Source organism: Methylobacterium sp. Leaf123 (assembly GCF_001423405.1).
GTDB lineage: Bacteria > Pseudomonadota > Alphaproteobacteria > Rhizobiales > Beijerinckiaceae > Methylobacterium.
In genome coordinates this window covers 117,071-173,845 of record NZ_LMNS01000023.1, presented here as the reverse complement: position 1 = coordinate 173,845, position 56,775 = coordinate 117,071, and the positions used below count along the sequence as shown (strand labels likewise).

The 56,775-nt window shown below is 68.4% G+C and carries 53 protein-coding genes, 1 tRNA gene and 1 pseudogene (2 of these 55 only partly in view); 22 read left to right on the top strand and 33 right to left on the bottom strand.

What is annotated here, in order from left to right:
• A protein-coding gene (locus ASF53_RS14565; protein ID WP_056199558.1) for a GumC family protein crosses the window boundary here: on the top strand, positions 1-1,000 show its 3' portion. 476 nt of this gene lie to the left of the window's left edge; 1,000 of the gene's 1,476 nt are visible here — the last part of the coding sequence; its start codon lies off the left edge, out of view; its stop codon occupies positions 998-1,000.
• A gap of 82 nt (positions 1,001-1,082) precedes the next feature.
• The gene (locus ASF53_RS14560; RefSeq protein WP_056199555.1) at positions 1,083-2,414 is read left to right on the top strand and encodes an O-antigen ligase family protein; all 1,332 of its coding nucleotides are present in this window, start codon (positions 1,083-1,085) and stop codon (positions 2,412-2,414) included.
• A 448-nt stretch (positions 2,415-2,862) separates the two neighbouring features.
• Here the strand turns inward: ASF53_RS14560 and ASF53_RS14555 are convergent.
• Together ASF53_RS14555 and ASF53_RS14550 are read right to left on the bottom strand one after the other, a co-directional pair.
• A tRNA-Leu gene (locus ASF53_RS14555) sits at positions 2,863-2,947 on the bottom strand.
• Positions 2,948-3,070: 123 nt separating this feature from the next.
• Complete coding sequence (locus ASF53_RS14550; protein ID WP_056199552.1) at positions 3,071-3,376, bottom strand: FliM/FliN family flagellar motor switch protein; 306 nt, start codon at positions 3,374-3,376, stop codon at positions 3,071-3,073.
• A gap of 57 nt (positions 3,377-3,433) precedes the next feature.
• Between ASF53_RS14550 and lipB the strand changes: the two genes are divergently transcribed.
• Positions 3,434-4,165 (top strand): lipoyl(octanoyl) transferase LipB, encoded by a 732-nt coding sequence (gene lipB, locus ASF53_RS14545; RefSeq protein ID WP_056199549.1) that lies wholly within the window; start codon positions 3,434-3,436, stop codon positions 4,163-4,165.
• 136 nt (positions 4,166-4,301) lie between these two features.
• Here the strand turns inward: lipB and ASF53_RS14540 are convergent, their stop codons facing one another.
• Positions 4,302-5,462: a glycosyltransferase family 2 protein gene (locus ASF53_RS14540; protein WP_056199547.1), complete on the bottom strand. Its 1,161-nt coding sequence runs from the start codon at positions 5,460-5,462 to the stop codon at positions 4,302-4,304.
• A gap of 245 nt (positions 5,463-5,707) precedes the next feature.
• On the opposite strand from ASF53_RS14540, the gene ASF53_RS14535 reads away from it, so the two are divergent.
• Positions 5,708-6,154 carry a DMT family transporter gene (locus ASF53_RS14535; RefSeq protein ID WP_012255334.1) on the top strand — a complete coding sequence of 149 codons (447 nt, stop codon included), beginning with the start codon at positions 5,708-5,710 and terminating at the stop codon, positions 6,152-6,154.
• Between the two features lie 20 nt (positions 6,155-6,174).
• On the opposite strand, the gene ASF53_RS14530 is transcribed toward ASF53_RS14535, so the two are convergent.
• Positions 6,175-8,133, bottom strand: coding sequence for an AI-2E family transporter (locus ASF53_RS14530; protein ID WP_056199544.1), 1,959 nt, complete (start codon positions 8,131-8,133; stop codon positions 6,175-6,177).
• Between the two features lie 73 nt (positions 8,134-8,206).
• Positions 8,207-8,581, bottom strand: coding sequence for a response regulator (locus ASF53_RS14525; protein WP_003601316.1), 375 nt, complete (start codon positions 8,579-8,581; stop codon positions 8,207-8,209).
• 172 nt (positions 8,582-8,753) lie between these two features.
• Here ASF53_RS14525 and ASF53_RS14520 point away from each other — a divergent pair, with 172 nt between their 5' ends.
• Entirely contained in the window at positions 8,754-10,115 is a 1,362-nt protein-coding gene (locus ASF53_RS14520) for a pentapeptide repeat-containing protein (protein ID WP_056199540.1), read from the top strand.
• Positions 10,116-10,198: 83 nt separating this feature from the next.
• Positions 10,199-12,610: a hybrid sensor histidine kinase/response regulator gene (locus ASF53_RS14515; RefSeq protein ID WP_056199537.1), complete on the top strand. Its 2,412-nt coding sequence runs from the start codon at positions 10,199-10,201 to the stop codon at positions 12,608-12,610.
• Between the two features lie 115 nt (positions 12,611-12,725).
• On the opposite strand, the gene ASF53_RS14510 is transcribed toward ASF53_RS14515, so the two are convergent.
• Complete coding sequence (locus ASF53_RS14510; protein ID WP_056199534.1) at positions 12,726-14,141, bottom strand: aminotransferase-like domain-containing protein; 1,416 nt, start codon at positions 14,139-14,141, stop codon at positions 12,726-12,728.
• A gap of 119 nt (positions 14,142-14,260) precedes the next feature.
• Here ASF53_RS14510 and ASF53_RS14505 point away from each other — a divergent pair, with 119 nt between their 5' ends.
• Positions 14,261-15,133 (top strand): DMT family transporter, encoded by an 873-nt coding sequence (locus tag ASF53_RS14505; RefSeq protein WP_056199532.1) that lies wholly within the window; start codon positions 14,261-14,263, stop codon positions 15,131-15,133.
• A gap of 8 nt (positions 15,134-15,141) precedes the next feature.
• Here the strand turns inward: ASF53_RS14505 and ASF53_RS14500 are convergent, their stop codons facing one another.
• Together ASF53_RS14500 and ASF53_RS14495 are read right to left on the bottom strand one after the other, a co-directional pair.
• Entirely contained in the window at positions 15,142-15,876 is a 735-nt protein-coding gene (locus ASF53_RS14500; protein ID WP_056199528.1) for a response regulator, read from the bottom strand.
• Between the two features lie 123 nt (positions 15,877-15,999).
• Positions 16,000-16,530, bottom strand: coding sequence for a GNAT family N-acetyltransferase (locus ASF53_RS14495; protein WP_056200174.1), 531 nt, complete (start codon positions 16,528-16,530; stop codon positions 16,000-16,002).
• 174 nt (positions 16,531-16,704) lie between these two features.
• On the opposite strand from ASF53_RS14495, the gene ASF53_RS14490 reads away from it, so the two are divergent.
• A complete protein-coding gene (locus tag ASF53_RS14490) occupies positions 16,705-17,151 on the top strand; it encodes a DUF983 domain-containing protein (RefSeq protein ID WP_056199526.1) in 447 nt (148 codons plus the stop codon).
• Between the two features lie 171 nt (positions 17,152-17,322).
• Here the strand turns inward: ASF53_RS14490 and ASF53_RS14485 are convergent, their stop codons facing one another.
• Entirely contained in the window at positions 17,323-19,062 is a 1,740-nt protein-coding gene (locus ASF53_RS14485) for an L-lactate permease (RefSeq protein ID WP_056199522.1), read from the bottom strand.
• A 554-nt stretch (positions 19,063-19,616) separates the two neighbouring features.
• Here ASF53_RS14485 and ASF53_RS14480 point away from each other — a divergent pair.
• Positions 19,617-20,540: a manganese catalase family protein gene (locus ASF53_RS14480; protein WP_003601302.1), complete on the top strand. Its 924-nt coding sequence runs from the start codon at positions 19,617-19,619 to the stop codon at positions 20,538-20,540.
• Positions 20,541-20,592: 52 nt separating this feature from the next.
• Here the strand turns inward: ASF53_RS14480 and ASF53_RS14475 are convergent, their stop codons facing one another.
• From ASF53_RS14475 to yajC, 7 genes are all read right to left on the bottom strand, one after another.
• Positions 20,593-20,967 carry a helix-turn-helix domain-containing protein gene (locus tag ASF53_RS14475; protein ID WP_056199519.1) on the bottom strand — a complete coding sequence of 125 codons (375 nt, stop codon included), beginning with the start codon at positions 20,965-20,967 and terminating at the stop codon, positions 20,593-20,595.
• Between the two features lie 22 nt (positions 20,968-20,989).
• Positions 20,990-21,244 carry a type II toxin-antitoxin system RelE family toxin gene (locus ASF53_RS14470; protein ID WP_056199517.1) on the bottom strand — a complete coding sequence of 85 codons (255 nt, stop codon included), beginning with the start codon at positions 21,242-21,244 and terminating at the stop codon, positions 20,990-20,992.
• A gap of 90 nt (positions 21,245-21,334) precedes the next feature.
• On the bottom strand, positions 21,335-22,231 hold the full coding sequence (locus ASF53_RS14465) for a phytoene/squalene synthase family protein (protein ID WP_056199514.1): 897 nt from the start codon (positions 22,229-22,231) through the stop codon (positions 21,335-21,337).
• 134 nt (positions 22,232-22,365) lie between these two features.
• Positions 22,366-22,761 carry an Mth938-like domain-containing protein gene (locus ASF53_RS14460; protein WP_056199511.1) on the bottom strand — a complete coding sequence of 132 codons (396 nt, stop codon included), beginning with the start codon at positions 22,759-22,761 and terminating at the stop codon, positions 22,366-22,368.
• Positions 22,762-22,885: 124 nt separating this feature from the next.
• Positions 22,886-23,830: a protein translocase subunit SecF gene (gene secF, locus ASF53_RS14455; protein WP_056199509.1), complete on the bottom strand. Its 945-nt coding sequence runs from the start codon at positions 23,828-23,830 to the stop codon at positions 22,886-22,888.
• Between the two features lie 99 nt (positions 23,831-23,929).
• A complete protein-coding gene (gene secD / locus ASF53_RS14450; protein ID WP_056199505.1) occupies positions 23,930-25,528 on the bottom strand; it encodes a protein translocase subunit SecD in 1,599 nt (532 codons plus the stop codon).
• Positions 25,529-25,595: 67 nt separating this feature from the next.
• On the bottom strand, positions 25,596-25,928 hold the full coding sequence (gene yajC, locus ASF53_RS14445) for a preprotein translocase subunit YajC (protein WP_056199503.1): 333 nt from the start codon (positions 25,926-25,928) through the stop codon (positions 25,596-25,598).
• A gap of 485 nt (positions 25,929-26,413) precedes the next feature.
• Between yajC and ASF53_RS14440 the strand changes: the two genes are divergently transcribed.
• Complete coding sequence (locus ASF53_RS14440; protein WP_056199500.1) at positions 26,414-27,304, top strand: ATP-binding protein; 891 nt, start codon at positions 26,414-26,416, stop codon at positions 27,302-27,304.
• A gap of 126 nt (positions 27,305-27,430) precedes the next feature.
• Here ASF53_RS14440 and ASF53_RS14435 read toward each other — a convergent pair whose 3' ends face one another.
• The 4 genes from ASF53_RS14435 to serS form a co-directional block, all read right to left on the bottom strand.
• Positions 27,431-28,786: a murein hydrolase activator EnvC family protein gene (locus ASF53_RS14435; RefSeq protein WP_056199496.1), complete on the bottom strand. Its 1,356-nt coding sequence runs from the start codon at positions 28,784-28,786 to the stop codon at positions 27,431-27,433.
• Between the two features lie 203 nt (positions 28,787-28,989).
• Positions 28,990-29,688 carry a protein-L-isoaspartate O-methyltransferase family protein gene (locus tag ASF53_RS14430; RefSeq protein WP_056199493.1) on the bottom strand — a complete coding sequence of 233 codons (699 nt, stop codon included), beginning with the start codon at positions 29,686-29,688 and terminating at the stop codon, positions 28,990-28,992.
• Between the two features lie 24 nt (positions 29,689-29,712).
• Positions 29,713-30,477, bottom strand: a complete 765-nt coding sequence (surE, locus tag ASF53_RS14425; protein ID WP_056199490.1) for a 5'/3'-nucleotidase SurE — start codon at positions 30,475-30,477, stop codon at positions 29,713-29,715.
• The gene (gene serS, locus ASF53_RS14420; protein WP_056199487.1) at positions 30,477-31,763 is read right to left on the bottom strand and encodes a serine--tRNA ligase; all 1,287 of its coding nucleotides are present in this window, start codon (positions 31,761-31,763) and stop codon (positions 30,477-30,479) included. The genes surE and serS overlap by 1 nt, the downstream gene beginning before the upstream one ends.
• 479 nt (positions 31,764-32,242) lie before the next feature.
• Between serS and pqqA (ASF53_RS14415) the strand changes: the two genes are divergently transcribed.
• Together pqqA (ASF53_RS14415) and pqqA (ASF53_RS14410) are read left to right on the top strand one after the other, a co-directional pair.
• A complete protein-coding gene (pqqA, locus tag ASF53_RS14415) occupies positions 32,243-32,332 on the top strand; it encodes a pyrroloquinoline quinone precursor peptide PqqA (protein WP_015824334.1) in 90 nt (29 codons plus the stop codon).
• 62 nt (positions 32,333-32,394) lie between these two features.
• Complete coding sequence (gene pqqA / locus ASF53_RS14410) at positions 32,395-32,484, top strand: pyrroloquinoline quinone precursor peptide PqqA (protein ID WP_015857429.1); 90 nt, start codon at positions 32,395-32,397, stop codon at positions 32,482-32,484.
• Positions 32,485-32,640: 156 nt separating this feature from the next.
• Here pqqA (ASF53_RS14410) and ldtR read toward each other — a convergent pair whose 3' ends face one another.
• From ldtR to ASF53_RS14395, 3 genes are all read right to left on the bottom strand, one after another.
• Complete coding sequence (ldtR, locus tag ASF53_RS14405; RefSeq protein WP_056199484.1) at positions 32,641-33,159, bottom strand: transcriptional regulator LdtR; 519 nt, start codon at positions 33,157-33,159, stop codon at positions 32,641-32,643.
• Between the two features lie 161 nt (positions 33,160-33,320).
• Complete coding sequence (locus ASF53_RS14400) at positions 33,321-33,788, bottom strand: DUF6163 family protein (RefSeq protein ID WP_056199481.1); 468 nt, start codon at positions 33,786-33,788, stop codon at positions 33,321-33,323.
• Complete coding sequence (locus tag ASF53_RS14395; protein WP_056199478.1) at positions 33,785-34,945, bottom strand: enoyl-CoA hydratase/isomerase family protein; 1,161 nt, start codon at positions 34,943-34,945, stop codon at positions 33,785-33,787. Before ASF53_RS14395 ends, ASF53_RS14400 begins: the two co-directional genes overlap by 4 nt.
• Positions 34,946-35,551: 606 nt before the next feature.
• Between ASF53_RS14395 and hemB the strand changes: the two genes are divergently transcribed.
• The 6 genes and pseudogenes from hemB to ASF53_RS14365 all read left to right on the top strand — a co-directional run bounded on the left by hemB (position 35,552) and on the right by ASF53_RS14365 (position 39,258).
• Entirely contained in the window at positions 35,552-36,607 is a 1,056-nt protein-coding gene (hemB, locus tag ASF53_RS14390) for a porphobilinogen synthase (protein WP_056199474.1), read from the top strand.
• Positions 36,608-36,632: 25 nt separating this feature from the next.
• On the top strand, positions 36,633-37,034 hold the full coding sequence (locus tag ASF53_RS14385) for a hypothetical protein (protein ID WP_056199471.1): 402 nt from the start codon (positions 36,633-36,635) through the stop codon (positions 37,032-37,034).
• Between the two features lie 113 nt (positions 37,035-37,147).
• Complete coding sequence (locus tag ASF53_RS14380; protein ID WP_056200171.1) at positions 37,148-37,642, top strand: RDD family protein; 495 nt, start codon at positions 37,148-37,150, stop codon at positions 37,640-37,642.
• 139 nt (positions 37,643-37,781) lie between these two features.
• Entirely contained in the window at positions 37,782-38,528 is a 747-nt protein-coding gene (locus ASF53_RS14375; RefSeq protein WP_056200169.1) for an arginyltransferase, read from the top strand.
• 86 nt (positions 38,529-38,614) lie between these two features.
• Positions 38,615-38,941 (top strand): annotated as a pseudogene (locus ASF53_RS14370) (type II toxin-antitoxin system RelE/ParE family toxin).
• A complete protein-coding gene (locus ASF53_RS14365; protein ID WP_056199468.1) occupies positions 38,941-39,258 on the top strand; it encodes a helix-turn-helix domain-containing transcriptional regulator in 318 nt (105 codons plus the stop codon). Before ASF53_RS14370 ends, ASF53_RS14365 begins: the two are co-directional and overlap by 1 nt.
• Before the next feature lie 34 nt (positions 39,259-39,292).
• Here ASF53_RS14365 and ASF53_RS14360 read toward each other — a convergent pair whose 3' ends face one another.
• From ASF53_RS14360 to ASF53_RS14350, 3 genes are all read right to left on the bottom strand, one after another.
• On the bottom strand, positions 39,293-39,856 hold the full coding sequence (locus ASF53_RS14360; RefSeq protein ID WP_056199465.1) for a sugar O-acetyltransferase: 564 nt from the start codon (positions 39,854-39,856) through the stop codon (positions 39,293-39,295).
• Between the two features lie 26 nt (positions 39,857-39,882).
• Positions 39,883-40,788 carry a KPN_02809 family neutral zinc metallopeptidase gene (ypfJ, locus tag ASF53_RS14355; protein WP_056199463.1) on the bottom strand — a complete coding sequence of 302 codons (906 nt, stop codon included), beginning with the start codon at positions 40,786-40,788 and terminating at the stop codon, positions 39,883-39,885.
• 106 nt (positions 40,789-40,894) lie between these two features.
• Positions 40,895-41,866, bottom strand: a complete 972-nt coding sequence (locus ASF53_RS14350) for a uracil-DNA glycosylase (RefSeq protein ID WP_056199461.1) — start codon at positions 41,864-41,866, stop codon at positions 40,895-40,897.
• A 211-nt stretch (positions 41,867-42,077) separates the two neighbouring features.
• On the opposite strand from ASF53_RS14350, the gene ASF53_RS14345 reads away from it, so the two are divergent.
• The gene (locus ASF53_RS14345; protein WP_056199457.1) at positions 42,078-43,751 is read left to right on the top strand and encodes an electron transfer flavoprotein-ubiquinone oxidoreductase; all 1,674 of its coding nucleotides are present in this window, start codon (positions 42,078-42,080) and stop codon (positions 43,749-43,751) included.
• Between the two features lie 102 nt (positions 43,752-43,853).
• Here the strand turns inward: ASF53_RS14345 and ASF53_RS14340 are convergent, their stop codons facing one another.
• From ASF53_RS14340 to ASF53_RS14325, 4 genes are all read right to left on the bottom strand, one after another.
• Positions 43,854-44,600, bottom strand: a complete 747-nt coding sequence (locus ASF53_RS14340; RefSeq protein ID WP_082482730.1) for a peptidoglycan-binding domain-containing protein — start codon at positions 44,598-44,600, stop codon at positions 43,854-43,856.
• Positions 44,601-44,857: 257 nt separating this feature from the next.
• Positions 44,858-45,862, bottom strand: a complete 1,005-nt coding sequence (locus ASF53_RS14335) for a P1 family peptidase (protein WP_056199450.1) — start codon at positions 45,860-45,862, stop codon at positions 44,858-44,860.
• Positions 45,859-46,743 carry an EamA family transporter RarD gene (gene rarD, locus ASF53_RS14330; RefSeq protein ID WP_056199448.1) on the bottom strand — a complete coding sequence of 295 codons (885 nt, stop codon included), beginning with the start codon at positions 46,741-46,743 and terminating at the stop codon, positions 45,859-45,861. The genes ASF53_RS14335 and rarD overlap by 4 nt, the downstream gene beginning before the upstream one ends.
• Positions 46,744-46,800: 57 nt before the next feature.
• Entirely contained in the window at positions 46,801-47,088 is a 288-nt protein-coding gene (locus tag ASF53_RS14325; RefSeq protein ID WP_056199445.1) for a hypothetical protein, read from the bottom strand.
• 141 nt (positions 47,089-47,229) lie between these two features.
• Here ASF53_RS14325 and ASF53_RS26310 point away from each other — a divergent pair, with 141 nt between their 5' ends.
• A complete protein-coding gene (locus tag ASF53_RS26310; RefSeq protein WP_015824345.1) occupies positions 47,230-47,394 on the top strand; it encodes a ribosome modulation factor in 165 nt (54 codons plus the stop codon).
• A gap of 98 nt (positions 47,395-47,492) precedes the next feature.
• Entirely contained in the window at positions 47,493-48,680 is a 1,188-nt protein-coding gene (gene metC / locus ASF53_RS14320; protein ID WP_056199442.1) for a cystathionine beta-lyase, read from the top strand.
• Positions 48,681-48,952: 272 nt separating this feature from the next.
• On the opposite strand, the gene ASF53_RS25055 is transcribed toward metC, so the two are convergent.
• Positions 48,953-50,095 (bottom strand): GTPase, encoded by a 1,143-nt coding sequence (locus tag ASF53_RS25055; RefSeq protein WP_082482728.1) that lies wholly within the window; start codon positions 50,093-50,095, stop codon positions 48,953-48,955.
• 426 nt (positions 50,096-50,521) lie between these two features.
• Positions 50,522-51,118, bottom strand: coding sequence for a pyridoxamine 5'-phosphate oxidase family protein (locus tag ASF53_RS14315; protein WP_056199439.1), 597 nt, complete (start codon positions 51,116-51,118; stop codon positions 50,522-50,524).
• 461 nt (positions 51,119-51,579) lie between these two features.
• On the opposite strand from ASF53_RS14315, the gene ASF53_RS14310 reads away from it, so the two are divergent.
• On the top strand, positions 51,580-54,840 hold the full coding sequence (locus ASF53_RS14310) for a PAS domain S-box protein (RefSeq protein ID WP_056200165.1): 3,261 nt from the start codon (positions 51,580-51,582) through the stop codon (positions 54,838-54,840).
• A gap of 270 nt (positions 54,841-55,110) precedes the next feature.
• On the opposite strand, the gene ASF53_RS14305 is transcribed toward ASF53_RS14310, so the two are convergent.
• A protein-coding gene (locus ASF53_RS14305; protein WP_056199436.1) for a glycosyltransferase family 2 protein crosses the window boundary here: on the bottom strand, positions 55,111-56,775 show its 3' portion. Its footprint extends 561 nt past the window's final position; only the last 1,665 of its 2,226 coding nucleotides appear in the window; the start codon falls outside the window, past its right edge; it ends in the stop codon at positions 55,111-55,113.

The following is a 56,775-nucleotide window of genomic DNA, read 5'->3' as shown; positions in this document are numbered from 1 at the left end:
CCGCGCGGCGCTCCAGACCCTGGAGCGCAAGATCGCCGTCCGCCGGGCCGAGCGCAGCTTCGTCGTCGAGATGCATGTCGCGACCCGCGATCCCGACAAGTCGGCCCGGATCGCGAACGAACTCGTGACGCTCTACACCGAGCAGGCGAACCGGACCCGGTCCGAGCTCGCGCGCCGCTCCGGCGCCTCCCTCGACGATCGCCTCACCGAATTGCGCGCCGCCGTGCGCGCCGCGGAGAACCGGGTCGCGACCTTCAGGACCGAGCACGACCTCGTCAGCGCCGACGGCTCCCTCACGCGGGACCGGCGCCTGCGCGACCTCAACACGCAGCTCGCCGCCGCCCGGGCCCGGTCCACCGAGGCCCTCGTCCGGATGGAGCAGACGAACGCTCTGAGCGGCCGGCTCGACGGCCTGTCGGAGGCCGTCCAGTCCCAGGCCATGATCCAGTTGCGCTACCAGATCACCGAGGCCCGCCGCCGCCGGGCCAACCTCGCCAACGTGCTGGGACCGCGCCATCCCGAGCTGAACTCGATCGGCCGCGAGATCGACGCCCTTCAGGACCAGCTCGGCCAGGAGCTGCAGCGGATCGGCGACGCGGCACGCAACGACTATCGCCGTGCCAAGCAGACCGAGGAGGAACTGCGCAGGACGGTGGAGACGATGTCGACGGCCTCGCTCGCCGACGACCGTGCGCTCGCCGAATTGCGCGCGCGGGAGGCGGAGGCGGAGGCCCAGCGCAAGCTGTTCGCCCAGTATCTCGTGCGCTCCCGCGAGCTGATCGAGCAGACGCAGGTCGATGTGAACAACATCCGCGTGATCGGCGCGGCGATCCCGCCCGAACTGCCGACGAATCTGAGCAAGGCCGTCGTCCTCGTGCTCGGGACGCTGATCGGCCTGGTGCTCGGCATCCTGGCGGCGATCGCCCTCGGCCTCCTGCGCGGCGAGGCGGCGTCCCTGCCGCGGTCCCCGGTGCGGTCGGGCGAGGCGCTGATCGCCTGACACTCCTGCACCCCTGCGGCCGAAGACCCTCCGCCGTCGGCGGCCGCAGGGGCCACGAACGCCTTTTTCCGAGCCTCGCGCCATGACTGCCACCAGCCTGACCGACACGCGCCTTCCGCCCAAAACCGTCCGGGCCGCGCCGCCGTCGATCGGGGTGTCCGGCGCGCGATGGCGCGCGGCCTTCGTCGTCTTCGCGGTGCTGATGTGCGCGAACGCCTTCTACGTGCTCTTCCTCGGCAGCAACAACGAGGTCGGCAACACCAAGACGCTGATGCCGTCGAACCGGAACAACCTGCTCTATGTCGGGCTCTGGCTCTGCCTCTACGCCCTGGCCCTCGGCGTGGTGCTACGGGACATGCTGCGCAACGGGATCGATCTCTGCCTGATCGCCGTCCTTCCGCTCGCCGGCTACATCCTGCTCTCCACCTGCTGGGCGACCGATACCTGGGCGTCGCTGGTTCCGGCGGGGATGCTCGTCCTGAACATCGCCATCGCCGCGGCGCTGGCCTGCATCGTCCATCCGGCGGTGTTCCTGAGCCTGTACGCCTGGACCAACGTCTTCCTGGTGGCGTCCTCCCTGGTGTTGGTGCTGGTGATGCCCGATGCGGTGCGCACCGACATCACCCGGCCGGGCCTGCTGATGTCGGGCGAGCTGTTCGGCGCCTATGGCAGCAAGACCCTGCACGGCATGTCCGCCGCGAGCGCGATGCTGATCCTGCTGTTCCTGCCCGGCGCCAGCCCGCGGGGCCTGCGTGCGCTAGCGCTCGGCATTCTCGCGCTCGGGTTGATCCTGGCCAACTCGATGTCCTCCGTGAGCGGCATCGCGGTGGCGGCCATGACGCTCCTGGCCGCCCGGATGCTGCCCGGCTGCGGCCGAGCGATCTTCGCGGTGGTGACCGGGTTCGCGATCCTGCTCTCGCTCTTCCTGCCCTTCATCGGGGTCGGCGACATCGCCGTCGCGCTCGGCCGCAGCCCCGACTTCACCGGGCGCAGCAATTTCTGGCCCTACGCCCTCGAGGTTTTTCGCGACCGACCGGTGTTCGGCTACGGCTATCTCAGCTTTTTCAACACGGACCCGTTCTCGAAGGCGTGGGATGTGTGGGAGCGCGAGATGTTCTTCTTCACGCCCGACTTCCACAACACCTTCCTCGACACCCTGGTCGGCCTCGGCCTCGTCGGCGGCGCGTTCTATCTCGTCCTGCTTTTTGCCTCGTCCAGCATCTTCGCGCATCCGAGTCTTGAGCGGCGCACCGCCTTCCTGCTCTCGGCCCTCCTGATCGCCTTCATCCTCAACAGCGCGACCGGCTACCTCTTCCTCGCGCACAACCGGATGTCGACCATCTTCCAGTTCTACTGCCTGTTCGTTCTCTGCCGCCGGTATCGGCCGCATCTCCCGCAGCCGGCCGTCGCCTGAATGGCACGCCGCCAGCCCCGTCTCGGGTGAAGCGGTGTGCGCCCGCGTGGCGGAAGGCGGCGCCGTCCGGGCCGGGCTCGTAAAGCAGATTTTCGGATTAGCCGTCGACGCTGAGAGCGCCCCTTCATGACGGGGATGCGCGCCGGACCATGCCTTCCACGGCGATGGTCGGTCGATCCGCCGGGACGGCCACCTCGGACGAGACAACCGAACGACGGCTTCGATTATGAGGGAGGTCGGCGCACCATCGATGGCGGGCCGATGCCATGCTCTTCGAGCTAGCAAGCGATCACGGATAATCGCAGCCCCGGACGGAAAAACCCGCCCCGGGGGAAGCTTCTCTCAACGCACAGCGTCGGGAATTCGTGTGTGGGACCGCTGTGTGAGCGCGGTCATTTTCACTTTTCGATTTTCGCCCCAACTCTTTCCGATCACTCAGGAAAGAGTTTGGTGCGGCCAAGAGGACTCGAACCTCCACCCCTCGCGGGACTAGCACCTCAAGCTAGCGCGTCTACCAATTCCGCCATGGCCGCCCTTGCCGCCGTGCCGCTTGTGGCGGCCGGTGTCTTGTGTGGGCGGCGCAGCGGATAACAGATGCCCGGGGCCTGCACAAGCGCCGGATTCGTTTCTTCGCGTTTTGCCGCCTCGAAATCTGCTCAGGGCATCGGGCCCGCATCGTCGAGAATCGGCACGGCGCCCTCGCCGATGGTCACGCCGGCGGTGCGCACGACCTCGGCCTTGCGGATCAGCTCGGTCACCTCCACGGAGATGCGGTTGCCGGTCACCACGATCTGCCCACGGGCGATCGGGTGATCGTTGGCGAGGATCTCGACCATGTCGGTCTCGGTGGCCTCCAGCTCGATCACCGCGCCGCGGCCCATGCGCAGCAGCATGTGCAGCGGCATGTGGCTGCGCCCCAGCACGACCTTGAGATCGACCTGCAATTCGTCCAGGACCGCCACGTGCGGATGCTCCGTTTCTTAAAGCCCGGAAAACCTTCCGCACGCGATGGTGAAGTCTTGGTAAACAATTCCTTCACGGCACCCGCTTCCCGGCTTTCGATCGCACCCGCGACATTCCTGCCGCGGGCGGGCGCGCCGCCGGTGGTCTGGCGCGTGACCGACCGCCTCGTCGACTACCAGGAGGCGGAGGCCGAGATGGAGGCCCGCGCCACGGCCATCGCCCGCGGCGAGGCCGACGAGCTGGTCTGGCTGCTGCAGCATCCGCCGCTCTACACGGCGGGGACCTCGGCCAAGACCGCCGACCTCGTCGAGCCGGAGCGCTTCCCCGTCCACCGCACGGGCCGGGGCGGGCAGTACACCTATCACGGGCCGGGCCAGCGCATCGCCTACGTGATGCTCGACCTCAACCGGCGCAGGCCCGACCTGCGGGCCTATGTGGCGAGCCTGGAGGCATGGCTGATCGCGACGCTCGACGCCTACAACATCCGGGCCGAGCGCCGCGAGGACCGGGTCGGGGTCTGGGTGCGCCGACCGGACAAGGGGCCGATTGTCGAGGACAAGATCGCGGCGATCGGCATCCGTGTGCGGCGCTGGGTGAGCCTGCACGGCATCAGCCTCAACGTCGAGCCGGACCTCGCCCACTTCTCCGGCATCGTGCCCTGCGGCGTGCGTGAGCACGGGGTCACGAGCCTGGCCGACCTCGGCCGCATCGTCAGCCTGCCGGAGGTGGATATGGCGCTGCGCGCCGCCTTCGAGCCGATCTTCGGCTCAACGCGCGACGAAGCCTGAAATCCTCGTTTCGAAAGGGATCATCCCTTTCGCGGGTCCAGGGCGGAGCCCTGGTGGGGGTGAGCCGGGGCGCTGCCCAGATCTACAAACCACCTTGCGCCCCGCCAAAGGGGTGACCCTTTTGGGATCCCGGACTTTACGCGTCGGCGGTGGCCGTTGGGGCGACCGGCCGTGCGGACGGCGCCGAACGGCGCAGGCGGAGGCCTGCGCGCAGCAGCGGCAGGACGAGGCGGGCGAATCGGATCTGGCCGGGGAGCTGCCGCGGCATCAGCGGGCGGTAGGCGAGGCGCGGGCTGGCGCGATCGACTGCGGCCACGATCTCTCCGACCCGCGGCAGGGCGGCGATGCGGCGGGCTTCCGCTTCGGTGATGCCCAGCCGGCGCGCCCAGGTGAGATCGCGGGTGAGACGGCCCTCTTCGTAAAGGCGGCGCAGCCGCGCCCGCCAGACATAGCGGTGCAGCGCGCGGGGCACCGCCTCCATGCGGGCGTCGCACAAGGCGTCGGGCTCCTCGCAGCGGGAGCGGATCGTGTCCGCGACACCGCCGGCCGCGCGGCCGGTGAGGCGGGCCGAGATCAGAACCAGCACGGCCCGGTCATGGCGCACGCGAAAGCCCCGCTGGAGCAGCGCGCCGACGAAGGCGCCGTCCTCGCCGAGCGGGATTTCCGGCATGCCGCCGACGTCGCGGTAGGCAGGAAGCCGCACGGCGAGCGAGGCGCCGATGGTGGTGCGGTGGCAGGGCCAGGGATCGTGCGGATCCGGATCGATGCGCGCCTCCATCTCGGTGATGAGCGCGTCGTAGGTGTCCTCTAGGCGGCCGCGGGCGGGCAGCGAGGGCGGCAGCAGGGCGGCCTCCTCCGGGATCAGCTCGACCCGGCCGGCGACCGCGTCGGCGCCCGCCTCCAGGGCGGCGAGGTTGGCCGCGACCCAATCCGGCGGCACGATGCTGTCGGCATCGGTCGTCAGAAGCGTCGCCGTCGCTAAGGTCGTCCCCTCCGCTTCGAGCCACGCGACCGCCGCGTCCATCGCCGCGCGGCGTGCCCAGCCCGCATGCGCCCCGGCATGAACCCGCTCGATCACCCGGACGGGAATCGACAGCGTCGGCACGAGACGGGCGACGATCGCCGCCGTGCCGTCGGTGCAGTTGTTGAGGAAGAGCACGAGCCCGAGCCGGCCCGGCGCGAGGCCGGTCTGCCGGTCGATCGCCGTCAGGCAGCGGGCGATCCGCTCGGCCTCGTTGCGCACGGGGATGGCGATGAGGGTGTCGAGGCGCGACGGCGTGGGGGAAACGGGCGGCACGGACGGGCTCCGGGAAAGCCGATGGGAAGCGCCGGAAGGCGGGCTCCGCGCGGCGCGTGCGCCTCCATAGGCTGCGCTTGATGAACCGCGGCTGATGGTCTCGCGCCACGGAACGGCGCGGGCGGGCCCCGGTTTCCCGCGCACCCCCGTCAGCAGGCAGCCTTCAATGGAGGCTTCGAAGAATCGTCCAGGGATCGCGCGGGATCCGGACCCCTCATCGCGGCGCGCCGCAGGAACCCGAAACGATGATCGTTCTCTACGGCATTGCCCTGCTCGCCGGCATCGCCACGGCCGTGCAGCCCGGCCAAAGCACGCAGCTCGCCAAATCCTTCGGCGAGCAGCCCTTCGCGGCCGGGCTCGTCTCGATGCTGGTCGGCACCGTCACCATGCTCGGCATCGGCCTCGCGACCGGGCGGCTGCACCTGCCGAGCCTTCAGCAGGCCGGTCAGACGCCGATCTGGGCCTGGTTCGGTGGTGCGCTCGGCGCCGGCGTCATCCTGGCCCAGCTCTTCGTCGCGCAGCGGATCGGCGCGGCGGCCTTCCTCGGCCTTCTCGTGACCGCGGGCGTCGTCACCTCGATCACCCTGGACCATTTCGGGCTCGAAGGCTTCGCCGTCCATCCCGCGAGCGTCACGCGTCTTCTCGGCGGGGCGCTGATGATCGCGGGCGTCGCCCTGGTGGCCCTGTCCTGACGGGGTTCGCCCGGCCGGCCCTACTCCGCCGCCTGCCGAAGCCGAGGAGAGGCCGGGGCGGCGTTCCCGGCCCGCGCTCGTGCCAGTGCGGCGTCGAGAGCGTCGCTCAGCGAAGTCACGAGCAGGTCGGCGGAAATCGCCCGGCGCAGGCGGCCGAGGGAGGCCGGGTCGCGCTCGCGCCAGAAGCCGACGAGGATCGTCACTCCCGGCGCGGCCTTGCGGGCGCGGCGGATGGTCAGGCGGATCTGCGACAGGCTGATCGGGTCGAGATAGGAGAAGCAGATCATCGCCGGGCGCTCGCCCTCGGGCAGGCCGTTCCGTAGCGCGTCGGCCGGCACCACCCGCGCCCCGAGCCCGTGGCGGGAGAGCGTCTGCGCCAGCATCAAGGTCGCCGCCTCATCGAAGGCGCCCCCGCTCGCCACGCATAGGACCGGCGCCTCCCCGCGCCAGCTCGATGCGAGGTCGTCCGGGCCGAGCACGATGCCGGCGGTGTGCCGGTCCGGCCCCACCGCGGCGAAGGCGGCCTCGGCCTCGGCGCCGATGGGCTTGCGCGAGCGCCGCGGCATGCCGCGCTTGCGCGCCAGCCCCAGCGCCTCCACCACCGTGCGGAAGCCGGCGCCGACCTCGCCCTGCCGCTCGCGGTCGAGCATGCCCCGCGCCGCATCCTCCTGGGCCATGCGCAGGCCCGGCAGCACGACCTCGTCGTAATAGGTGACGAGGGCCCGTTCCTTCAGGAACAGCCGCCCCTGATCGACGGCCTCGGCCGGATCGCCCGCCAGCATGCGCTGGTAGAAGATCTCCTGGGGCCCGAGCGCCGGGCGGTCGCCGAGGATCACGTCGAGGAACCAGAGCCGCTCGACATGGCGGCCGAGCACCACGAGGCAGACGGTCAGCGGGGTGGCGAGCAGGAGGCCGATCGGCCCCCACAGGAAGGTCCAGATCGTCGCCGCCAGGATCACCGCGATCGGCGAGATGCCGGTCGAGTGCCCGTAGAGCAGCGGCTCGACCACGTGGCCGGCGATCGGCTCGATCACGAGGAACAGGATCGCCACCTGAATCGCCATCGACCAGCCGGGATCGACGGCCACGGCGATGGCGAGCGGCAGCGCCGCCGAGATCACCGCGCCGACATAGGGCACGAAGCGCGAGATGCCGGCGATGACCCCGAACAGGATCGGGCTCGGCACACCGATGAACCACAGGCCTACGCCGATCACGAGGCCGAAGGCGACGTTGAGGATGAGCTGCGCCACGAAGAACCGGCTGAGCCGGTTCGTGGCGTCGTCGATCGCCGCGGTGGTGCGGCGCAGGTCGCTCGATCCCGCGAGCCGGATCGCGCGGTTTCGCAGATCCTCGCGCTGGAGCAGGATGAAGATCGTGAACAGCAGGATCAGGCCGAGCGTCGCCAGCGGGTGCAGCACCCCGCCCGCCACGCTGCCGAGTGTCGTCAGCAGGCCGGTGCGGGGGGCGTGAATCTCGACCTGCATCGGCCGGTCCGCTGTGCCGAGCGGCGCGTTCGTCTCGGTCGGGGTCTTGGCGGCGGGCGGCTGCAACTCCTTGCCGATCTCCTCGGCCATGTCGAAGAAACCGGAAAATGTATCCGACAGCCCGCCGCGCTCGGCCGTGGCGGTGCGCAGGGCCGTGATCTTGTCGCGCAGGGTCAGCGAGTAGCGCGGCAGATCGGTCGCGAGCTGCGCCGCCTCGCGGGCGATCAGGCTGCCGATCGCGCCGAGCAGGCCGAACGTGAGCACCACCACCAGCAGCACCGCCGCCACCCGCGGCACCCGCACGCGCCGCAGGGCGCGCACGGCGGGCACGAGGACGAAGCTCAGCAGGATGGCCAGCGCCACCGGCACGAGGATGTCGCGGCCGAAATACAGGGCGCTGGCGAGCGTCACGACCAGCAGCATCGAGGCGAGCGTCGTCACCACGGGCAGCGCTTGCCGCAGGAGCCGCGTGGTGACCGGATCGGTGGTCATGGCGTCCTCATGGGCAACGGGGCCCGTTCGGGAGAGGCAGGTCGAGGGTGGAAGGGGCGGGCCGGACCGTCCCTCAATCCCCTGCCCCGATCGCCGTGCCGATCTGGGTGAGCAGCTTGGGGAAGTCGATCGGCTTCGGGTGATAGTCGTCGCAGCCGGCCTGGATCGCCTTGTCGCGGTCGCCCGACATGGCGTGGGCGGTGAGCGCGATGATCGGGATGGCGCGGGTATCGGTCGCGGCCTTCAGGGCGCGGGCAGTCGACCAGCCGTCGAGGATCGGCAGGTTCATGTCGAGCAGGATCACGTCGGGCTGGGCGGCGCGGGCCTGCTGCACGCCCGCCTCGCCGTCATGGGCGAGCACGACCTCGTAGCCGCGGCGCTTGAGCCGGCGGGACAGGAAATCCCAGATCTCCTCGTGATCTTCCACCAGCAGGATTTTGCCCGACACGCCTGAACCCCTTCTCGCGCCGCACGCGCTGTGGCCACACAACGCACGGAAAGCCGTTGCGGTAGCATAGGATCATTTGCAAAACCGCGCCGCCCGCGCAGCCCCTCGCCTTGTCTCGCTCGGGCCGGGCCGGCTATGGGGCTTGAGGGCGGGATCATGCGAGGCGTTTGCGGTGCGACAGGGCGATGCGGACGGCGATGATCCGCGCGTCGTGGCGCTGCTCGCGCGCCTCTCGGACGAGGCGGCGCCGTTCTCGATCGCCGGGCGCGACGACCTTGCCGGGCTCAGCCTGTCGCGCGCCGCGCTGAACATCCATATCGATCCGAACGCGCCGCCGCGCTGGTGGGCGGAGGGCGTGGGCGGGCTCGACCTTGCCGGCGCCGACCTCGCCGATGCCCGGCTGGAGACCACCGACTTTTCCGACGCCAACCTGCGTCGCGCCTCGCTCGCCGGAGCGCTCGCCCGCTCGGCCGGCTTCGCGAATGCCTGCCTGGAGGAGGCGGATTTTGCCGGCGCCGACCTTAGCGGCGCGCGCTTCACCGGAATTGCCGGCGGGCAGGCCTCCTTCCGCGAGGCGATGCTGGAGGATGCCGATTTCTCCGGCGCGACCATGCGCTTTGCCCGGCTCGACAAGGCGCTCCTCGACGGCGCCCGGTTCGAGGGCGCTGACCTGTGGGGCACCGACTTCACCGGGGCGGATGCCGACGATTCCGTGTTCCGAAAGGCCCGGCTTGACGAGGCCAACCTCTCCGACTGCAATCTCACCGGCGCGGATTTCGAGGGCGCCAGCCTGAAGAAGGCGCGGCTCGTCGGCTCGCGGCTGCGCGGGGCCAACTTCTCCGGCGCCCGCCTCGACGGGGCGGACCTGTCGGGGGCCGACTTCTCCCGCACCAGCCTCGTGCGGCTCGACCTCACGACGTGCAAGCTGCACCACGCGCGCTTTGCCGGCGCGTGGCTGGAAGGCGTGCGGCTCTCCGTCGAGCAGATCGGCGGCATGGTCGGCGAGGAGGCGGCGGGCGAATACGAGGCGGCGCAGGCGAGCTATCTCGCGCTCGAGCGCAACCTTCAGAGCATCGGCAGCCCCGAGGGCGCGAGCTGGGCCTACAAGCGCGGGCGCCGCATGGGCCGCCGCCATGCCGGCGTGCGGGCCCGCGAGGCCTTTTTCGCCCGCGATGTTCGCGGAACGCTGAGCTCCGGCTACCGCTGGATCGCCGACCGCTTCGTCGAGTGGCTGTGCGATTACGGCGAGAGCCTCTCGCGGATCGCCCGCGCCTTCCTCGTCGGGATCTTCCTGTTCGCCGGGGCCTATGGGGCGACGGGCGGGCTCTTCCACGAGGGCGCGAACACGCCGACCTACAACCCGCTCGATCTCGTGAGCTACAGCGCGCTCAACATGATGACCGCCAACCCGCCGGAGATCGGGGTGAAACCGCTGGGCCGCGTCACCAACCTGTTGGTCGGGTTGCAGGGGGCGGCGGGGATCGTGCTGATGGGTCTGTTCGGCTTCGTCCTCGGCAACCGCCTGCGCCGCTGACTTTTGATTTCGCATCCGCGCGAAAGCCGGCCACACCGGGCGGACGCAAACCGTGACGACGCGGCTGCGACGCCGACGAAGCCATGATGCCGACGAAGCTGACGGGAGACATCACCGTGACCGTACAGGACGGGAAGGTGCCGGAAACCGGGCCGACCATGGCCGATTTCCGCAATCTCGCCGATGCATTGCCCCAGCTCGCCTGGATCGCCGAGGCCGACGGCACCCTCGTTTGGTACAATCGCCGCTGGTACGATTACACCGGCACGACGCCGACCGAGATGGCGGATCACGGCTGGCGCAAGCTGCACCACCCGGACCATCTCGAGCGCGCCGCGGGGCGCTTTTCCTCCTGCATCGCCGCCGGGGAATCGTGGCAGGACACCTTCCCCCTGCGCGGCAAGGACGGCCGCTACCGCTGGTTCCTGTCGATGGCCGAGCCGGTCCGCAATGCGGACGGCAGCGTCGTGCGCTGGTACGGCACCAACACCGACGTCACCGAGACGCGGCTCGCGCAGGACGCGCTCGGCCATTCCGAGCAGCGTTTCCGCGCGCTGGTGGATGCCTCCGCCGCCGTCATCTGGAGCACCACCGCGCAAGGGGAGCTGATGCCGCCCCAGCCGAGCTGGGCCACCTATACCGGCCAGGGCGACGAGGCCTATCAGGGCTGGGGCTGGATCGACGCGATCCATCCCGACGACCGGGCGCGCGTCGCCGAGGTCTGGGCCGAATGCGTCGAACGGGTGAAGGTGTTCGAGGTCGAGTACCGCCTGCGCCGCCACGACGAGGTCTGGCGCGATATGGAGGTGCGCGGCGTGCCGGTGCTCGCCGAGGACGGCTCCATCCGCGAATGGGTCGGGCTCAACATCGACATCACCGCCCGCAAGGAGGCTGAGGCCGCCATCGAGCAGGCTCGTGCGGCGGCGGAGGCGGCCAACCTCGCCAAAAGCCAGTTCCTGGCCAATATGAGCCACGAGCTGCGCACGCCGCTCTCGGCGGTGATCGGCTATTCCGAGATGCTCGGCGAGGAGCTGGAGGATCTGGGCCAGGCCGAGCTGCTGCCGGACCTGCGCAAGATCGAGTCCGCGGCCCGCCACCTGCTCGGCCTCATCAACGACGTGCTCGACATCTCCAAGATCGAGGCCGGCCGCCTCACCCTGGCGGCGGAGACCTTCGATGTCGTGTCCCTGATCGAGGACGTCACGGCCGCCACGCAGAGCCTGATCACGAAGAAGCGCAACCACTTCCGCCTCGATTTCGAGGGGGATCTGGGCGCGATGCATCAGGACCAGTTGAAGCTGCGCCAGTCGCTGATCAACCTGATCGGCAACGCCGCCAAGTTCTCGGAGGATGGCGAGATCATCCTCGGTGTCCGTCGCCAGAGGCAGGACGGCGCCGAGTGGCTGAGCTTTTCCGTCTCGGATACCGGCATCGGCCTGACGCAAGAGCAGATCGGCCGGCTGTTCGAGCGCTTCTCCCAGGCGGATGAATCGACCACGCGCCAGTTCGGCGGCACCGGCCTCGGGCTTGCCATCACCCGCGCCTTCGTCGAGCGGATGGGCGGCACGATCGGCGTCGAGAGCACCTTCGGTAAGGGCGCGACCTTCACGATCCGCCTGCCGGCCGAACTCGCCGCCCACGAGGAGGAGGTCGAGGCGGAAAGCGTCGCCGCCCGCGTCCAGGAGATCACCGAGGGCGAGGCGCATCTGCACGATGTGGTCCTGCTCGTCGATGACGACCCGGCCGCCCGCGACCTGCTCCAGCGCTTCCTCGAACGCGAGGGGTTCCGCGTGCGCACCGCCAACGATGGCCGGGCCGGGCTGACGCTGGCGCGGGCGCTGAAGCCGCGGGCGATCCTGCTCGACATCGAGATGCCGCGCATGGACGGCTGGGCGGTGCTGCACGCCATCCGCACCGATCCCGAGATCGCCGAGACGCCGGTCATCATCACCAGTGTGGTCAACGAGTTCAGCCTCGCCCACGTGCTCGGCGCCACCGATTACATGGTCAAGCCGATCGATTGGGGGGTGCTCAAGGATGCGATGGAGCGCTACCGCCCCGTCGATCGCGAGGGCAGCGTGCTCGTGGTCGATGACGACGCCGATGCCCGCGAGCGGGTGCGCCGCACGCTCCAGCGCGACGGCTGGCAGGTGCGCGAGGCCGAGAACGGCGCCGCCGCCCTGGAGAGTCTGGATGAGGTCCGCCCGAGCCTGATCCTGCTCGACCTGATGATGCCGGTGATGGACGGCTTCGCCTTCCTGCGGGCCCTGCGCGGCCGCCCCGACGGTGACAGCATCCCCGTGGTGGTGCTCACCGCCAAGGAGATCACGAGCGAGGAGAAAGAGAGCCTCGGCCGGCAGGCCGACCGGCTCATCGTCAAGGGCACGATGAGCCTCTCCGAGATCGGCCGGCAATTGCGCGACCTCTACAGCCGCCAGGACGGCACGCCGCTGCCGGGCCAGATCCAGAGCTTGATCGACAAGCTGTCGCCGTAGGTCATCCCAGCCAGCGCCCTCACCCTGAGGTGCCGGAGCCAAGCGCAGGCCTCGAAGGGGCTTCCAGGGATCGCGCGGGGTACGGGAACACCCTTCGCGGTCGCATTGCGGCAGCTCAGGGTGAGGATGCGGGTGGGATCTGCGCTCCCTCCATCGCCCGCGCCAGCCCGTCATAGCCCCGCGGATCGGTCATCTGCGCCACGTTGAAGCGCATGAAGCCGGAAGCCGTCTGCGAGACGCTGAAGACGTTGCCGGGGGCCAGAACCAGACCCTCCGCCAAGCCGGCGCGGGCGAGAGCCGCCGCGTCCTGCCCGTCGGGCAGGCGGCACCAGAGGGTGAAGCCGCCGCGCGGCACGATCCAGGGTGTGATGCCGAGCGAACCGAGCCGGGCGGTGGCCTCCCGGCGCGCCCGCGACAGGCGGCGGCGCAAGGCCTCCAGATGCTTGCGGTAGCTGCCGTCGGCGAGCGTGCCGGCGATCAGCTCGGCGGCGACCGGGCTCGGGCCGCCGAAGCTCGTCGCCACCTGGAGATCGACCAGGGACTCGATCCAGTCGGGGCGCGCGGCGATGAAGCCGCAGCGGATCGAGGCCGAGAGCGTCTTCGAGAAGCTGCCGATACGGATGACGCGGTTCAGGCCGTCGAGGGCGGCGAGCCGGGGTGAGGGCTCGGGCTCCAAGTCGGCGAAGATGTCGTCCTCGACGATGGTGAGGTCGTGCGCCGCCGCGAGCGTCAGGAGCCGGTGGGCATTCTGCGGCGAGAGCGTCGCGCCGGTCGGATTGTGGAGCGCTGAATTGGTGACGTAGAGGCGCGGGCGATGCTCGGCGAGCGCCGCGGCGAAGGCCGCGAGATCGGGCCCCGTCGGCGTGTAGGGCACCCCGACGATCCGAACCGCGTGCACGCGCAGCAGGGCCTGGAAGTTGAAGTAGCAGGGATCGTCCACGATCACCGTGTCGCCGGGGCGCAGGAGGAAGCGGCCGATCAGGTCGATGGCCTGCGTGCCCGAGGCGGTGAGCAGCACTTGGTCCGCCCCGGCCTCGATCCCCTCCCCCGCCAGCCGGCGCACGAGGTGACGGCGCAGGGTGAGCGCGCCGCGGGTGGCGCCGTAATCCGTCAGCACTGCGTCGCCGGCCTGGGCGATGCCGCGCACCGCCCGGCGGATCGCCGCGTTCGGCATCCACTCCGCCGGAAGCCAGCCGCAGCCCGGCTTGAGCATGTCCGGCCCGGCATCGAGCGATTGGCGCGAGACCCAGAGCGGATCGATCGCCCGCTCGCGTCGCGGCTCCGGCTCGGTGAGCGCCAGGGGCGAGACCGCGCCCGAGACGAAGAAGCCGGAGCCCGGCCGCGCCCGGATCAACCCCTCCGCCGCCAGCCGGTCATAGGCCTCGACCACGGTCGAGGGCGAGACTTGCATCGCCGCGGCAAAGCGCCGGATCGAGGGCAGCCGCTCCCCCGGCGCCAGCACCCGCGCGGCGAGCCTTTGGCGGATCGCCGCCATCACCGCCTCGGTGCGGCCGCCCGCATCCTCCATCATGTCACGCGTCATCCGTGCGGGCGCAAAGAGCCATACAGTTCGGACCAAACTGTACGGAACCGTGCCTGTCACCGCCAGGGCCGGCCGGCCTATCCTCGCGCCGGTTTCGAGGACGGACGATGCAGCAGACCGGCAAACAATCCTGGGAGGGGTGGGGTCACGGCCTCCTCGGCGTGCTCATCTTCAGCGGCTCGCTGCCGGCGACGCGGGTGGCGGTCGGCGGTTTCACGCCGCTCTTCCTCACCGCCTCGCGCGCGGTGATCGCCGCCGGGCTCGGAGGCGCGCTCCTGGCTCTGCTGCGGCAGAAGCGGCCGGCGCGGGGCGATCTCGGGCCGCTCGCCGTGGTGGCCCTCGGCGTGGTGGTCGGTTTTCCCCTGCTCACGGCGCTGGCGCTCCGGCACATCACTTCGGCCCGCTCCATCGTCTTCATCGGCCTGCTGCCGCTCGCCACTGCCCTGTTCGGTTTGCTGGGGGCCGATGACAGGCCGAAACCCGCCTTCTGGCTGTTCTCGGGCGTGGGCAGCGTGCTGGTGGCGGGCTTTGCCCTGGCGCGCAGCGACGGCGCCGACCTTGCGGGCGACGGGCTGATGCTGGGGGCGATCCTGCTCTGCGGTCTCGGCTATGCCGAGGGCGCCCGCCTGTCGCGCCGGCTCGGCGGCTGGCAGGTCATCTCCTGGGCGCTCGTGCTGGCCGCGCCCGCCATGGCCGTTCTGGCGCTCATGACCTTGCCGGATTCATGGACCGGGATCGGCCTGCCGGCCTGGGCCGGGCTCGGCTACGTCTCGGTCTTCAGCATGCTGGTCGGCTTCGTGTTCTGGTATCGCGGGCTGGCGCTCGGCGGCATCGCCGGGGTCGGGCAACTGCAATTGCTCCAGCCCTTCTTCGGCCTCGCGCTCGCCGGCCTTCTGCTGGGCGAACCGGTCGAGGGGGCGATGGTCGCGGTCGCCGCCGGGGTGGTGCTGTGCGTCGTCGCGGCCAAACGGTTCGCGTAACGCGCGGCTCAGAACCCCCCGCCCGCCTGATCGAAATCGACATAGGCCGTCTCGATCACGATCTGCGTCCGGCTGATGACTTCGAGCTTGCGCAGGATCTCGGAGACGTGGGCCTTCACCGTCGAGTCGCCGACCTGAAGCTCGTAGGCGATCTGCTTGTTGAGCTTGCCCTGGCGGATCATGCCGAGCACCCGCATCTGCTGCGGGGTCAGGCGGGCGATCCGCTCGGCGATCGGCGCCTTGTCGCCGCCCCGCGCCGGGGCCGGCGCGGCGGCGAGATCGGGCGGCATGAACAGGGCGCCGCCGAGCACCTCGGAGATCGCCCGGGTCAGGGTCGCCTTGTCGACGGCCTTCGGCACGAAGCCGGCCGCCCCGTGGCGAAGGGCCTCGTGCATGATGCGCGGATCGGTGACGCCGGAGACAATCAGGATCGGCACGCGGGGAAAGCGGGTGCGGATCGCGGTGAGCCCCTCGAACCCGGTCACGCCCTGCATCGAGAGATCGAGCAGCGTGAGGTCGATGGCGGGGTTCCGGCTTAAGGTCTCGCAGGCCGTGCCGATGCCGTCCGCCTCGTGCAAAACCGCCTCGGGGAAGGCAAGCGCGATGGCGCTCGCCAAAGCCTCGCGGAACAGGGGGTGATCATCGACGATCAGGAGGCGCAGGGCCTGTCCGCCCGCCAGGGGAGCCGCCTTATCGGCGGGGCCGCCGATATCCGAGTGTGCGCTGGCCGTCATCGCGATCATGTCTTCCGGCGCGCCGGCACTGGCCGGCGAGGGCCTATTCACCGATCTTAAGCCGATTCGAGATCCGCCGCCTCCCGGTCTTTGGTCCATCCCGCTCCGGCCTGTTCGGCGCAGCCTGCGGCGTCAGGCCCCTTCGAGGACGAGTTGGCGGCGGCCGGGGCGGTGCCCCTCCGAGCCGGTCTCGCGAAAGCCGATCTTGTGCAGCAGGCCCCAGGAGGCGACGTTGCCGGGACGGCACTCGGCCACGATCGCCCGGCGGGGAAAGCGGCGGCGCAGCAGTCCGACGATGGCGGAGACCGCCTCCGTCCCGAAGCCGCGGCCGCGGGCGGCCCCGCCGATCCAGTAGCCGATCTCGACCGCGCCCTCCCCCCGCAGATGGGTCCCGACGATGCCGACGAGCGGGGCGGCGTCCTCGCGGCTCCAGGCGCCGAGGAAGCGGTCGCGCCCATGCCGGCCGGAGGCGATCAGCGCCTCGGCATCGGCCAGGGTGAACGGGTTGGCGAGGAAATCGACCGCGCCGGTAATAGCCGGATCATTGGTGAGCGCGTGCACGGCCCGCGCATCACCCGCGCCGAGCGGTGCAATCGTCAGCCGCCCGGTCTCGATGCGGGGGAAGTCGCTCAGGCTGTCGCGGCGGAGGCGGCGGAAGAACATGTTTGCGGCCTGCTGTGGCGCGCGTGAGATCATTAACGCGCGATCGCCGCTGTTTAATCCGGATCTCCGGAAAAAATATCAGCTCGAAAAAATCCATCCGGTCCCGCATGGGTGGCCTGCGGGGCCCCGGCGAACCATCGCGGTGGGCATCGGTTGCCTCGCCAGGAGACCGTGATGACCGACACCCGTGACCCGATTCGGACCGAGACCCGGTACGAGCCCCAGGCGCCGCTCTCCGTGGCGGCGCGCAGCGCCTGCCCGCGCTGCGGCCGGGGCCATCTGTTCAAGGGGTTTCTGAGCATCGCCCCGCGCTGCGACGCCTGCGGGCTCGACTTCTCCTTCGCCGATCCCGCCGACGGTCCCGCCTTCTTCGTGATGATGACCACGGCGATTCCCGCGGTCGCCTTCGGCCTGTGGCTGGAGCTGACCTACGACCCGCCGGTCTGGCTCCACTTTGCCCTGACCCTGCCGGTGGTGCTGATCGCCTGCACCCTTCCCTTGCGCTTCTTCAAGGGCTGGCTGGTGGCGAGCCAATACGTCCACCGCGCCGAGGAGGGTCGGCTCGCGCGGTCGGCGCCGCCGGTCGAGCCCACAAAGCCGGAAGCACCCGGCCCACGCTAGAGCATCGTCCCGGATAGCGGATCCGGGACGATGCTCTCGGCTCTTGTTGCCGCATCGTCTTTTTCCGAAAGCCGGCAACCACCTTTCGGGACGATGCTCTGCCTCAGCCCAAGAAAAAGCCCGCCCCGATCGCTCGGGGCGGGCTTTTCCGTGTGCCGTCGAGCCGGCCGGTCAGTGCGCGGCGGGCACCGTCGCGGCCGGGTGGATCACCATTTCTGTGAACGGATAGACATAGGCCTGGAGCATCACGAGGCCGCCGACGAGGCAGGCCAGCACGATCGAGTGCCAGAACACGAAGCGCAGGATCTTGCTCTCCTGGCCGAAATAGCCCGTCGCCGTCGAGGCCACGACGATCGACTGGGCGTCGATCATCTTGCCCATCACGCCGCCCGACGAGTTCGCCGAGGCCATGAGGATGCCCGACAATCCGAGCTGCTCGGAGGTGATCCGCTGCAGGCCGCCGAACAGCACGTTCGAGGCCGTATCCGAGCCCGTGAGCGCGACGCCGAGCCAGCCCAGCAGCGTGCCGAAGAACGGGTAGAGGATGCCCGTGCCGGCGAAGGCGAGGCCGAGCGTGGCATCGACACCGGCGTAGCGGGTGAGCACGCCGAGGGCGAGCATCGCCGCGATGGTGATGAGCGAGTAGCGCAGCACCCAGATCGTCTCGAAATACGCCGTGATGAGGCGGACCGGCGAGAACCGCATGATGATGCCGGAGATGATCGCGGCGAACAGCACGCCCGTGCCGGTGTAGGACATGTAGGTGAAGTTGAAGATCGCGGCTTCGGCCTTCGGCGCGGCCTCAACGGGCGGCACCTTCATGATCATGTTGTGCAGGCCCGGCACCTCGTACTTCCACGAGAAGATCGGGTTGACGATGCCCTTGAACCAGCCGGTGCCCCAGATCGCCACGATGATCGAGAGGATGATCCATGGCACCCAGGCCATGAAGATCTCCCTCGACGAGGCGGTGCGGCCGCCGACATGCGCCTTGGGCAGATCGCCGGGGACGCCCGCGCCGAGAGAGGCCGGACGCGGCTGACCGTAGCCGATCGACGGGTCGTGGCCGCGCAGAGCGGGCGAGGACCAGATCTGGGCCGGCCGCCACACCTTCAGGAAGGCGACGAGGGCGGCCATCGAGACGAGCGAGGCGCCGATATCGACGATCCAGGGGTTGATGTAGTTCGAGATCAGGAACTGCGCCGCGGCAAACGAGATGCCGCAGACCGCGATCGGCGGCCAGATCGCGATCATGCCGCGGAAGCCCGCGAACACCCAGATCAGCCAGAACGGCACGATCACCGAGAAGAACGGCAACTGACGGCCGATCATCGCGCCGAGCACGTAGGGGTCGTAGCCCGTCACCGAGGCCAGACCCTGCACCGGCGCGCCGAGGGCGCCGTAGGCGACGGGGGCGGTGTTGGCGATGAGCGAGAGGCCTGAGGCGGCCAGCGGCGAGAAGCCGAGCCCGATCAGGATGGCGCCGGTGACGGCCACCGGGGTGCCGAAGCCGCCCGCGCCCTCGAAGAAGGCACCGAAGGCGAAGGCCACCAGCAGGAGTTGGATGCGCCGGTCCTCGGTGATGCCGGCCACCGATTGCTGGAGGATCGCGAACCAGCCCTTCTCCACCGTCAGCCGGTAGAGGAAGATGACGTTGAGGATGATCCAGCCGATCGGGAACATGCCCGTGACCACGCCCAGGATCGTCGCGCGGACCGCGAGATCAACCGGCATGGTGAAGGCGACCGTCGCCACGAGGAAGGCGACGGCCAGGGCGAGGATGGCGGCGATGTGCACCTTGATCTTGCCGCTCGCGATCATGCCGAGCAGGGCGATCACCGGCAGCGATGCCATGAAGGTCGAGAGCCATTGGCTCCCGAACGGATCGTAGACCTGATTCCAGGGTGTCACGGGCCTTGCTCCTCCCAGGCCCCGATCTTCCGCCGGGACCATCTGGCACAGGGTGCTAACAGAGCCGTTAGGCCTGCTCAACGCAAGGCATCATGTATTCAATCCCACGATCGGCAGATGTTTGCGCGGTGACGCTTTTGCGCACCGCGACACCGAACGATTGCATCAAATGATCGTTCTGCTTTTACGGCAGTCTCAAGCACCGGTAGCTGCCTCCGCAGCCTCGGTTTTTCGCTCCGCTCGATGTTGTTCAGGGCCAAAATCGTGAAATGCCCGCTCTTCGCGCCGCGACGCTACTCAAGCGGCATCGCGCGATGGCCCGGCACCGCGACGCAGTGGCGCATTGCCGGTCCGGGGGCAGGAACGGCCCGGCGGTAAACCTGCAACCGGTGCGTGGGGCCGGGAACAGAGGCCTTCACCGCGCGGTTCCGACCGCACACCCCAGTGCCCGACCGAACCTCCGACCGTCGGGCCGCTTTGGGCTGTGACGATGCATGGAGGCTTCTGCGGCGCACGTTCCGGTGGTGACCGGCAACAGCGAGAGGTCTTCTCCCATGTTCATGCGCGTCGATAAGCTACAAGCCGAGCTTCCCGCACCGAAACGGAAGGACCCCAACGCAGCCGCTGCGCTGCAGGAGTTGCTGGGCGGCAAATACGGCGAGATGTCCACGCTCGGAAATTACATGTTCCAGAGCTTCAACTTTCGCAGCAAGGACAAGCTCAAGCCGTTCTACAGCCTCGTTTCCAGCATCACGGCGGAGGAACTCGGCCACGTCGAACTCGTGAGCAACGGCGTCGCCATGCTCAACAACGGGCCCGACAACGACGGCGACGAGACGGATGGAGGCGACATTTCGGGCGCGCCGTTCGAGGACATGAAGGACATCCGGCTTGCCGCGGCCTTCCTGTCGAACGGCGGCGGTTCGGCGCCCATCAACAGCAATGGCGCGTCGTGGAACAACGACTTCATCACCTCGACGGGCAATGTCGTCGTCGATCTCCTGCACAACTTCCACCTCGAATGCGGCGCCCGGCTGCACAAGCTGCGGGTCTATGAGACCCTGTCCGACCCGACCGGCCGCGAAGTGTGCGGCTACCTCTTGGTGCGCGGCTCGGTCCACGCTCACGCCTACGCCCTGGCGCTCAAGCAGATCACCGGCGTCGATCTCGACAAGTTCCTGCCGACCCCGAACATCAACCTCGACAAGATCCCCGAATGCCAGAAGTACCTGCAGGAGGGATCGCATCGCCGGCTCTATACCTGGAGCCCGAACGATTACCGTGACATCGCCGGCATCTGGAACAGCAGCGAGCACGCCCTGCCGGGCGATCCGCCGGGCGAGCTGGAGATCGTGGAGGGCATGCCCGATGGCGGCAAGATCCACCAGCTCACGGGCATCCCGTCGGCCTTCGCGCCCGACTACGCGCCGGAGGAGATGTTCGAGATCGCGCAGAAGCTGACGAAGAAGGCGCGCTGAGGCGGCCCCAGGCGGCCGGCAACGCGGCCGGTCGCCGACCCGGATGGGAGCATCAGCCGGCGAGATCGTCCAGGGAAACCGCCAGGGCCGCGGCCAGCTTGCCGTAGGTTTCTAAGGTGCCTTCCCGTGCTCCCGTCTCAATCTGCGACAGGTAGGCCTGAGCGAGGCCCGCCTGCTTCGCGAGCGCAGTCCCGCTCAGGCCACGGTGCTCGCGCCAGACGCGGACACGGTTTTCGCCGGAAAGAAGCCTCTCCACGACCGAGGCCGGAATCAGCTCTTCCTCACCCGCAGCGAGCTTGCGCCGAAACTCCGCTATGGCGGTACGGTCGGCATTGTCTTCGGCCGCCGCCACCAGCGCTTCGAAATCCGACTCGGGCACCAGCACGAGACGCTCGCCGCCGGGGGTGGTGATGATCCGCGTGTTCATGGGTTCTCGTTTCCTCCGCCGGTCAGTCGTACGCCTCACCGCGTGGTGCGATCTTGATGACGGAAACCACGATGCCTTCCTCAGTGAAGAGCACGCGCCAATCTCCAACCCGCAGGCGCAGGACACCCGGCTCCCCTCGGAGCGCCTTCACGTTGTTGGCAAGGGCCTCCGGTTCGGCCGCGTATTGCTCGATTTTAAGGCGAATTTTCCGAGATACATCGGCCGGAAGCCGGATCAAAGCTTTCAAGGCAGCTTTACTGTAGACGACCTCGGCCATGCGAGATGCATAGCAAAACTCAGTGAAATAGCAATTCGCTATTGATGGCGATTGCAAAATCCGATGCGAGGCCGCTCCCGCCTCGTTTCCTCACCGCCCGGTGCGCGCCGCCCGCCACAGCCGCCACAGGCGGCGCCAGCGGGGGATCTCGATCACGCTGTTGAGCGGGTCGTAGCCGGCCCGCTCCATCGCCACGAGATAGGGCTCGACCAAAGCCGTCGGCAGGAAAGCAGGGCGGGCCGCCGGAGCGATGGTGCCGCGAGCCGTCTCGTAGGCAGCAAGGTGGCGCCGTGCCAGCGCCCGCAATTCGGCGCAGGTGCGCACGAGCCCCGGCCCGCCCCGGCCCGAGACGATGTCCTCGCGCGTCACCCCATTCTGGCGCAGCAGGTCGCCGGGCAGGTAGACCTGCCCCTGGCGGGCGTGCCACGGCAGCGCCCGTAGCAGGCCGGTGATCCCGTAGGCGACGCCCGCATGGCCGGCGGCCGCCGCCCCGCCGGGCTCGGCCCCGTCGGCAAGCACCAGCGCGGACAGGCGGATTAGTGCCGAGGCGGTCTCGCCGCAATAGCCCTCCAGATCGTTCACCCGCGGCATCGGGTCGTCGTAGAGGTCGAAGACGCGGGCATCGATCAGGTCGACGAAGGGCTGGCGCCCGAGGCGGCGGGTGACGATCGCATCGTCCAGGGCCGCGGCGACGGGATTGGCCCGAACATCGCCCCGCGCCTCGCCCTGAAGCGCGTCGCGCCACCATTGCAGGCGGATCTCCCCGGCCATCGGGTTCGAGGCCGCCTCGCGGACGCGGGCGATGGTCAGGCTGAAGGCGGAGAGTGCGAAGAGGTGCGGCCGGAAGGCGGCGGGCGCGAACAGGGCCGCGAAATAGCGGTCTGGGTCGCTCGCGCGCACCAGTTCCTCGCAATGCCGGAAGGCGAAGGCGAGCCCGCCGTTGCCGGCCTCCGGGCTCGTCTCGGTTCGGGTCTCGGGGCGCGTCATGGAGCGGGGCTCATGCGGCGTTCGGAACTCAGAGCGCAGTCCGACGAGGTGGTTGCCGGTCCGTCGAAAGAATGCGCGTCAAAACAAGGACCTAGAGCCGTACCCGGCCTGATGCAATCCGGTGGGATGCGGCTCTAGACGGCGATCAGCGCGGCCGCGACCTTGCGGTTCTCGGCCATCAGGATGTTGTAGGTCCGCGCGGCCGCTCCCGTCTGCATCGTGTCCAGGCCGATGCCTGCGGCCTTGAGGCGCTGGCGCAAGGATTCGGGCAGGAACACGATCTCGGCGCCGGTGCCGATGAGAAGCAGTTCGATCCCCTCGGCCTCGGCGAGAACCGGGCCGAGGCTCGTCCCGTCGATGCCGGTGGGCTCGCTCACCTCCCAGGCGCGCACGCCGGAGGGCAGCAGCAGGATCGAGCCCCGGTGGGACATCTGCCCGAAGCGGAAGCCGCCATTGCCATAGGCGTCGATGCCGTGGCGGCCGGGCAGGAAGCCGTCGTGGATCTGCCCGGGGATTCGTCCCTCGCTCACGCCATGCCTCCGTTCGCCCGCATTCCGTCCCGGAGGATGTCGGAGGCGCGGGCGCCCCTCTCAACCGCCGGGGCGGAGAAAGGCGTCCCGGATCGGTCTCGCGCCTCCCGCCGCACGCCGCGCCCTACTCGGCCGCCTGCGGCAGGCCGGATTCGCGCTGCGATGCCTTCGCACCGGACAGGCGCAGGCCGATATAGATCAGCGCCGGGGTCGAGACGAAGATCGCGGAGTAAGTGCAGATCACCACGCCGCACAGCATCACCACGGCAAAGCCCTTGATCGCCTCGCCGCCGAACATCACCAGCGCCACGAGCGACAGGGTGGTGGAGAGTGAGGTCATCACCGTGCGCGACATGGTGGAGTTGATCGAGAGGTTGAGGAGTTCCACCACCGGGATCGTCTTGTAGCGGCGCATCAGCTCGCGGGTCCGGTCGAACACCACCACCGTCTCGTTGAGCGAGTAGCCGACGATGGTGAGGATCGCGGCGATCGAGGTCATGTTGAACTCGATGCGGGTGATGATGAACACGCCGACCGTCAGCACGATGTCGTGCAGGGTGCCGACGATGGCGCCGAGCGCCAGCTCCCGCTCGAAGCGGAACCACAGGTAGACCAGCACCGCCAGCACCGAGAGCACGACGCCGATCGTGCCGGACTGCACCAGCTCACCCGAGACGCGCGGCCCCACGGTCTCGGTGCGGCGGAAATCGTAGCCCGCATCGAAGGCGGCGTGCGCCTTCTGCATCACCGCGGTCTGGCCCTGCTCGCCGGCCTGGAGCGGGAAGCGCACCAGCACCTGACCCTCGCCGCCGAGCTCCTGCACCTCGGTCTCGCCGAAGCCGAAGCCGTTGGCGGTGTGGCGGATCTCGGCGACATCTGCCGTCTGGCCGGCCTTGGCCTGAAGCTCGACCAGGGTGCCGCCCTTGAAGTCGATGCCGTAGTTGAGCCCGACCGTGATGAACAGCACAAGCGTCACGACCGACATCACCGCCGAGAGCGGGAAGGTGACGCGCCGGAACCGCATGAAGTCGAAATGCGATTCGTCGGGCCAGAGGCGAAGCAGGCGCATGGTCGATCTCGAAGCGAAGGGGGCGCTCCGCGCGCTTCCCCTGAGATTTCAGCTTTCGCGCGGCGCGTGGGCCGCGCCGGGAACGAGGCGGCAGCGCCCCTAGAACGGCAGGGCCTTGGGCCGGAACCAGTTGTACCACAGCGCGATCATCATGCGCGTCAGCGTCACGGCGGTGATGACGGTGGTGAGGATGCCGAGGATGAACACCACGGCGAAGCCCTTCACCGGGCCCGAGCCCATGAAGAACAGGAGCAGGGCGGCGATCGCCATGGTCGAGTTCGAGTCGATGATGGTGGCGAACGCCCGGTCGAAGCCGGCCTGAAGCGCCGAGACCAGGGAGCGGCCGCCGCGGGCTTCCTCGCGCATGCGCTCGTAGATCAGCACGTTCGAATCGACCGCCGTGCCGATGGTGAGCACGATGCCGGCGATGCCCGGCAGCGTCATCGTCGCCTCCAGCACCGACATCAGGCCGAGGATGAGGCCGACATGGACGATGAGCGCGATGTTGGCGATGAAGCCGAAGGTGCCGTAGGTCGCGAACATGAACGCGATGACGAGGCCGCCCGCGACCAGGGTCGCCATCTTGCCGGCCTCGATCGAGTCGCGGCCGAGGCCGGGGCCGACGACGCGGCGCTCGACCACGGTGAGCTTGGCCGGCAGGGCGCCGGCGCGCAGCAGCACCGAGAGGTCGTTGGCGTCCTTGACGGTGAAGTTGCCGGTGATCTGGCCGGTGCCGCCGGTGATCGCCGAGCGGATCACCGGGGCCGACTGGATCACGTTGTCGAGCACGATCGCCATGCGCCGGCCGACATTCTCCGAGGTCGCCTGACCGAAGCGTTGGGCGCCGCGCAGGTTGAACTTGAAGCTCACCATCGGCTCGTGGGTCTGCGGGTCGAAGGCGGGCTGGGCGTCGGTGAGATCGCTGCCATCGGCCATGACCCGGCGCTCGACCGGTACCTTGGCGCCGCCCTCGTCCTTCGAAGCGAGCATGTCGACGTCGCCGGAGGGCGAATCGGCCAGCATCCGGAATTCGAGCTTGGCGGTCTTGCCGAGCTGGTCCTCCAGCTCCTGCGGGTTCTGCAGACCCGGCACCTGGACGAGGATGCGGCTGGCGCCCTGCTGCTGGATCGACGGCTCCTTGGTGCCGCCGAAATCGATGCGCTTGCGCACGACCTCGATCGCCTGGCTGACGGCACGGCGGGTGCGGTCGTTGATGCCGGCCTCGGTGAGGACGAGCTGGACGGTGCCGTTCTCGGCCTCGTTGACCGTGAGGGTCTGGCCGCCGGCCGCGAGCGGGTTGTTGATGGGCGCTGCGAGTTCGCGCAGCTTCGGCATCACCTTCGCGCGGGCGGCCGCATCGGGGATGCGCAGCTCGACGCCGCGGTTGATGACGCGGATGCCGCCCTCGGGCGAGACCGAGGCCTCGCGCAGGATGCGGCGCACGTCGTCGCGCAGGCCGGTGACCATCGAGCGGACGAGGTCGGGCTGGTCGATCTCCAGCAGGATCTGCGAGCCGCCCTGGAGGTCGAGGCCGAGCACGATCGCCCGGGTCGGCACCATCCATTGGACCGATTTCGGAAGCGCGTTGACGAAGGCCTCGCGCTGCTCCTTCGAGAAGAAGCTCGGCACGGCGAGGCTCAGACCGATCAGGATGATGGCCAGGGTCGCGAAAATCTTGGTTCTCGAGAAGCGCAGCATCCGCCCGGTTCCGAATGGTTTTACCGAAAGGTGCCGGGCCTGTGCGCCGACACCCTCATGGGGCCTCTCAGGAGGCCTTGACCGGGGCGCCCTTGACGCGAACCTCGGAGATCATCGTGCGCACCACCTTCACACGCACGTTCGGGGCGATCTCGACCTCGATCTCGGCGGCGTCGTCCGCGACCTTCGTGACGCGGCCGACGAGGCCGCCCGTGGTCACGATGGTGTCCTCGCGGCGCACGTTCTTCACCATGTTCTGGTGATCCTTGAGCCGGCGCTGCTGCGGGCGCAGAATCAGGAAATACATGATCACGAAGATCAGGACGAAGGGCACGAACTGCAACGCGACATCCGCGCCGCTTCCGGCACCGACTCCTTGCGCGAAGGCGGGGGTGATCAACGCGAGACACTCCTGATCGAGGGCTGCGGCCCGTGAGGCCCGGCGGGACCGGTGCCTTGCGACGACGGGCTTGTCAAAATCGGCTTGCCGAAAGCGACTGGCCAAAAAGAGACTTGCCAGAACCGGCGGGCCAGAACTGACCTGCCGGAAAGCGCGCGGACTATAGCGACGGGCGATTCGAAAGCAACGGCGGGGCGAGGCATCCGCGGGCCAATCGCGCGACGCCGCTCGGGCGGGCTCACGGCGCGAAGACCGCCCTGCGAAGCGGGCTTTGCAGGACTGCGGTCCTGAAACGCATCGAGCGGTGCGACAGCTTGAGGCTGCGGAGGCGGTCGTCGGCGCTTGAGGCCGGAAGAAAACTAGGATCGTCGCCTTGGGATGCATCCGGGCCGGCGCCGCCGCGGTTCCCCTTTCTTTCGGCCTTCGCCTAAAAGGCGCCACCTCAGCGAGGGCGGCCGCCCTCCCCCGCAACCGGACCCGAGATCATGGCCTCAGAGCCGACGCCCGCCGACCCCATTCCGCATCTCCTGCCGCTTCTGGAGCGGATCGCCGCAGCCCTGGAGCGCACCGCCCCGCCCATCGTCCCGAAGGTGGATACGAGTGCCGCCGACGCCTTCCTGTGGGGGCCCGAGCGGCGGCTCATCCCGGTGCCGCGGGTCAACCGGGTCGAGATCGGCCTCCTCACCGGCATCGACCGGGCCCGCGAGACTTTGGTGGAGAACACCGAGCGCTTCGCCCGCGGCTTGCCGGCCAACAACGCCCTGCTCTGGGGCGCGCGCGGCATGGGCAAGTCCTCGCTGGTGAAGGCGGCCCATGCCGAGATCAACGCGCGCCGGCCGGAGGGCGCGCTGCCGATGAAGCTCGTGGAGATTCACCGCGAGGACATTGAGGCGTTGCCCGAGCTGATGAGCCTGCTCCGCAACGACCCGCACCCCTGGCTGGTCTTCTGCGACGACCTCTCGTTCGACGCCGACGACACGTCGTACAAGTCGCTCAAGACGGCGCTCGACGGCGGCATCGAGGGGCGGCCGGGCAATGTGCTGTTCTACGCCACCTCGAACCGGCGCCACCTGCTGGCCCGCGAGATGGTCGAGAACGAGCGCTCCACCGCGATCAATCCCGGCGAGGCGGTCGAGGAGAAGGTCTCGCTCTCCGACCGCTTCGGCCTTTGGCTCGGCTTCCACAAATGCAGCCAGGACGAATATCTGGCGATGATCCGCGCCTATGTGGAGCGCTACGCGCTCGACGTGGCGCCGGAGCGGGTGCGGGCCGAGGCGCTCGAATGGGCCACCACCCGCGGCTCGCGCTCGGGGCGCACCGCGTTCCAGTTCATCCAGGATCTCGCCGGACGGTTGGGTCAGCGGCTCGACGGATAGGTTTTCCGCGCATCCCCTCTCCCCGCGTGCGGCGAGAGGGGGACTCAGACTGTTTCGGCGAGTCCCAAAACGAAAACGGCGGCCCCTCACGGAGCCGCCGTTCTCATGTCACGTCAGTCGAAAAAATCAGCCGCCGAGATGAGGCATCGGATCGACCGGGGTCGCGCCCTTGCGCAGCTCGAAGTGGAGCTGGGGCGAGGTGACGTTGCCGGTGGCGCCGGACTTGGCGATGGTCTGGCCGCGCTTCACCTTCTCGCCGGGGCGCACGTCCAGCTCGCCGTTATGGGCGTAGGCCGAGACGTAGCCGTTGTTGTGCCGCACCAGCACCAGCTTGCCGTAGCCCTTCACGTCGGAGCCGGCATAGGCCACGGTGCCGTCCTCGGCGGCCTTGACCGGCGTGCCCTCGGGCACGGCGATGTTGATGCCCTCGTTGCCGGACGAGCCGTAGGCATTGATGATCCGGCCCTTGGCGGGCCAGCGGAACGACTCGGCCGGGGCTGCCGGGGCGGCGGCCGGGATCGGGGCCGCCGCGTCGGCGCTGGCGACCTTCACGGGGGCCGCCGGTGCCGTGTCCTTCGCGGAGGCCTTGGCGGCCTCCTTGCTCTCCTTGGCGGCGGCCTTCGCGGCCGTTTCCGCGGCGCGGGCCTCGGCGAGCTTCTTGGCGGCGTCCGCCTTGGCCTGCTTGGCGTCGGCTTCGGCCTTGCGGGTGGCTTCCGCTTTCGCAGCCTCCTTGGCTGCCTCCTTCGGATCGACCTTCGTCTCGGCCTTGGCGACCTTCTCGGCGCCCTTCTGGCCCGGACGCGGATGCTTGGCCGCCTCCGCCGCCTTCTTCGCCTCGGCCGCCTTGGCCTCGGCGAGCTTCTTGGACTGCGCCGCCTTCTCCGCGGCCTTGGCTTCGGCCGCCTTGGCCTCGGCGACCTTGGCGGCGGCCGCTTGACGCTCGGCGTCGCGGCGGGCCTCGGTGGCCTTCGCGGCCGCGGCCTCGGCGGCACGCTTCTCAGCCGCCTTCTCGGCCGCCTTGTCGATGGGCTTGCCGAACTGGAGCTTGGGCTGCGGCGCCGGGGCGGAAGCGCGCGGCGTCATCGCACGGCCCGCATCGGGGTTCAGGCCGGCCACGTTGCTCGCCATGCCGCCGGAGAGCGGCTCGGCCGTCGCGACGCGGGTCACGGGCCGGGACGCGGCCGGGGCGGCGCTCATCGCACCGGGGCGCGGCGACAGGGCCGGGCCGGGAGCGGGCAGCGCCTGGGACTGGATGCGCGGCGTGCGGATCGCAGGCGCCGGCGCCATCTCACCCCCGAGGCCGTCATCCGGCAGACTGCCGGTGGCCGAAGGTTCACCCGTCAGCGAAGCGAACGGGTTGGTGAAGGGATCGCCGAGACGCGAGGCGTCCGACGAACAAGCAGCGGTGCCACCGCCGATCATACCGATGAGGGCGAAGCGCGACAGCGTCCTCAAGCCCAGTATTTTCCCCCGAACCCGCATCGACGCACCCGCTTAAACACTGACGCAACGTGATGAGCTATTCAAACGGGATTCAGGTTAAGCAACCGTTCCCGAGATCGTCGCAGGGATCGGTTTCGTGCGGGTTCCGTAAAGGTTGAGGGAGTCTGGCAACGGGGTCGATCCCGCGTCCAGGCGGGCGAGACCGCCCCTCGACGCGCACGCGCCGGACCGTTTTTGATCCGCTAGGCGCCCAGCGCACGCCCCGGCGTCAGAGGGCCGAGGCGCAGGGCCGCCCCTTCCGTTCGGGCATAGGCGGCCGCGCTGTCGCGGGTCAGGGTCACGAGCCGGCTGCCCCGCCCGGTCCAATGGCCCGCCACCAGCCGGCCGCCGGATTTCAGCGCGGCGGGAAGGTGCGGCGGCAGTGCGGCGAGGCTGCCGTTGATGAGGATGCGGTCGTAGCTTCCGCCTCGCACCACTTCGGGCGCGAGCCCGTCATGGGTCTCGACGGTGGCGTCGGCGAGGTCGGGCCCGAGATGCGCCCGCGCCGTGCGGGCGAGCCGCTCGTAGCGCTCCAGGCTGCGCACATGGGCGGCCCCGAGCCGCACCAGCAGGGCGGTGACGTAGCCCGTGCCGGTGCCGACCTCCAGCACGTGCTGGCCGGGGGCGAGGTCGAGGGCACCGAGCATCTGCGCGACGACGCTCGGCGCGGTCATGGTCTGGCCGCAGGCAAGCGGCAGGGCGATGTCCCGCCGCGCATGGGGGCGCAGGGCCGGCGGCGCGAAGCGCTCGCGCGGCACCTGCTCCATCGCCCGCAACACGGCGGTGTCGCGCACGCCCCGCTCGCGCAGGGCCAGCACGAAGGCGGCGTTGCCGGTCGCCTCCGCCAGCCCTGCGGACAGCCTGTGGGCCCGTTCGTCGGGCTCTCCGTCCTCAGGCGGCATGAGAGCCCGGACGGCCGCCCCCGCTCACGCCCGGAACGCCGCGGCGAATCGGGTCAGTTCCGGCTCGTCGGTGAGGTCGAGCCGCAGCGGCGTCACCGAGATGCGGTTCTCGGCGATCGCCTTGAGATCGGTGCCGTTGCCGGGCTCGAACCGCGCCTTGGCGAAAGCGAGCCAGAAATAGGGATTGCCGCGCCCGTCATGGCGAGCATCGATCTGCAGGAGCGCCTGATTGCGCTGACCCTGGGCCGAGACCGCCACGCCCTGCACGTCTTCCGGATCGCAATCGGGAAAGTTGACGTTGACGAGGATGCCGGGCTCGATCCCGATCTCCAAAATCTTCTCGATCACCCGCGGCCCGTGCGCGGCGGCGCAGGCCCATTTCAGGTTGGCCCTCCCGCCTACGCCGTAGGCCTGGCTCAGCGCGATCGAGCGGATGCCGAGGATCGTGCCCTCCATCGCCCCGGCGATGGTGCCGGAATAGGTCACGTCCTCGGCCACGTTCTGCCCGCGGTTGACGCCGGAGAGCACGAGGTCGGGTTTGTGGTCCTTGAGGATGTGGGCCACCCCCATGATGATGCAGTCCGAGGGCGTGCCCTTCACCGCGAAGCGCTTGTCCGCGATCTGGCGCAGCCGCAGCGGATCGTTGAGCGAGAGCGAGTGCGACACGCCCGATTGATCGGTCTCGGGCGCGACCACCCAGACATCGTCGCTAAGCGCCCGGGCGATGCCTTCCAGCGTTTCCAGGCCCGGCGCGTGGATGCCGTCGTCGTTGGTGACCAGGATGCGCATCAGTGGTTCGGTCCCTCGATCCGGTTCAGGCCGCCCATGTAGGGCTGGAGCGCCGACGGGATCGTGATGCTGCCGTCGGGGTTCTGGTAGTTCTCCATCACGGCGATCAGGGCGCGGCCGACCGCGACGCCTGAGCCGTTCAGGGTGTGGACGAAGCCGACCCCCCTGCCCTCCTTGGCCCGGTAGCGCGCATTCATCCGCCGCGCCTGGAATTCGCCGCAGACCGAGCAGGACGAAATCTCGCGATAGGTCTGCTGGCCCGGCACCCAGACCTCGATGTCGTAGGTCTTCTGGCTCGCAAAGCCCATGTCGCCGGTGCACAGCGTCATGACGCGATAGGTGAGATCGAGTTTTTTGAGGACCGCCTCGGCGCAGGCGAGCATCCGCTCATGCTCTTCGGCCGACTTTTCGGGTGCGGTGATCGAGACCAGCTCGACCTTGTTGAACTGGTGCTGTCGCAGCATGCCGCGGGTGTCGCGCCCCGCCGCCCCGGCCTCCGCGCGGAAGCAGGGGGTGAGCGCGGTGAAGCGCAGGGGTAGCTCGTCCTCGGCCAGGATGCTTTCGCGCACGAGGTTGGTGAGCGGGACTTCCGCCGTGGGGATCAGCCAGAAGTTCTCGCCCGCCGCGAATTGATCGTCGCGGAACTTCGGCAATTGCGCCGTGCCGAACATCGCTTCCTCCCGCACGAGGACCGGCGGTACCACCTCGGTGTAGCCGTGCTCATTCGTGTGCAGGTCGAGCATGAACTGGCCGAGCGCCCGCTCCAGCCGGGCGAGCTGGCCCTTCAGCACGACGAAGCGCGAGCCGGAGAGTTTGGCGGCGGCCTCGAAATCCATCAGGCCGGTGGCCTCGCCGAGCTCGAAATGCTGGCGGCCTTGCTCCAGGCGCTCACGGGAGGATTCGAAGCGGCGGTACTCGACATTGCCGTGCTCGTCGGCGCCGGGGGGCACGTCGTCCTTCGGACGATTCGGGATCGCGGCGAGGCGTTCGTCGAGGGCTTTCGCCGCCTCGCCTTGCGCGGCTTCGAGGCCCGGGGCCTCTTCCTTCAGGCGGGCGACTTCGGCCATCAGCTCGGTCGCGCGGGCCTCGTCCTTAGCCTTCTTGGCGGCGCCGATCTCCTTGGACAGCGCGTTGCGCCGCTCCTGGGCCGCCTGCGCGGCCGAGACCGCGGCCTTGCGCGCGTCGTCGAGGGCGATCAGCTCGGCGCTGAGGGGCGCGAGGCCGCGACGCTCGAGGTCGCGGTCGAAGGCCTCGGGGTTCTCGCGGATGGCGCGGATGTCGTGCATTTCGGGGCTCTTGAAGTCGTGTGCGCGCGAGGGCCCCGCTTTGCCGCATCGCCCCCGGCATCACAAGAGCGGGCGCGTCGGCATGCGTTCAGGCCGAGCCGGCCCGTTCGGGCGCCGGCCCATGCCCGGAGCGTCGGCCTTCGGATAAAAATGATCGGGAGAAATCGGCAAAAGATCGCGCGAACCGCCCTGCCGGGCGCGCTTGTGAATCGCGGTGATCGGCACCATGTCCCTGATAGGCCAGCACTTTTCCGCGCATCCGGCAGAAAGATGCCACTCTCAGGGGCCAGCTTGGGCGTTTCTGAGAGCAGTCTATGAGAAATATAAGTGTAGGGTCCGCTTGAATTGCGCCCAACGGATTGTCTATATCAAGGGCGTCGAACACGAGGGACCCGGGACACGAGCGGCCCACCTCAGTTCGAGGTTGGGCCGGTCGAAACACCGATCTTCGTCTTCAAAACTTTATCAGGAGACACGCCATGAAGTGGTCTGCCCCCATCGTTGCCGAGATCTGCGTCGGCATGGAAGTCACCTCCTACGAGTCCGCCGAGATCGACACCTTCAACTAAGAAGGCGTCACCAGCCTGAGGCTGGTTCGGTTTTCATCCCTTCGTCTACTAGGAGAAACGTCATGAAGTGGTCCGCTCCCGTCGTTGCCGAGATCTGTGTCGGCATGGAAGTCACCTCCTACGAGTCCGCTGAGATCGACACCTTCAACTAAGAAGGCGTCGCCGGACTCGATCCGGTGAGACCAGGGGCGCTGCCTGAGAGGGCGGCGCCCTTTTTCTTGTGCGGTGACGCGACGAAAAGCAGGAAGGCCGGAGGGTTCGCCACGGAACCCTCCGGCCTTCCTGCTTTCGATGTCCCGGCGCCTTGCTCAGAGACGGTAGCGGATCTGGTCGGTCCAGAAGCGCTCCAGGCGGGAGAGCGCGAGGTTGAGGCGGCCGAAATCGTCTTCGGAGATGCCGCCGATCGGCTGGATCGTGCGGGCGTGCTTGTCGTAGAGGCCCTGGATCAGGTCGTGGATCTCGCGGCCCTTCGGGGTCAGGCTGATGCGCACCGAGCGCCGGTCGGTCTTGGAGCGGGCGTGGTGCAGGAAGCCGGCCTCGACGAGCTTCTTAACGTTGTAGGACACGTTCGAGCCGAGATAGTAGCCCTTCGAGCGCAGCTCGCTGGCGGTCAGCTCCTTGTCGCCGATGTTGTAGAGTAGCAGCGCCTGGACGCTGTTGACGTCCTCGCGGCCGCGCCGGTCGAACTCGTCCTTGATGACGTCGAGGAGGCGGCGGTGCAGACGCTCCACGAGGTGCAGCGCCTCGAGATAGGAGCCAGCCGCACCCTGAAGCTCCGGAGCGGCGTCGGTGGTCTTGAGGGCGGTGTTGGCGGCCTTCGTGCTCATCGTGGTGCCTTCCTGTCGGTTCGTACCGGCTCTTGCTGGCCGGCATCGCTTATGAGGTGAACCTAGGCCGCACCGATGAAAGCCGATTTAAGCGACAGGATGAACTCGCGATTTACTTCTGTCGGTAAATGCAAAATGAAACGATGATGTTGACCTCTTGTTCAGCCTACATCGCGCGCCGCCAGCCAGGATAACACGAAGTAAACGGCGACAATGCTTGCCTGCACTGCGATCACCGGCACGGACATCGGCAGGAGCTGCGGCGTCAGCAGCGCCAGCGTCAGGGCCGAGGTCGCGGCGAGCAGCCAGACCACGCCGCCCCAGGCGCTCGTCAGCCACAGGCCGACCGCCGCCACGAAGTCGATCACCGCGAAATAGACGATCGCCGATTGCCGCCCCATCGGCAGTTCGGCGAACGGCGTCCGGCCGGGGATCAGGTCGAGGATCTCGCCCCAGGTCGCGAGGCCCTTCACCAGCCAGACCAGCGCGGTGATGCGCATGAACCAGACCAGCACCACGTCCCAGCGGGTCTGCGCCCGCGGGGCGGTGCCCTCGATCCGGTCGCCGGCCCCAGCGCTCGGGCGTCCGCGCCCGTCGAGGGTCGAGCCGACCTTGGCGAGCGCCCTCACGACCGTGCCTCCGTGGCGGGCGCCGCCTCAGGCGGACCTTGGCTGCCGTCGAAGAGCGGCTCGGGGCCGTCGAGCGGGCCGAAGGCGGCCTCGATCGCCCCGGCATCGACCGCGTCCAGGCTCGCGGGTTGCCAGGCCGGCCGGTTGTCCTTGTCGATGATCACCGCCCGCACACCCTCGTAGAAATCGTGCCCGCGCATCAACCGTTCGCACAGCCGGTACTCGGCGAGCATCGCCTCGGCAAAGCTCATCCCGGCGCCGCGGCGCATCTGCGCCAGGGCAATGGTCAGGCTGGTGGGCGAGCGGGTGCGGATCGTCGCCGCGGTCGCCCCGGCAAAAGCGGAGCCGTCCCGCGCCGCCGCGTCGAGCCGGGCAAGCACCTCCGTGACGGTGTCGGCGGAGAAGCAGGCATCGATCAGCGCGCGCTCGGCGACGAGGGGGCCGGTCTCCGTGCCCGGCGGTTCGAGGCCGTCGAAGGCGCGGGCGATCGCCCCTCCCCCCGCCAGCCGCTCGATGATGGTCTCGAAATCTTGAGCCCGCGCCGCGTGGGTCGCGAGGCCGACGGCGAGCGCGTCGCCCGCGCCGATCCGCGCGCCGGTCAGGGCGAGATAGCGCCCGGTATAGCCGGGCAGGCGCGGCAGGGCGTAGGTGGCGCCGACATCGGGGAAGAAGCCGATGCCGGTCTCGGGCATGGCGAAGCTGTAATTCTCGGCCGCCACCCGCACGTCGCCGTGCAGCGAGATGCCGACGCCGCCACCCATGACGATCCCCTCGATCAGGGCGATGTAGGGCTTGGGGTAGGACTTCACGGCGGCGTCCAGCCAGTATTCTCCGCGCCAGAACGCCATCACGTCGGCATGGCGCCCGGCCTTGCCGAGGGCCTGGATCTGGCGGATGTCGCCGCCCGCGCAGAAGGCGCGCCCGCCCGAGCCGCGCACCACGATCCGGCTGACCCGCGCATCCCCGGCCCAGGCCCGGAGCTGGCGGTGCATCGCCTCCACCATCGGCAGGGTGAGGGCGTTGAGCGCCTTCGGCCGTGTCAGCGTGATCAGCCCGGCCTCGCCGCGGGTCTCGAACACGATCTCGGGCTCGGCCGACGGCGCGCGCACGTCCCGTTGCGAGGCCTTTTGTTGTGAGGCCACTTGCCCACCCGACATTCCGCGCTCCACCGCCGCGCTCCCCTCCGCCGCATCGTCACCCGAGCGGATGCCCGCCGTTGCGAAGACGGGCCCTATGCCTGGAGGCTCTGCGCTCGGGGGCTTTGCGCGGCCCTCTTAGACGAACTCCCGGGTGGGGCGTCAACGCGAAGCGTGCGGCGGCTCCGGGCCGCATCGACCGCCTCGCGGCACCGTTCGGAAGCGCTCCGTCGATGTCCGACGAGCGAGCCCTGGGACGGAGCCATCCGCCTTCGGCGGCGACCTGCGGCAACGGCACCTTTCGAGCCCGAATCCGGATGTGCTAGGGCACCGCCGCAAAAGGCGGAAGCCGGCCCGCCCGAGGAGACGATGCGACAGCAAGAGGCTTGAGCATCGTCGAGGGCCGCGCGGTCCGGGGCGCTTTCCTCACCCCTTCTTCTTGGGGCACCTTCCGGCCGCGGGATGGTGGCCGGGGGATGCGAATCCGGAATGCCCGCCCCGAGCCATCGCCGCCGGGCTTGCGGTCGAGCCTGGCTTTGACGTCTTTGTCGTGATGCGCTCCTGCGCGCCGAACCGGTCTCCCCCTCGGTTCGAGAGCGTCCTGGAGCAACCGGAGTCCTGAGGCTCATGTCTGACGCCACCCCGCGCCCGCTCGCCATCGAGACCGCGCGCGAAGCCGCCCCCGGTGCGGGGCCGCTGAGCCTGACCCAGCGCCCGCGCCGCAACCGCAAGGCGGATTGGTCGCGTCGCCTCGTGCGTGAACATACCCTCACCGTCGATGATCTGATCTGGCCGCTCTTCGTGATCGAGGGGCAGGGACGCCGCGAGCCGATCGCCTCCATGCCCGGCGTCGAGCGCCTGAGCGTGGACGAGATCGTGCGCGAGGCCGAGCGCGCCGCGCGGCTGGGGATCCCGGCGATTTCGTTCTTCCCCTACACCGAGCCGTCCCTGCGCGACCCGACCGGCTCCGAGGCGCTGAACCGCGAAAACCTCGTCTGCCGGGCGGTGCGGGCGGTGAAGCGGGCGGTCCCCGAGATCGGCGTGATGACCGATGTCGCGCTCGACCCCTATACCAGCCACGGCCATGACGGGTTGATCGAGGGGGGCGCCATCCTCAACGACGAGACCGTGGCGGTGCTGGTCGAGCAGAGCCTGATCCAGGCCGAGGCCGGCACCGACATCATCGCCCCCTCCGACATGATGGACGGGCGCGTCGGCGCGATCCGCACCGGTCTCGACCGGGCCGGCTTTCGCGACGTGCAGATCATGGCCTACGCGGCGAAATACGCCAGCGCCTTCTACGGACCGTTCCGCGACGCCATCGGCACCAGCGCGGCGCTGGTCGGCGACAAGCGCACCTACCAGATGGACCCCGGCAACGCGGCCGAGGCCCTGCGCGAGGTCGCCCTCGATCTTGCCGAGGGCGCCGACTCGGTCATGGTCAAGCCCGGCCTGCCCTATCTCGACATCATCACCCGCGTGAAGACGGAGTTCGGCGTGCCGACCTTCGCCTACCAAGTGTCGGGCGAGTACGCGATGATCGAGGCCGCCGCCCGCAACGGCTGGCTCGACGGCGACCGCGCCATGACCGAGAGCCTGCTCGCCTTCAAGCGGGCGGGGGCCGACGGGGTGCTGACCTACTACGCCCCCCGCGTCGCCGAGCGCCTGCGCGCGGGCGCCTGACGGGCCGATTCTAGGCGCAACGACCTTGGTCCGCATCGAGCGGGCGGCGCTGGCGGGCGCCGTCATCCTCTGGCTCGCGGCCGGATTCGGCTGCGACACGTCGCTCGACGCGCGCCGGGCGATGCTCTGCCGCCGGGCCGTGCCGGCGCTCGCCCCGCCCGGCGCCGAGATCGACCTGCTGCGGGTGGGATCCGGCGCGAGCCGCGACAGCGTGCGGGTCGATTATCGCCTCACGGGCGGCACCGGTGCGCTTCCGAAGGCCGAAGCGACCCGGCCCCGCTTCCTCATCTGCCACTTCGGTCCCGGCGACGAACTCAATGCCGTGACGACCGACCAGGGGCCGGTGAATGGCGCCTCGCTCTACCTGCTCAGGCGCTACTACCTGACGACGCCCGAGGCCGAGGCGGCTGATCCCGGAATACGGTGATGGCGATGGGCGGTCGTCTCTTGCCCCTCCTCTCTTGCCCCTCCTCTCTTGAGAGCGCGGCGCCGTCTCCCCACTTGCCGAACGTGCACGCAACGGTCGAGGAAGCGGCGGCCATGACGGATTTTCAGCCCGGTTATCACCCCGGCTACACCAACCCGACGGGAATGCCGGGCCAGGGCGGATTCCCCGTGCCGTATGTGAGGGCGAGTCTGGGCGGGCGTACGGTCGCCTACCTGCTCGATCTCGCCTTCATCTTCGTGTTCACGGCCGTGCTCGCCACGGCGATCGCGATCCTCGGCGTGCTGACCTTCGGCTTTGCTTGGATGCTGTTCCCGATCCTCGGGGTCAGCGGCATCCTCTACAGCGCGATCACGGTGGGCGGTTCCAAGCAGAGCACGCTCGGGATGCGCATGCTCGGCCTGCGCGTGGTGGCACCCGAGAGCGGGCGCCCGGTGGATTTCTTGACCGCGGGCATCCACGCGCTGCTGTTCTACGTGGCGATCTCGACCTTCCTGCTCTGGTGCATCGACGTGGTGTTCGGCCTCGTGCGCTCCGACCGGCGCCTCGGCCACGACCTGCTGCTCGGTCTGGCCGTCGTGCGCGACTGATCCCCCCTTCGGGTGAGGGCATGGCGGCGGAAAGCCGCCGTCATGACCCATCAATCCGGTTGAGCCCCGCGGCGATCCCGTTACATTGGCTGCGGTGCCGGCGTTCGATGCCTTGGCCCCGAGGGCGAGCCTTCCCAGCGTGACGAGCCATCCGCGCGACACACCGCAATTCTACCTGACGGCGCCCTCCCCCTGCCCCTACCTGCCGGGCCAGGAGGAGCGGAAGGTGTTCACCCATCTCGTGGGGCGGCGCGCCCGCGACCTCAACGAGATCCTGACCCAGGGCGGCTTCCGCCGCTCGCAGACCATCGCCTACCGCCCGGCCTGCGAGACCTGCCGCGCCTGCGTCTCGGTGCGGGTGGTGGTGGAGGATTTCGCCATGACCGGGAGTCAGCGGCGCATCCTCCAGCGCAATGCCGAACTCATCGGCACGCCGGAGCCGAACCGTCCGGCCTCCGAGCAATACGCCCTGTTCCGCCGCTATCTCGACGCCCGCCACGGCGATGGCGGCATGGTCGACATGACGGTGCTCGATTACGCAATGATGATCGAGGACAGCCACGTCGACACGCATCTCGTGGTCTACCGCGAGCGCGGGCCCGACAGCGCGATCCACGGCCGCGGCGTCGGTGCCCCCGTCGCCGTCTGCCTCACCGACGTCCTCGCCGACGGCCTGTCGATGGTCTACTCGTTCTACGACCCCGACGAGGCGAGCCGCAGCCTCGGCACCTACATGATCCTCGACCACATCCGCCGCGCCCGCGACCTCGGCCTGCCGTATCTGTATCTCGGCTACTGGGTCGATGGCTCCCGCAAGATGGACTACAAAGCCAAGTTCAAGCCGCAGGAGCGGCTGATGCCGCAGGGCTGGGTGCGGGTGGAGTAGCGCGGCCACACTCCAAGAATAGCCTGCGCATGGCGTTTCCGGGCCCTGCATTGTCTTGAATGGTAACTTTTAAGGTACTATTCTGGATGGAGATTCGGGAGTTTCTGGACGGGAGCGGCCACAGTCCCTTCGCCTCTTGGTTCCACGACCTTGATCCGCAGGCGGCGGCCAAGGTGACCGTTTCACTGGCGCGCATGGAAGCGGGCAACCTGTCGAATGCGAAGTCGGTCGGCGATGGTGTGCAGGAATATCGGATCGCCTGGGGGCCCGGTTATCGACTGTATTTCGGCCGCGATGGGGATCTGCTGATCATCCTGCTCTGCGGCGGCACCAAACGCCGGCAATAGGATGATATCGCCGAGGCACGGGTCCATTGGGCGGACTACAGGCGCCGGAAAAAGGAGATGGGCTGATGGCCCTGACGCGCAGCTTCAAGGACACCGTGAAGGCGAGGGCCGAGCACGACCCGGCCTTCCGTGATGCCCTCCTCACCGAGGCGGTGGACCAACTCCTCGCGGGCGACATCGAGACCGGCAAGGCCGTTCTGCGCGATTACATCAATGCGACGATCGGCTTCGAGCGCCTGTCGCAAGAGACCGGCACGTCGTCCAAGAGCCTTATGCGGATGCTCGGCCCGACCGGCAATCCAACAGCGACCAACCTGTTCGGTGTCCTTCGGACGGTGCAGAAGGCCTCGGGCGTGCAGCTCTCCGTCGCGATCGGCCGCTGAGCGGGGCCGGCTTACCGCCAGCCGACCGCCTCGATCACTCCTTCGTCCACTTCACGACCTTGGCCGGGTTTCCCGCCACGACGGCGTAGGGCGCCACGTCGCGGGTCACCACCGCGCCCGCGCCGATCACCGCCCCGTCGCCGACGGTGATGCCGGGGAGCAGGATCGCGCCGCCGCCGATCCACACGTCATCGCCGATGGTGATGGGCCGGGCCGATTCCCAGAACGCGGCCCGTGCGGCGCGGTCGAGGGGATGCTCGGCGGTGTAGAGCTGCACCATCGGGGCGATCTGCGCGCGGTGGCCGATGGTGATCGGGGCGCAGTCGAGGAAGACGCAGTTGAAGTTGCAGAAGAAGTCGTCGCCGACCGTGATGTTGCCGCCGTAATCGCAGGCGAAGCCGGGGCAGATCGTCGGGTTGGTGCCCGCCGATCCGAGCAGCTCGCGGATCACCGCCTCGCGGCCGGCCGCGTCTTCGGGCTCCATGGCGTTGAGCCGCAGGAGCCGCCGTTTGGCGGCGTTGCGAAGCGCGATCAATTCCGGATCGTCGCCGCGATAGGGCTTTCTGGCGAGCATCAGCTCGCGCGCGGTCTCGGCCATATCAGCCTTCCCAACTTCCAGAAAAATCAGCCACGGCTGGCGCGGAAGGTGTCGCAGGACTTGGTCTGGCCGCTCTTGTAGCCGGTCATGAACCAGCGCTTCCGCTGCTCGGACGAGCCGTGGGTGAAGGAATCCGGCACGGCATAGCCCTGCGATTTCTCCTGGAGCTTGTCGTCGCCGATGGCGCTGGCGGCCTTCAGCGCCTCGTCGATGTCGCTCTGGTCCATCGCGTTCCAGCGGTCGTTCGAGTTCTTGGCCCAGACGCCGGCGAGGCAATCGGCCATCAGCTCGACGCGCACGGAGAGCTGGTTCGCTTCCGTCTTGCTGCTCGCGTTCTGCTGGCGGCTCTGCACCTTGCCGAGGATGCCGAGCACGTCCTGCACGTGGTGGCCGACCTCGTGGGCGATGACGTAGGCGTAGGCGAAATCGCCCTTCACGCCGAACTTGGTCTGCATCTCCTTGAAGAAGCCGAGGTCGATATAGACCTTCTTGTCGAGCGGGCAGTAGAACGGCCCCATCGCGGCCTGAGCCATGCCGCAGCCCGAACGGGTGCCGCCCTGGTAGAGCACCATCGTCGTCGGCTTGTATTGCCGCCCGGTCTGGTTCGGCAGGATCTCGTTCCACACATCCTCGGTGTTGCCGAGGATTTTTGAGGCGAACTGGCCGGCGCGATCGGTCGGCGCCTCGCCGCGCCGGGCCTGCGTCTCGGGATCGACCCGCTGCTCGCGTTGCTGCCCGCCGCCGGACATCTGCTGCGCGCCGCCGAGCAGGATCGCCGGGTTGATGCCGGTGACCCAGGAGATCAGCAGCACGATGACGATCGTGCCGATGCCGAGGCCGCCCATGCCGCCGCCGGGGAAGCCGCCCCCGCCGCCGCCCTCGCCGCGCCGGTCTTCGACGTTCTCAGAGGCGCGAAAATCGTCCCAGCGCATAAAGTCTCCCGCTGCCCCGCGTCTCGCCCGGCCTCATCGGGATACCGGACTTGGTTTCTAGAATGGCGAGGCGGAGGATACGGTTCCGCTTGGCGCCTGCCCCGGCCTACTTGCCCGCGGCGCTCCCGTCGAGGGCGCTCTTCAGCATTCGGAAGTCGCGCCAGGCGAGGCGCTTCTGCACCGGTTGGCGCAGCAGGTAGGCCGGATGGAGGGTGGCGAGCGCCCGGATCTCGCGGCCGTCGCCGAGGCGATAGGGGTAGAAGCGACCGCGCGCCTTGAGGATGCCGTCCTTGGTGCCGGTCAGCGTTTGCGTCGCGGGCGCACCGAGGCAGACGAGGATATCGGGGTTGGCGAGTTCGATCTGGCGCTCGACGAAGGGGCGGCAGATCGAGATCTCCTGCGGGGTCGGGTTGCGGTTGCCCGGCGGGCGCCAGGGCACGACGTTGGAGATATAGGCGCTGGTCCGGTCGAGACCGATCGCCGCCATCATCCGGTCGAGGAGCTGGCCGGAGCGGCCCATGAACGGCTTTCCGATCCGGTCCTCGTCGGCGCCCGGTGCCTCGCCGACGAACATCACCCGCGCCTGCGGATTGCCGTCGGCGAAGACGAGGTTCTTGGCGGTGAAGCGCAGGCCGCAGCCCTCGAAGCCGCGCAGCAGCTCTTCGAGTTCGTCGAGGGTCTTCATCTGCGCGGCCCGGGCCCGCGCATCGTCCGCCGCCTCGCCGGGCTTGGCGCCGGCCGCGTTGCCGTAGGTGCGCGGGGGCTCGCGGGCGGGCGCGTCGCGGCTCGGCAGCTCGCGCCGGAACGCCAGGGGCGGCCCTTCCGCGGAGGGAGCCTCACCGCGCTGCGGCGGCTCGTGGCGCGGCGGGAGGGGCTCACGGCGTGGTTCGAGGGCCTCGCGGCGGGGCGGCGGCTCGGCCCGCGCGGCGGGCGCCTGAATGGACTCGGCCTCGGCGAACCGGTCGTGGGGCTGCTCGTCGAGGGTCGCGTCGACACCTGCCGCGACATGGAAGTCGAGGTAGGAGATCAGGTCGCCTCGGGCGTCGGTATCCGCGTGGTTGGCCGTCATCGTATCCATGTGGCGTGGGAGCGACCTGTGGACAACGCCCGGATGCGTCCTGCGGATCGTCGCATGGGCGCGCTCCGCATTCCTCCGGCATTCCCCTGCGCCTGCCTGCCGCTACCCGAACGGCCTTGCCTTCCTAGCTTGGAATCGCTTGAGAGACATCTTGACAATGGATCGAGCCGGAGCGGCGCCGGACGCCCGAACGGCCGCAGGAGGAATGAGGATGGCGCTGCCCGAACGCGAAGGCATGGATTTCGACGTGGTGATCGTCGGCGCGGGACCCGCCGGCCTCGCCGCCGCGATCCGCCTCAAGCAGCTCTCCGCGCAGAAGGGTGAGGAGCTCTCGGTCGTCGTCGTGGAGAAGGGCGGCGAGGTCGGCGCGCATATCCTCTCCGGCGCCGTGGTCGATCCGCTCGGCCTCGACACCCTGCTGCCCGAGTGGCGCGACGATCCCGACCGCCCGCTCAAGACGGCGGTGGAGCGCGACGAGTTCCTGTTCCTGACGAAGAACAGCGGCGTCACCATGCCGAACGTGTTCTTCCCCAAGCTGCTGTCGAACCACGGCAATTTCGTCGGTTCGCTCTCGAACACCGTGAAGTGGCTGGGTGCCCAGGCGGAAGGGCTCGGCGTCGAGATCTATCCCGGCTTCCCGGCAGCGGAAGTGCTCTACGACGAGCGCGGCACGGTGACCGGCATCGCCACGGGGGATCTCGGCATCTCCCGCACCGGCGAGGCGCGCGACGACTTCACCCGCGGCATGGAGCTGCGCGCTAAATACACGGTGTTCGGCGAGGGCGCGCGCGGCTCGCTCACCAAGACGCTGATCGATCGGTTCGGGCTCAACCGCAACAGCGACCACCAGAAATACGGTTTGGGCGTCAAGGAGCTGTGGCAGCTCGCCCCGAACAAGTTCGAGCCTGGGCTGGTGCAGCACACGATGGGCTGGCCGCTGCCGAACAAGGCGGGCGGCGGCTCGTGGCTCTACCATTTCGACGACCATCTGCTCTCGGTCGGCTTCGTCACGCACCTGAACTACGAGAACCCGACCCTGTCGCCGTTCGAGGAGTTCCAGCGCTTCAAGACCCATCCGATGATCGCCGAGACTTTCGAGGGGGCCAAGCGCATCGGCTACGGCGCCCGCGCCATCATGGAGGGCGGCTGGCAATCGGTGCCGAAGCTCGTCTTCCCCGGCGGCTGCCTCGTCGGCGATTCCGCCGGCTTCGTGAACGTGCCGCGCATCAAGGGCTCGCACAACGCCATCCTGTCCGGCATCCAGGCGGCGGACGCGATCTTCGACGCGCTCGTCCAGGGCCGCCAGGGCGACGAACTGACCGCCTACGAAGAGGGCTGGCGCGACAGCCCGATCGGGCGCGACCTCAAGCCGGTGCGCAACGTCAAGCCGCTCTGGTCGAAATACGGCACGCTCGTTGGCGTGGGTCTCGGCGGGCTCGACATGTGGATGAACACGATCGCCAACGCCTCGCTGTTCGGGACGCTGGGCCACGGCAAGCCGGACCATGCCTGCCTCAAGCCCCTCTCGGAGGTGACGCCGATCACCTACCCGAAGCCCGACGGCAAGCTCACCTTCGACCGGCTCTCCTCGGTGTATCTCTCGAACACCAACCACGAGGAGGACCAGCCGCCCCACCTCAAGGTGAAGGATATGGGGCTGCAGAAGACCTCCGAGCACGACGTCTACGGCGGTCCGTCGAGCCGCTATTGTCCGGCCGGGGTCTACGAGTGGGTGGAGGACAAGTCCGCCAGCGACGGCGTGCGCTTCCAGATCAACGCGCAGAACTGCGTCCACTGCAAGACCTGCGATATCAAGGACCCGAACCAGAACATCAACTGGGTCACCCCGGAGGGACCGGGCGGGCCGAATTACACGAACCTTTAGAAGCGCGGCCTCGGAGGCATGGCTCGGTCGCGGTCGATCGGATCATGCCTCCGGCACGGACGTCCGATGCAGCTCTCTGCTCGGCGTCTGTAGGAACGGTCGTTATGATTCCTTGCCCGCGTGTCCGGCTTCGAGCATCTCCTTGACCGCCTTGCCCCAACTCTGGGCTTCGAGATACGGGTAGGTCCAATACATCCCGCCGCCCTTTGGCGGTCTCTTCCATTCATCCAGATGGATGCCGCCGACCGCCATCTCGAGGCCGCAGCCGCCATACTTCCTGGCGAGCCAGTACTGGCCGAGCTTCCCCAGTTCGCGTCCTGAGAGACGGTTCTCATCGCGGCCGACGATCCAGGCATCCAGCGCGCGACCGCCCTCGCCGTAATCGTCGTGGCGGATGCTGCCGACTCTCTTGCCGGGCATGCCCTTCCGCGGTTGTCCGCCGCTGTAGATCTGCGCCTGAAACCCGGCACCGAAGACGTCGAAGACCGCGCTGGCCAACGTGACTTCAAGAAAGGGCGTGCAGGGGCGATTACGGGTTGCGTATTGGTTCTTGTAGACGACGTCAGCCCTGCCTCTTGCCCGGTTGTCATTCGCGTTGCCGTTGGGCCAGCGCGAGAGCTTCGCCTTCGTCTCCGGCCCGCAACGTCCATCGATGCTGATGCCCGCATCCCTCTGGAAATCCATGACGGCGATTTCCGTCCCACCACCGTAGAGCCCGTCGATTGCCCCTTTGTAATATCCCAGTTCTCTCAATCGCGCCTGAAGACTGACGACGTTCGGGCCAACGTCACCTCTTTCCGTGATTTGTTCATTCTCGGATGAAACGAGCGCAAGAAGCCCATCGGGCATCACGATCCTCCCAGATGATCGGCCTCCCCCGCACACTTCTTAATCGAACGAGCTGCCGAGCTCCACGAATTCTGACAGAAGTAAATATTCCAATTTTATATTATATTACAATTTAAAAATACGTAGATTTTACAGTTTGTTTCTGTGTGGGTTGCTAGTTTTTTGTTATAGAATGGCAGCTTTACTTGGCATTCGAGCGAGTCGGTCGTCTGAGAAAACCGAAAGATCTGCCTGATATTGCGGGTTAGTCCGGAAGGTTAGCCAGGACGTCCGTCGATCTCCCGCCATGCCGGCAGGTCCAGGCAGGGCAGCCGGGTCGCGGCGTGGACGCCGATGGCGACGGCCCGCGCCAGCGTCTCGGCGGCGGCTGCGCCGAGGCGGGCGAGATCGGCCACCTCATCCCCGAGCGGCACCGCGCCGGTAGCGACCGCGAACACCACATCGCCGTCGAGCGGCGTGTGGGCCGGGTTGATCGCGCGGGCGAGGCCGTCCTGCGCGGCGATGGCGAGGCGCTTGGCCTGCGCCTTGGTGAGCCGCGCGTCGGTGGCGACGATCGCCAGCGTCGTGTTGGCGCCGGGTAGGGGCTCGCGCGGCCAGGACAGGGCGTCGTCGGGCATCCGCGGCGGCAGACCGAGGCCGCCGAACTCGCCGTCCCGCTCGAAGGGGGCAGCCCAGAAATGCGGCCCCTGCCCTATCGTCACCCGGCCGAAGGCGTTGACCGCCACCAGCGCGCCGACCTGTGCGGACAGGCCCGGCACCGCGCTCGAAGCCGAACCGAGGCCGCCCTTGAGGTTGGCGGTGCGCGCGCCGAAGCCTGCGCCGACCGAGCCGAGGGGAAAGGCGCCGCCCCGCGCGCCGTCCGCCGCCGCGTAGCCGAGGTCGCGGTAGGGCGGGAAGCGGCCCCAGGCCTTGTCGCCGCCGTTGAGCAGATCGAACAGGATGGCGCCGGGCACGATCGGCACGCGCACGTCGCCGACCGCGAAGCCCCGGCCCGCTTCCCTGAGATGGGCGACGACGCCCGCCGCCGCGTCGAGCCCGAAGGCCGAGCCGCCCGACAGCACGAGGGCATCGACCGCCTGCACCGTGGAAGCCGGATCGAGCAGGTCGGTCTCGCGGGTGCCGGGGCCGCCGCCGCGCACATCCACCGCGCAGACGAAGGGTTCGTCGAAGACGAGCGCGGTGACGCCGCTCGCGATTCTGGCATCTTCCGCGTGGCCGACGCGGATGCCAGAGATGTCGGTGATGCGGTTGAGCCGGGTCATCGCCTCTCTCCTGCCCGTGCGATCGGCAACGCGGCGCGGCGCCGGCGCTCGTAGCGGATCGCATCGTAGGCGTAGAGCACGAGAGCCAGCCAGATCAGCCCGAACAGCACGAGGCGGTCCGGCGTCAGGGTCTCGCCATAGACCAGCGTGCTGAGCGCCATCAGGCAGGTGGGCGCGATGTATTGCATCAGCCCGAGGGTCGCCAGCGTCAGCCGGGTCGCGGCGGCGGCGAACCAGATCAGCGGCAGCGCCGTGGTGACGCCGGTGAGCGCCAGCAGCCCCCAGGTGCGGGCGGCGTCGGGCACCGGAGGCGCGGCGAGCACGAGATAGGCCAGAGCCGCCGGCAGGAGCAGGAAGGTCTCGGCGCAGAAGCCGACAGTGCCGTCGACGGCGACGAGTTTGCGCACCAGCCCGTAGAGCGCGAAGGTCACCGCGAGCCCGAGCGACAGCAGCGGCAGGCGGCCCGCCATCGCCACCGCGACCACCACGCCGAGCACGACGATGGCCACCGCCACCACCTGGACCGGGCGCAGCCGCTCGCCGAAAACGAGGGCGCCGAGCGCCACCGAGACCAGCGGGTTGATGAAGTAGCCCAGGCTCGCGTCGAGCATGTGCCCGCTCGACACCGCCAGGAGGTAGAGCATCCAGTTGATCGCGATCAGCCCTGCCGAGACCACGAGCAGGCCGTGGCGCGGCCGCAGCGGGAACGGGTTGGCGAGCCGTTTGCGCAGCAGCGCGATCAGGCCGACCACGAGCAGCGCCGACCACGCGATGCGCTGCGCCAGGATCGTGCCCGGCGGGATGCCGTCGAGGAGCCGGAAATGCACCGGGACGACGAGGCCCCAGCTCAGATAGGCGGCAAGCGCGTAGATCAGGCCCAAGATTGCACGGATGGCGGCGTGGCGGGGCGCCGCTTGTAGCCCGGACCGGTCGCGCGGTCAGCGTTTGCGGGCGGAGGCCGGGGGCGCTTCGCCGCGCATCAGGGCGTTGAGGCGCTCGGTGTCGAAGCCGGTGAGCATGCGCTCCTTCTTCGAATCGGTCGCCGGCCCCTGCGTCACCGTGCCGGTCGTGGCGGGATCGGGCAGGACCGGGGCGACCCGCGCGATCGTCGGGGCCGGCACGGCGGCGACCGCCTGATGCATGAGCCGGTCCGCACTCACGAGAACGACCGAGAGCGTGCCGAGGCCGGTGATGGTGCCGAAGGTGATGACGCGCAGGATGCTCACGATGGGGAACTCGATACGCAGGGTACGCGGGACCGTGAACGCCGGCCCCGGAAACAGGATGCGCGTGGTGTCGTTAATGAACCGGACGGCCGGGCCCGCTGCGGACCGGCCCTATTCAGGACATCGACACAGGATCCGGCCATGAACGAGCAGGCGACGGCGAGCGACAGCCCCTTCATCCAGGGGCGCAACGCGCGGCTCTACGGCAAGAGCATCGATGAATGCCCCTATGCGGAGGGCTCCGAGGATCGCGCGGCCTGGATCCAGGCCTACGAAGAGGCCGCGGCCGACGATCCGGCGGCGTGAGGTCCGCCCGAGGCGCGCCGAGACTGCCTTGACGCGTCCGGTCTCGGAAGGCTGAAAGGGCTTCAACGCGAAAAGCCCTCTCATCCTCCCCGAGGCCGATGTCCAAATCTCCCCCCCGCGACCGTGGTCGCTTCGGCGCCGACACCCGCCTCGTACTCGCCGGGCGCGACCCGTCGGCCCAGCACGGCTTCGTCAACACGCCGATCTATCGCGGTTCGACGGTCCTCTACCCGACTTACGAGGACATCAAGCACCGGCGCGGGCGCTACAATTACGGCACGTCGGGCACGCCGACGATGGACGCGCTGTGCGAGGCGTGGAGCGAGATCGCCGGGGCGGCGGGCACGGTGCTCACGCCGTCGGGTCTCTCGGCCCTGACGCTGGCGCTGATGACCTGCGTCAGCGCGGGCGACCACCTCCTCGTCACCGATTCCGCCTACCGCCCGACCCGCATTTTCTGTGACGGCGTGCTCGCGCGCTACGGCGTCGCGGTCGAGTACTACGATCCGCTGATCGGCGCCGGCATTGCCGGGTTGATGCGCGACAACACGCGGGCGGTGCTCGTGGAAGCGCCGGGCTCGCAGACCTTCGAAATGCAGGACGTGCCGGCCATCGCCGAGGCGATGCATGCCCGCGGCGGCGCGGTGGTGATGGACAACACCTGGGCGACGCCGCTGCTGTTCCCGCCGCACGAGCGCGGCGTCGATCTCGCGGTGGAGGCCGGCACCAAGTATCTCAGCGGCGGCTCCGACCTGTTGCTCGGCCTCGTCTCGGCCAACGCCGCGCACTACCCGGCGCTCAAGCGCACCTACGAGCACTTCGCCCCCTGCGCCGGCCCCGAGGACATCTTTTTGGGCCTGCGCGGCCTGCGCACCATGGGTCTGCGCCTGCGCGAGCACGGCGTCCGCGGGCTGGCCATGGCCGAGTGGTTCCAGGCCCGCCCGGAGGTGCTGCGGGTGCTGCATCCGGGCCTGCCGGAGGATCCCGGCCACGCGATCTGGAAGCGCGACTTCTCCGGCGCCTCGGGCCTGTTCGGCGTGATCCTCAAGCCGGTCTCGGAGGAGGCTTTGGCCGCCTTCCTCGACGGGCTCGAACTGTTCGGGATGGGCTTTTCCTGGGGCGGCTTCGAGAGCCTCGTCATCCCCTTCGACCCGACCGTCTACCGCACCGCCACCCGCTGGCCGCCGGACGGCTCGGCGCTCCGCTTCCATATTGGCCTGGAGGATCCGGAGGATCTGAAGGCGGATCTGGAGGCCGGGTTCGCGCGGATGGCAGCTGTGGGCTGAGGGCGAAACTTGATTGGCTTGGCTGCCTGGAGGACTGGTGAGGGTGGGAAGCGGACCCTAACCTTTCGCCTCGAAGCAGACGTTCCGCCTCCGCGACCCAACCCCGCTGCCCGCGCTTCTCCGAAACGGGCGTTCGTTGTCCCTTAAGCAACTTTGGCTCCAAGTCGATGCAGACGTAAATCTCATGACTTAAAGCGGGCGATCGTTATTGTGCAATTTGACCCCTTGGTCTGGAGGTAATTTGCACTTACCTGCTGCTGATAAGGCACAAATCAAATTTCTGTTTTGTCCTTATTGTTGCTGTAGAATTCCGGGAACTCACGCGCAACCTCTTCTGCGGTAGGAGCTACGCCCGTTTTAATGATAAATCTATATAGAAATTCCGCATAAAGTCGACCAAATGCATTGGTGATTGTGCCAGCAACAATACCATTGATGATCCAGCCTGCTCCAGGAATAAAATCCAATAACTTTCCTGCTGCCCATCTGCCGGTCATTGTCGATGTCGCGCACCCCAATACGGTTGTTATCATTCCGTATTTTTTTACTTGATCTAACTCCATTCCAAACGCCAAAGACACTGACACAATCATCGCAGCTTGGATTGGTACAATCGTCATTATATCGGGAATGCCTGGGATCGGAGCAATGCTAGCAGCAGCCGCAGTGGAATAATTGATGCGTATTTTTGCTGATTGCATTTTCAAATCTAAGTCTATCTTTTGAGCTGATATAAAAGCAGCCTTAGCAGCTTCTGGAAGTTGTTTCAGCGTACTAAGAACGAGCTTGTCTAAGCCGGTCATATTAAGGTTTAGTTTTTTATATGGCGCGGCCCTCACCGCAATGTAATCCACAACTTTTGCCGGCGGCCTTCCTTCATCAGACTTGATGAATTCCAGAGGGGCCTGATCAATAAAATCTGGATCCATGCCGTGTTTTGTCAAAACTACAATATTTGAGACATTGAATTCAGATAGTAACCTCGCCAAATCTCTATGACTCGGCTCTACGCGGCTTGTGGCTTCGTTAATGCAAAGCCACGCCACGTGAATGTGGTCGTGCGCATTTTTCGATTTGTTGGCTTTTTCCAGCTCTCCCCGCAGGGTCTCAAGTATAAATTTATATTCACGCTTCTCGAACCCCTTGGTATCGAGTATGCGCAATGGGCTACCATCCTTGGTAAACCATTCGGCTTCTTCTGTGATAGGAGCGCCCGAGCCAGTATTTGTAAATTTCTCTCCGAATACGCCGTTTATCAGTGTGCTTTTTCCGACGCCGGTATCACCGGCAACTATTATATTTACAAATCCAATTTTTTCGACTTGTTCACTTACGATTCTATCAAACTCGGTCTTTATTTTTTCAAAATCAACTTTTACGTCGGGGGCTGCTTTAGTAATCTCGTTATCAGCCACGTCGAACCCCCAGCATTACTGAAACGATACTGAAACGATACCAATGGATCGGTGCCTAATTTCTGACACCATGTCTATCAGCGGCCAGTCGCTCAAAGCTTATCCTCACGTTAGTACATCTGCGGAACTCCGTCTCGCCTTTATTGAGGGCGCCAGCGAAGAATGTGTCGACTGGTTTGGTCAGAAAGGCTTCTTAGAGCACCGCGTCGCGCGCGGCATGCAGCTTCACTGCGGCTGGGAAGTTAGGCCATTATCCCTTCATCTCTCACCGTCGCTTATAGTGCACCCAGCGCGCCTGCGCCACGGTGATGTCGTCCTGTTTTAGGTGGTTGGTGCCGACACACAGCAATCGGAAAGCGGACCTTCCGAGGGTCCGAGAACGGTCGAAAGCGGCCCCCGCGGGAGCAATCTGACGGGGGTGGGACCCTAAGGCGCCACCCACGTCCCCATCCAGCCCTCGCCCTCCCGGCAAAAAACCGCCCGGCGGTGCCCGCGCCGGTCGAGGTAGAGCAGGTCGATCCGCTCGGCGTTGAGCACCACCGCACAAAAGTTCTCGCGGCCGATGCGCGCTTCCGGGTCCTCTTCGGGCATCGTGTAGGCGTCGCCCGCGGCGAGCGCGGTGCCGGGGGCGGGTTCGACCCCGTAGCAGACCCGGCTCATCGTCCGCGCGGCGGCCCAGGCGGCGTCGGCGACCGCGTCGTCGTGGTGCAGGCGTGCCCACCCCTCGACGCGGATCTGGAGCTTGGCTTGACGGTCATAGACGTGGAGGGCGGCGAGGCCGTTCTCGGCGATCTCCCGCGCCTTGTCCGAGCGCCGGTCGCAGTGGAAGCGCAGGGTCCCCGCCCCGGCCTCCGCCGCGCGCAGCACCACGGTGCGCAGCCGCGGACGGCCCGCCGCATCGACCGTCGCGAGCGACGGCATGTGGCACGGGCTGTGCCCGTGTCCCACGCCTTCGGTGAGACGGCGCCAGCCCTCGGCGCGGAAGCCGTCGAGGTAGTCGTAGAAGGAAGGCAGCGCGTCCACGAAAAGGCTTTCCTGAGAGCATCGTCCCGAACGGTGGTGTCCGGCTTTCGGAAAAAAGAGGATGCAAAAACACGTGCCGAGAGAGCAGGAGGCCCGACCGGGGGCTGTTGCCTGCCCTGGATGCTGACGCGGCCGGTGCGCCCGCGCAAGGCGCTTGCCTGCTCAACGCCGTTGGAGCGTGATCGACCAAACTTCTCGGCCGGCTGCCTTGGCATCGCCACCGGTTCGCGCCATGGCATGGGTCCGGGAGGTTCTCGATTCCGCTTCCTGCACCCAGCGATGGCACGGCTGGCTGGTTCCCACGTTGAACGCTGTCGAACATACGGTCCCGCTTTTCCCTTGTCCCATCACCTCCCTCGGCCCTTGCCCCTGCACGCCCGCCCGAGGCCTCTGCTTTCGTCCGTCCTCCGATCCCATCCGCGTACCGGCGGACGGCATTCGTCGTGCCGGAGGCGCACCGCGTGAGTGACGGGCCCTTCTTCCTCGAAGGCGGCGGTGAGGCCGGCGCGCTGATCCGTGGGATCGATTGGGCGGCGACGCCGCTCGGTGCGCCGGAGACATGGCCGGCCGCGCTCAAGACTCTGGTCGGCGTGATGCTCGGCTCGCAGCAGCCGATGCTGATCGTCTGGGGCGAGGCGCACGTCACCCTCTACAACGATGGCTATGCCCCGATGTGCGGCGCCCGCCACCCGAGCGCGCTCGGCCGGGCCTTCGACGATGTCTGGCACGACATCTGGGATCAGGTGGAGCCGATCCTGTCGCGGGCCTATGCGGGCGAGGCCACGCATATGGAGGACATCACCTTCACGATGCACCGCAACGGCTACCCGGAGGAGACCCACTTCGCCTTCGGCTACACGCCGGTGCGGATCGAGGACGGCACGGTCGCGGGCATGTTCTGCGCCTGCTCGGAGACCACCGCCTCGGTGCGGGCGGGCCGGCAGATGCATGCCGAGCGCGAGCGCTTCGCGCGGCTGTTCGAGCAAGCGCCGAGCTTCGTTGCGGTGCTCGACGGGCCCGACCACGTCTTCGCCTTCGCCAACGCCGCCTATCGCCAACTCGTCGCCCACCGCGAGATCCGTGGCAAGCCGGTCCGTGTGGCCCTGCCGGAGGTCGAGGGCCAGGGCTTCTTCGAGCTGCTCGACGAGGTGTTCTCCACCGGCCGCACCCACACGGCGCATGGGGCGCCGGTGACGCTCCTGCGCGTGCCCGGCGGTGTGCCGGAGCGGCGCTTCCTCGATTTCGTCTACCAGCCCATGCGGGACGCGGTCGGGACGATCACCGGCGTGTTCGTCGACGGCTCGGACGTGACCGAGCGGATCACCGGCAACGCGGCGCTCGCCGAGAGCGAAGCGCGCTTCCGCACCATGGCGGACGATGCGCCCGTGATGATGTGGGTGACCGGCCCGGACGGCGCCTGCCAGTACCTCAACCGGCGCTGGTACGATTTCACCGGCCAAGACGAGACGCAGGCTCTCGGCCTCGGCTGGCTCGAGGCGGTGCATCCGGACGATCGCGGCTGGTCGGGCGAGACCTTCCTGCGGGCCAATGCCCGGCACGCGGGCTTCAGCCTCGAATACCGTCTGCGCCGCCGCGACGGCGTCTACCGCTGGGCGATCGACACCGCGAGCCCGCGTTTTGCCGCCGACGGGAGCTTCCTCGGCTATATCGGCTCGGTGGTCGATATCGAGGAGCGACGCGCCGCCGAACTGGCGCTCGCCGAGAGCGAGGAGCGCCTGCGGCTGGCCGTCGAGAGCGGCGAGATCGGCCTGTGGGACTTCGATCCGCGGGTCGGCACCCTATTCTGGCCGCCGCGGATCAAGGCGATGTTCGGGTTGGGCCCCGACGCCGAGGTGACCCTCGACGATTTCGCCGACGGCCTCCACCCGGACGACCGGGCGCGGGTCACCGCCGCCTTCGCCGCCGCGCTCGATCCCGGCGCCCGCGCCTTCTACGATGAGGAGTTCCGCGCGATCGGCCGTGCCGACGGCCTGGTGCGCTGGGTCGCGGCCAAGGGGCGCGGCGTGTTCGACGCGGAGGGCCGCTGCCTGCGCGGCGTCGGCAGCGCCATCGACATCACCGCGCGGAAGGCGACCGAGGAGCGCCTCGTCGAGACCACCCGCCGCCTCGACGCCGTGCTCGACAACGCGACGCAGGCGATCTTCATGATGGATGAGCGCCAGCACTGCGCCTACATGAACCGCGCCGCCGAGCGGCTGACCGGCTACAGCCTCGACGAGACGCACGGCAAGGCGCTCCACGACGTCGTCCACCATACCCGGCCGGACGGGAGCCCCTACCCGCTCCACGAATGCCCGATCGATCAGGCTTTCCCCGAGAACAATCAGGAGCAGGGCCAGGAGATCTTCGTCCACCGGGACGGCTCGTTCTATCCCGTCGCCTTCACCGCGAGCCCGATCCGCGACGAGGACGGCACGCCGATCGGCACGGTGATCGAGGCGCGCAACATCGAGGGCGAGCTGCGCGCCAAGGCGCAGTTGGAGGCGTTCAACGCGAGCCTGGAGCAGCAGGTCGCGGCCCGCACCGCCGAGCTGATGCGGACCGAGGAGGCCCTGCGCCAGAGCCAGAAGATGGAGGCGGTGGGCCAGCTCACCGGCGGCCTCGCCCACGACTTCAACAACCTGCTCACCGGCATCACCGGCTCGCTCGAATTGCTGCAGACCCGCCTCGCGCAGGGGCGGATCACCGAGATCGACCGCTACGTCAATGCCGCGCAGGGGGCCGCCAAGCGCGCGGCGGCGCTGACCCACCGCCTGCTCGCCTTCTCCCGCCGCCAGACCCTCGACCCGAAGCCGACCGACGTGAACCGGCTGGTGATGGGCATGGAGGAGCTGATCCGCCGCACCATCGGCCCGTCGATCACCCTCGAAGTGGTGGCCGCGGGCGGGCTGTGGTCGGTGCTGGTCGATCCGAGCCAACTCGAGAACGCGCTTCTGAACCTCTGCATCAACGCCCGCGACGCGATGCCGGATGGCGGGCGCATCACCATCGAGACCGCCAACAAGTGGCTCGACGACCGCGGCGCCAAGGAGCGCGACCTCGATCCCGGCCAGTACCTCTCGCTCTGCGTGACCGACACCGGCACCGGCATGAGCCCGGACGTCATCGCCAAGGCGTTCGACCCGTTCTTCACGACGAAACCGATCGGCCAGGGCACGGGCCTCGGCCTGTCGATGATCTACGGCTTCGTGCGCCAGTCGGGCGGGCAGGTGCGGATCTATTCGGAGGTCGGCGATGGCACGACGATGTGCCTCTACCTGCCGCGCCATTACGGTGCGGCGGAAGAGCCGGACGCAGCCCCGGATCTGGCCGCCGCGCCCCGCGCCGAGCAGGGCGAGACGGTGCTCATCGTCGATGACGAGCCGACGGTGCGGATGCTGGTGACGGAAGTGCTGGAGGATCTCGGCTACACCGCGATCGAGGCCGCCGATGGCCCCTCCGGCCTCAAGGTGCTGCAATCGGACGTGCGCCTCGACCTGCTGGTCACCGATGTCGGCCTTCCCGGCGGCATGAACGGGCGCCAGGTGGCGGATGCGGGCCGTGTGCTACGGCCGGACCTGAAGGTGCTGTTCATCACCGGCTATGCCGAGAACGCGGCGGTGGGCAACGGCCACTTGGAGCCCGGCATGCAGGTGATCACCAAGCCCTTCGTGATGGAAGTGCTGGCCGCGCGCATTAAGGAGATGATCAACTCGCGGTGAGGGGGGGAAGCCCTTATCTTCACGAACGGATCGGTGCGCGCATCCCATCTCCCCGCACGCGGGGAGAGGGCTTCATGCCCCCTCGTCGGGGCATGAAGCGAGGCGGTAGCCGAAGGTGAGGGGGCGGTGCCGGAAGAGTCTCATCCTGAGCCGCCCCCTCACCTTCGCTCCGGCTGCGCCTCCGCTTCCGGCCTGCACGACAAGGTGCAGTCCGGCCTCTCCCCGCACAGCGGGGAGAGGGGGAAGCACACCGCTAAACCGGTCGCGACGTCAGAACCGCGCCGGATCGAGCTCGAAGGTCGGCGGCAGCGCCTCGAACCACTCGCTGTAATATGGGTCTTTTGGAATCTTCTCCGCCCAGCGCGCGCGGAAGCGGGCCTGCTCCTCCGGTGCGACGGTGCGGGCCCGGTTGCGGCTCTCGTAATGGTAGAGTTCGACCTCCGCGCAGTAGACGCTGCGCAGGCCCCGCTCCCACAGCCGCAGGCAGAGATCGACGTCGTTGTAATTGATGGCGAACCCTTCGTCGAAACCCTGGATCGCCTCGAAATCGGCCCGCCGCACCATCACGCAGGCCCCCGTCACGGCGAGGTAGTTGCGGTTGCCCGCGGTCGAGAAGAAGTGGCCGGGGTCTTCCCGCGGGTAGGAGCGGCGGGGATGGTCGGGCGTCGCGTCGATCACCGTGACGCCGACGTGCTGCAACTCGCCGGTCTCGAACAGGAGTTTGGGGCCGACCGCGCCGACGCCGGGGATCTGTAGCAAGGCCAGCATCGCCTCGATCCAGTCGGTGCTGATCACCTCGATGTCGTCGTTGAGGAAGACCAGCACCTCGCCCGTGGCGGCACGGGCCCCGAGATTCATCTTGGCGGCGACGTTGAATTCCGGCTGGTCCCAGGTGACGGGGCGGGCCTCGTACCACTCCAGCGCCGCCTTGGTCGTCGGCCGCAGGTCGCCGTTATCGACCGCCACGATCTCGATGGCTTCGTAGGTGCTCCGCTCGCGGATGCTGGCGAGGCAGGCAGCCAGCAGATCGACCGTGCGGCCGCGGACTTCGCTGTCGCGGCCGGCGGTGGGGATCACGATCGAGACGAGCGGGCGCGCGGCGAGCGGCCGGCGCAGGTGGAAGCTGCCGGCGAACGCCGTGGGGCGCACGCTCGCGAGCCCGCCGGTGCGCCGCGCCCGGTCTTCGAGCGCCCGCACCGCCGCGGCGACCACGTAGCCCTTGTTGTCCATGGCCTGGGCGGTCGAGCCGGGGATCGCCCGCCAGTGGTAGAGCACCTGGGGCACGTGGTGCACGCAGGCGGCGTGCTCGGTGTAGCGCAGGACGAAGTCGTAATCCTGCGCACCCTCGCATTCCGCCCGGAAGGCGCCGATGCGGGTCACGAGATCCATCCGGTAGAGCGCCAGATGGGCCGTGTACATGCAGGCTTCCAGCGTCTCGGGCGACCAGTCCGGCTTGAAGAACGGCTCGTAGCGCTCGCCGCCCACCATGATCTTGTCCTCGTCCGAGTAGAGGAAATCGATCCGCGGATCCGCGTTCAAGGCGGCAACGAGCGCATAGAACGCGTGCGGCGGGATCGCGTCGTCGTGGTCGATCAGGGTGAGCCAGTCGCCGGTGGCCAGCGCAAGCGCGTCGTTGCTCGCCGCGACGATGCCGCCGTTCTTGGCGCGCCGATGCGGCCGCACCCGCGGCTCCTCCGCCGCCAGTGCTTCGAGCATCGGCGCGATATGGGGCGCGCTCGATGCGTCGTCGCAGAGGCACAGCTCCCAATCGGGATAGGCCTGCGCCCGGATGCTGGCGAGCGCCGCCTCCAGATAAGGCTTGGGCGTGTTGTAGACCGGCATGACGATGGAGATGCGCGGCCGCACCCGGAAGTCGGCGATCGCCGCCCGCATCGCCTCCAGGCTCGGCAAGGCCGGGCGCTCGACCTGCTCGAT

Coding starts and splice junctions, on each gene's coding strand:
- ASF53_RS14560 (WP_056199555.1), top strand. CDS start 1,083: ATGACTGCCACCAGCCTGACCGACACGCGCCTTCCGCCCAAAACCGTC.
- ASF53_RS14535 (WP_012255334.1), top strand. CDS start 5,708: ATGATCGTTCTCTACGGCATTGCCCTGCTCGCCGGCATCGCCACGGCC.
- ASF53_RS14530 (WP_056199544.1), bottom strand. CDS start 8,133: ATGACCACCGATCCGGTCACCACGCGGCTCCTGCGGCAAGCGCTGCCC.
- ASF53_RS14515 (WP_056199537.1), top strand. CDS start 10,199: ATGATGCCGACGAAGCTGACGGGAGACATCACCGTGACCGTACAGGAC.
- ASF53_RS14510 (WP_056199534.1), bottom strand. CDS start 14,141: ATGATGGAGGATGCGGGCGGCCGCACCGAGGCGGTGATGGCGGCGATC.
- ASF53_RS14505 (WP_056199532.1), top strand. CDS start 14,261: ATGCAGCAGACCGGCAAACAATCCTGGGAGGGGTGGGGTCACGGCCTC.
- ASF53_RS14500 (WP_056199528.1), bottom strand. CDS start 15,876: ATGATCGCGATGACGGCCAGCGCACACTCGGATATCGGCGGCCCCGCC.
- ASF53_RS14495 (WP_056200174.1), bottom strand. CDS start 16,530: ATGTTCTTCCGCCGCCTCCGCCGCGACAGCCTGAGCGACTTCCCCCGC.
- ASF53_RS14490 (WP_056199526.1), top strand. CDS start 16,705: ATGACCGACACCCGTGACCCGATTCGGACCGAGACCCGGTACGAGCCC.
- ASF53_RS14480 (WP_003601302.1), top strand. CDS start 19,617: ATGTTCATGCGCGTCGATAAGCTACAAGCCGAGCTTCCCGCACCGAAA.
- ASF53_RS14475 (WP_056199519.1), bottom strand. CDS start 20,967: ATGAACACGCGGATCATCACCACCCCCGGCGGCGAGCGTCTCGTGCTG.
- ASF53_RS14470 (WP_056199517.1), bottom strand. CDS start 21,244: ATGGCCGAGGTCGTCTACAGTAAAGCTGCCTTGAAAGCTTTGATCCGG.
- ASF53_RS14465 (WP_056199514.1), bottom strand. CDS start 22,231: ATGACGCGCCCCGAGACCCGAACCGAGACGAGCCCGGAGGCCGGCAAC.
- secF (WP_056199509.1), bottom strand. CDS start 23,830: ATGCGCCTGCTTCGCCTCTGGCCCGACGAATCGCATTTCGACTTCATG.
- secD (WP_056199505.1), bottom strand. CDS start 25,528: ATGCTGCGCTTCTCGAGAACCAAGATTTTCGCGACCCTGGCCATCATC.
- ASF53_RS14440 (WP_056199500.1), top strand. CDS start 26,414: ATGGCCTCAGAGCCGACGCCCGCCGACCCCATTCCGCATCTCCTGCCG.
- ASF53_RS14435 (WP_056199496.1), bottom strand. CDS start 28,786: ATGCGGGTTCGGGGGAAAATACTGGGCTTGAGGACGCTGTCGCGCTTC.
- ASF53_RS14430 (WP_056199493.1), bottom strand. CDS start 29,688: ATGCCGCCTGAGGACGGAGAGCCCGACGAACGGGCCCACAGGCTGTCC.
- surE (WP_056199490.1), bottom strand. CDS start 30,477: ATGCGCATCCTGGTCACCAACGACGACGGCATCCACGCGCCGGGCCTG.
- serS (WP_056199487.1), bottom strand. CDS start 31,763: ATGCACGACATCCGCGCCATCCGCGAGAACCCCGAGGCCTTCGACCGC.
- pqqA (WP_015824334.1), top strand. CDS start 32,243: ATGAAGTGGTCTGCCCCCATCGTTGCCGAGATCTGCGTCGGCATGGAA.
- pqqA (WP_015857429.1), top strand. CDS start 32,395: ATGAAGTGGTCCGCTCCCGTCGTTGCCGAGATCTGTGTCGGCATGGAA.
- ldtR (WP_056199484.1), bottom strand. CDS start 33,159: ATGAGCACGAAGGCCGCCAACACCGCCCTCAAGACCACCGACGCCGCT.
- ASF53_RS14395 (WP_056199478.1), bottom strand. CDS start 34,945: ATGTCGGGTGGGCAAGTGGCCTCACAACAAAAGGCCTCGCAACGGGAC.
- hemB (WP_056199474.1), top strand. CDS start 35,552: ATGTCTGACGCCACCCCGCGCCCGCTCGCCATCGAGACCGCGCGCGAA.
- ASF53_RS14380 (WP_056200171.1), top strand. CDS start 37,148: ATGACGGATTTTCAGCCCGGTTATCACCCCGGCTACACCAACCCGACG.
- ASF53_RS14365 (WP_056199468.1), top strand. CDS start 38,941: ATGGCCCTGACGCGCAGCTTCAAGGACACCGTGAAGGCGAGGGCCGAG.
- ASF53_RS14360 (WP_056199465.1), bottom strand. CDS start 39,856: ATGGCCGAGACCGCGCGCGAGCTGATGCTCGCCAGAAAGCCCTATCGC.
- ypfJ (WP_056199463.1), bottom strand. CDS start 40,788: ATGCGCTGGGACGATTTTCGCGCCTCTGAGAACGTCGAAGACCGGCGC.
- ASF53_RS14350 (WP_056199461.1), bottom strand. CDS start 41,866: ATGGATACGATGACGGCCAACCACGCGGATACCGACGCCCGAGGCGAC.
- ASF53_RS14345 (WP_056199457.1), top strand. CDS start 42,078: ATGGCGCTGCCCGAACGCGAAGGCATGGATTTCGACGTGGTGATCGTC.
- ASF53_RS14340 (WP_082482730.1), bottom strand. CDS start 44,600: ATGCCCGATGGGCTTCTTGCGCTCGTTTCATCCGAGAATGAACAAATC.
- ASF53_RS14335 (WP_056199450.1), bottom strand. CDS start 45,862: ATGACCCGGCTCAACCGCATCACCGACATCTCTGGCATCCGCGTCGGC.
- ASF53_RS26310 (WP_015824345.1), top strand. CDS start 47,230: ATGAACGAGCAGGCGACGGCGAGCGACAGCCCCTTCATCCAGGGGCGC.
- metC (WP_056199442.1), top strand. CDS start 47,493: ATGTCCAAATCTCCCCCCCGCGACCGTGGTCGCTTCGGCGCCGACACC.